This window comes from Corynebacterium tuberculostearicum (assembly GCF_032821615.1).
Classification (GTDB): domain Bacteria; phylum Actinomycetota; class Actinomycetes; order Mycobacteriales; family Mycobacteriaceae; genus Corynebacterium; species Corynebacterium tuberculostearicum_H.
On the sequence record NZ_JAVBIF010000014.1, the window covers coordinates 1 to 52,492 of the forward strand.

The window sequence follows — 52,492 nt, forward strand, 5'->3', positions numbered from 1 at the left end:
CTACCGGGTGTTGTGCTTGGGTCAGGCCGTTCTTCCAACGGGCCAGGTAGAGGTTGATGAACTCAAAGCTCGACGGATCGAGAGGCAGTTATCGCAAGCCCAGGTTGCTGAAAAACTCGGGCGTGCCCCGGCGAGAATCAGTGATATCGAAACCGGCAAGCGCCCTTTGCCGGAGTTGAGGTTGGCTTATGAAGAACTTCTCAAATCAGCTTGACACAACATAGGAGCATCACCCTTCAGGAATGACAGGCGAGGAGCAATCCGCGGGGACGGATAAGGCCACAGCGCGTTCAAATGTCTCACATGAGTGCAACGGTGAGGGGTGTAGAGAACGCACGGTGGGCGGTTGCGAATAAGTGACCACGCTGGCAGCCAAGAGGTACGAGCGATGAAAGATCAGCTCGAGCATTAGCGAACGTACTGACGTCGCTTTATTAGGTGTACTGACCGGGTACGTTGCGGGCACGCCGGTTCGGCGCACCGCCACAGCCGCTTGCGCCACACCAGCAGCACCGGCCGCCCCGCCGAGGGGATGTCACGCACCAGATGCTCACGCCGGCCGTGGGCCACCGCGACCACCCCGCACCGCGGGCACCCGGTCACCGACTCGGAGGTCTCCACCAACAGCTCCAGCTCACCGCCGTACTCACCGACGGCAAGCACCACCAACCCCGAGATGCCGAGCATCGCAGCGGGCAGGACGGTAGCCTCAACACCCACCTGGGACTCCTCTCGATCCGTTGCTTGGTCGCTACGAATCGTGGAGTCCCAGGCCCGTCTTCACCAGCCCAACCCGGTCAGCGCGTCGCAACCCGGCTACCACGCTTGGTGAGGAAAAGCTGCTAACATGGTTCGGCGACGGCCCGGGCACGTCCTTATTCCTAACCGTCGTGCGCTGGGGTCCGCGTGGACCGCTCGGCCAGCGCCCATCCAGTCAGGAGGCAGTCAGCAAATGTTCGACGACAACGGCTCATTCCTACTCGCCATGTTCGAGTTCTTCATCTTCTTCGCATGGTTCATGTCCCTGTGGTGGATCTTCGGAGATCTCTTCCGCAGCAAGGACCTCGGCGGCTTCGCAAAGGCGCTGTGGGTGGTGTTCATCCTCGCGCTGCCGTTCATCGGAATGCTCGCGTACCTGCTTGTTCGAGGTCGGGGGATGACCGACCGCGCGGTCGAGGCGCGCCAGGAGCTCCAGCAGCGGCAGGATGAGTACATCAAGTCCGTCGCCGGCGGCTCCGCCGGATCGAGCCCGACCGATGAGATCGCCTCGGCGAAGGCCCTTCTCGACTCGGGAGCGATTACCCAGCAGGAGTTCGACCAGATCAAGGCAAGGGCGCTCTCCTCGGTCTGACCCTGGTCCGCTCCCTCGCCAGCCGCAGCGTCGCGGTCCGAGGGCGGCCATCCGGCGCGGCCTAGGTATTCGCCAAGCTTCAATGAAATGCAAAAGCCCCCTTACCTCCCACGCAAGAAACGCGGCAAGTAAGGGGGCTTAACTAGTACCGTTCGGCGTGGATTACTCCACGGTCACGGACTTGGCCAGGTTACGCGGCTGGTCCACGTCGTAACCCTTGGACTTTGCTACATGGGCGGCAAAGATCTGCAGCGGCACGGTGGCCAGCAGCGGCTGCATGAGGGTCGGCGCCTTCGGGATGCGGATGACGTGGTTAGCGTAATCCTCCACGGCGGTATCGCCTTCTTCCGCAATCACGATGGTGATGGCACCGCGGGCGCGGATCTCCTGAATATTGGAAACGACCTTGGAGTGCAGGGAGTCGCGGCCGCGCGGGGACGGCACGATAACGAAGACCGGCTGGCCTTCCTCAATCAGTGCAATCGGGCCGTGCTTGAGCTCGCCGGCGGCAAAGCCCTCGGCGTGCAGGTAGGCGATCTCCTTGAGCTTGAGCGCGCCTTCAAGAGCTACAGGGAAGCCGACGTGGCGGCCCAGGAAGAGCACGGATTCCGCATCCTTCATGGAGTTGGCCAGGTTGGCCACCTGGTCCTCTTCATCGATGACGTTTTGGACCTTGTCCGGCATGTGGCGCAGCTCAGCAAGAACGCTCTGGATTTCATCGGCGAACATGTTGCCGCGCAGCTGGGCCAGGTAGAGGCCAAGCAGGTAGGTGGCGGTAATCTGCGCCAGGAAGGCCTTGGTGGAGGCTACGGCGATTTCCGGACCGGCGTGGGTGTAGAGCGCGGCATCGGATTCGCGCGGGATGGACGAGCCCTGGGTATTACAGATGGCAATAACCTTGGCGCCCTGCTGGCGGGCGTGACGCACGGCCATCAGGGTATCCATGGTCTCACCGGACTGAGACAGGGCGACAACCAAGGTCTTTTCGTTCACGATCGGATCGCGGTAGCGGAACTCGTGGGCGAGCTCGACCTCGGTAGGAATGCGGCACCAGTGCTCGATGGCATAGCGTGCCACGTGGCCGGCGTAGGCGGCGGTACCGCAAGCGATGACGATGATCTTGTCGATGGACTTCAACACGGTCTCATCGATGCGCAGATCATCGAGAGCCAGCTGGCCCTGTTCATCGAAGCGGCCGAGCAGGGTATCGCGCACAGCGGCGGGCTGGTCGTGGATTTCCTTTTCCATGAAGGAATCGAAGCCACCCTTTTCGGCAGCGGCGGCATCCCACTTGATTTCAAAAGGCTTGCCCTGTGCAGGGTTGCCCGCATAATCGGTGATTTCTACCTCGTCGGCGGTGATGGTCACGACCTGGTCGTTGTCCATCTCCACGGCGGACTTGGTGTAATCGATGAAGCCAGATACGTCGGAGCCGAGGAAGTTCTCGCCCTCGCCCAGGCCGATAACCAGCGGCGAGTCGCGGCGAGCGGCAACGATGCGATCGGCCTGCTCGGCGTGGATGGCCAGCAGGGTGAATGCGCCCTCGAGGCGGGAGCAGGTCAGCTGCATTGCCTTGGTGAGGTCACCAGCGGCCTCGTTGTGGAAGACATCGCCCAGCAACGTAGCGGCAACCTCAGTGTCGGTCTCGGAAACGAAGTTGTAGCCCTTGTTCAAAAGCTCGGACTTGAGCTCGGCAAAGTTCTCAATGATGCCGTTGTGCACCACGGCCAGCTTGCCGCCATCGACCACGTGCGGGTGCGCATTCAGGTCGGTAGGGCCACCATGGGTAGCCCAGCGGGTATGGCCAATGCCCAGCACGGAGTCTGGCAACGGGCGGGCCTCAATCTCAGCATCCAGCGCAGCGACCTTACCGGCCTTCTTGCGCCAGCTAATGTCCCCATCGGCGTACATTGCTACGCCAGCGGAGTCATAGCCGCGGTATTCCAAACGGCGCAGCCCTTCCAAGACTACGTCGAGGGCGAAGTAATCACGGTCACCACCAGCGTGACCAATATATCCAACAATTCCACACATGGTTGCTGATTTTACAGCACGGGGAAGAAACCTCTAGGCGGGCGGGGCGTCGGCAAGCGGGGGCATAGCGCCCCGCCCGCTAGTGCGCTGGGAAAACTAGCGCGTCGCCTGCTCCAAAAGTTCCAGAATGTGGTGATAATCCTCGCCGGTAGCACGGGTCAAGCCGAGCTCGCAGGTGCGGTTGGTCGAGGCGTGATACTGCGCCCCGATTTCCTTGACTTGCGCTGCTTCGGCGCGCGTTGCGGCGTCGGTTAGCTCCGGGTGGAGCATGCCGCGATCGCCGGCATAGCCACAGCAATTCCAGTCAGTGGGAATGTGTACCTCGGCCGCTGCGGCGCGGGCTACCTTCTCCACGTCTTCCATCATGCCCAGCTGGAAGGCAGAGCAGGTGGGGTGCACGGTCACGGAGGCCGCGGGGTTCTTGACCGCAAGCTGCGGCAGGAGGGTATCGGCCGTAAAGCTAATGGCGTCGATGACGGTAATGCCTACCGACTCCAGCATGTCCTTAAATCCGGCGGTACAGCTGCTGGCGTCCACGATGACCGGCAGGCGCGCACCATCGGTGGCCTCCATGACGATATCGCGCACGCGCTGCTCCATCGCATCGTGGCCGGCCTGCATGCCCTTGGACGCCCATGGGGTGCCACAGCAGAGCTTGTCGATGCCCTCCGGAACCTCCAGCGCTACCCCGGCGCGCTCCAAGAGAACCACGAAGGAATCGGTAGTGCCCTTGCCACCACCCTGCGGGCCAAACATGGTGTTCACGCAGGCAGGAAGGTAAATGCCGGTGGTCTGCGCGTAGCGGTCACCCACGCGCCCGGCCAAGCGGCCGCGGGACTTGCCGCCCTTGCCCAGCTCCGGCTGGTACTGCGGCAGGTTATCGGTGCCGATGAGGCTGCGGCCCACGTCGGTGACCTTCTTGACCAACTCAGTGGGCAGTAGGTGCGCGCCGGTAAGCGCCAGCCCGGCTCCTTGGCTAACGACCTGCCAATTCTTGGCGGCAGCGCCCCACAGCTTCTGCTGCGCCGGCTGGGCCTCCTCGCTGCGCAGGCGCTTGATGAACTTGCCGGTATCGATACCTACCGGGCAGGCGGTGCGGCACATGGAATCCACCGCGCAGGTCTCGATGCCCATGTATTCATAGGCCTCATCCAGCTCGGCTACGAGCTGGCTATCGCCGACTTCTTCCGCGCGCTTGCGGGCGCGGCGCACGACGATGCGTTGGCGTGGGGTCAGCGTGAGATCGCGCGACGGGCAGACCGGCTCGCAGTAGCCGCACTCCACGCAGCGGTCCACTTCCTCTTCCACGGTGGGGTTGAGCTTGATGTTCTTGATGTGCGCATCGGGGTCATCGTCCAAGATGACGCCCGGGTTCATGGTGTTGGTGGGATCGCAGGCCCGCTTGAGTTCTTGCATGACCGCGTAGAGTTCGTCGCCATACTGGCGGCGCACATACGGCGCCATGGCGCGGCCGGTGCCGTGCTCGGCCTTGAGGTTGCCCTCGGCCGAGAGAACCAAGTCCACCATGCCCTCGTTGAAGTCGTTATAGCGGCCGATGGCATCATCGCCTTCAAAGCGGTCCGTGAGCAGGAAGTGGATATTGCCGTCCTTTGCGTGGCCGAAGATAACGGCGTCGTCATAGCCATAGCGGGCAAAGAGTTCCTGCAGGGAAGAGCAGGTATCAGCCAAATCCCCCACGGGCACGACGATATCTTCCAAAAGCGCGGTTGTACCGGACGGGCGCGCCTCAGCAACCTGGGCGTACAGGCCCTTGCGGAAGCTCCATGCGGTATTGCGCGAAGCGGCATCGGCCGAGAAGGCGGCTGGCGATTGCAGCGGCAGCTCGCGCAGAAGCTGCGAGCCCTTGCCCTCCTTCTCCCGCAGTTCTTCTTCCGCGTCAGCGTGGTACTCAATGAGCAGTGCGGCCTGCTTGTCCGCATCGAAACCGGTGATGGCCTGCGGAACCTTATCAAAGCCTTGGCCTACGCGGATCGAGGCAGAGTCCATCAACTCCAGGGTGGCCGCCCCGGTATCTAGCAGGGCCGGCAGGGACTTGGTGGCGGCGGTGAGGTCATCAAATACAGCCACCGTAGTGGTGGTCAGCTTGGAAATCGGCACCGTGCGGAATACCGCTTCTGCAATGAAGGCCAGGGTTCCCTCCGAGCCGATGAGCAGGTGCTCAAAGAGCTTGACCGGGCTATCAAAATCCAGGAAGGAATTGAGGCCATAGCCCATCGTGTTTTTCAGCTGGAAATGGCGGCGGATAATATCCACGGACTCCTGGTTATCGCGCACGCGGCGCTGCAGGCGGGTAAGTGTTTCCACCAGCTCCGGTTCCTGCTCTTGGAACTGCCGGTCTGCATCCGCATCGGCGGTATTGATCACGGTGCCGGTAGGCAGCACGAAGGTTAGCGATTCCAGAGTGTTATACGTATTGAGCTCGGTACCGCAGGCCATACCGGAGGAGTTATTGGCCACCACGCCACCGATGGTGCAGGCAGATTCACTAGCCGGATCTGGGCCAAGCTTGCGATTGCGCAGGCCTAGGCGGGCGTTGACCTGGCGCACCGTGGCGCCGGGCTGGACGCGCACGCGCTTGCCCTCATCCAGCACCTCGATGCCGCGGAAGTGCTTGCGCACGTCCACCAGGTAGCCATCGCCGGAGGCCTGGCCGGCAAGGGAGGTACCACCGGAGCGCAGGGCGACCGGAACATTCTGCTGCCGGCCCGCGCGGAAGATGGCGGCCACGTGCTCGGCCGAGCGGGCCTCGATGACTGCCTTGGGGGTGTACAGGTAGTGCGAGGCATCGGAGGCATGTGCCACGCGGTCAATGACCTCGGTCTTTACCTCCATCCCATAACGAGTAGAAAGTTCTTCCGCATCAACGACGCCGGTAGTCATGTACCGCAGCCCGCCTTCCCAGAAAATAGAGTATGTAGTTGCCCACACATTGCACTCCCCTACCCACAGGGGCGCAAGTTAGGAGGGGCTTAGGAAGGCCTTTCGACTACACCCGCGGCTCGGCTGGATACTACGCAGACATTTCTCAGATAAACCCGCACCCTTTCCCGCCTGGCGGGTGATCTTCCTCTATCCTGGAATGCGTGTCTGCGAATTTGAATAAACATCTAGCAACGTTGTCGAAGCGCGGTCGCAACCGAGTTTTGGTTGGCGACCTTGACTATGCCGGAATCACCGGCAAGGTTTATACCCCTGCGGAGGGCCAAAGCCTGCCCGCTGTGGCCTTTGGCCATGACTGGATGCACAAGATTAAGGATTACCACGCCACTCTGCGCCACCTGGCTAGCTGGGGCATCGTCGTGGTAGCCCCCGATTCCGAGACCGGCCCCTTCCCCAACCACCGCAACCTGGCCGCGGATATGGAATCCGCGCTGCAGATTGCCGCTGGGGTGAAGCTTGGCGCTGGCAATATTACGGTCTCCCCGGGCAAGCTCGGCATGATTGGCCACGGCATGGGCGGTGGCACGGCCGTGCTGGGTGCCTTAGATAACCAGAAGGTCGCCGCCGTCGCCGCGATTTACCCTTCCATCACCGCGCCATCTGCGGTGCAGGCGGCCCGCCGCATTACTACCCCGGGCTTGGTCATTGGCGCCGGCCAGGAAGATATTTTCAATGCCGGCAACCCCGCCAAGCTGGCCCATAACTGGAATGGCCCGGTCTGCTTCCGCGCCATCGATAAGGGCAGCCACGCCGGCTTTACCGAAGATCGCCTGCGCAAGTTGGCCATCGGCACCGCCGCCTTCCAGTCCGGCCCTACCGAAATCGCCCGCGGCTTGGTCACCGGCTTCCTGCTGGCTACCCTCAATGGCGATTCCACCTATGACGCCTTTGCGGATCCAGAGGCGAGCGCCAAGAAGGTCGAAAGCCTCGTAGGCGAGGACTTGGCCGAGCGCGCCGGCGTCACCCGCGACGCCTAAGGTATTAGCCCCGCCGCAGCACAGATTGCACCTGCCCCGACGCGTTCCTTGAGCGTGCCGGGGCAGCGCCATATCGAGGCCTTGGCGCCGTCGCCGCTTGCCGACGCCCCACCTGCCCCTTCTCCCATCGCGCCTCCTGCATGGCCTTATCCGCGGACTTTTCTAGCTCGTCTTGCGCTTTCGCCAGCGTTTTTTCAAATTCCAGCAGGCGTTTAGCCGTCCTTTCCCGAAAGCCCTGCGCAAATTCTGCGAAGTCGTTATTCATTACCACTGACCTGCCTTTCGTGCCTTAATGGTTGGTTCTTCTGGCGCGGGCGCCGCCTCCTGCTGCGGCGCTGGTGCCGGTGCTGGCGCTTCTTCTGGAGCCGGCTGCGGTGCCGGGGCCGGTTCCGGTGCCGGTGCTGGTTCAGGAGCCGGAGCTGGGGCTGGTGACGGTGCCTCTGCTGGACCGGCCGCCTGGAGGTGTGCCACCTTTTCTGGTGGCGGCGTTGGCTCCTCTACCTGAGACAGCTCAGGAGGCGGCGCCATAACGCCATCATCACTAGCTGGCTCGGGTTCGGGGCATGGCTCCGGCTCCGGCTCGGGTTCGGGCTCAGGTTCCGGGCAGGGATCAGGTTCTGGTTCTGGCTCAGGTTCAGGGACGGGGTCCGGTTCAGGCTCTTGCACCGGGCAATCCGCGTCGGACATGTTCTCCAGGCACTGCGCGGCGCCTTCCACAATGAGGCCCACGCCTACTAAAGCGATTCCGGCCCCTACCAGGCCGAGACTGCCACTGCAGGAGGATTCAATTCCACAGCCTTCTGAGCTGGTTTGGGTCGTTTCCACACATTCTTCGGTATTTCCCGCGGTATTTTCAGGGCAGAGTGTTTCCTCCCCTGCGCCCGAGTCAGAAGCGGGTTCTGTATCCATGTCTGGTTTAGGTTTCGGCTCAGGCTGAGGTTCAGGTTCCGGGCACGGTTCTTCTACTTGCTGTGGCTGTTCTGGCGGCTCCTGCGGCGGAATGATCTCTGCCTGTGCCGGCTTGGTTATCTCTACTTCGCGCTGGGACTGCGCTGGTCGCTCGGTAAATGGTTGCTCGGTGCACTCATTGCAGTGGCAGCCGAGACCGTGTTCTGCAGTGGTCTCCGTGTGCACTTCCGTCTTGGAGGATTGCTCCGGCTCGGGCTCGGGGCATTCCTTTGGCGGGACGGGTGGTGGCGAAGGAGGCGTCGGCTGTGGCGGCGCGGAAGTCGTCTGGCTCGATTCTTGCTTTGATTCAGGCTCCGGCATAGGCGTTGGCTCTGGCGGACACTCCACCTGGGCTGGCTCGGTGGGCTGCGAGGGCGGAGGTGGGCATTCTTCCTTCGGCATCGGCTTAGTGGGAGTAGGAGTCTCCGGGCATTGTTCTACCGGTGCGGGGCAGGCATTATCTGTAGGTTTAGCCGGCGTCGGGCATTCTTCCGGCATTGGGCGCTCGCAGACGCATTCGCAGCGCGATTCAAACTCGTTATAGCAGGACTCAATCGCATCATCGCGGTCACGGCAGGTGCTAGCGATATTGTGATTCGTCTCTTCGATAACGCGCCCGCCGATGGTGGAAAGAATCGGGATGATAAACCTGGCCAGGGGGTGCTTGGTAGCCACCATGGACAAGATATTCAGCAGTGGGATGACCGCAGAGATGAGCTCGGTAAGGGCAGTGTCGGAGACATCGACGACGTCGGCAATAGCGCCTGAGCACTGCTCCGCCGAGCTGGTGAGATGAGCGGCATCTTGGCGGTCAATGTCGAAATCTTCCTGCACGCCGCACAGGTGCTCACGCATGGCGCCCTGAGCAACCTCGGAATCATCCTGCTGCAAATAGCTCGCTAGTCCAGCACCGCCTCCCTTCGGGCGGTTGCCGCCCACCGCCGCGACGGTGTTTTTCACCAGGTTTTCGGGCGCGATGCCATCGACCGCACCGACTAACTCCCCCAGGAGGTTCATCGGCATGCTGGGGCCCGCGTAGCTTCCCAAGCATGCGAATTGGAATTGGGAAATCGCGTTGGAATAGTCCCCCAACAAGGATTTGGTCAGCGTACTCACTTGTTCGCCTCCCCGCCGCGCGCAAAGGAGCTGCCGAAAGACTCATCAAAATCGGCAAAGGCGCGCACCTGTTCATGAGCGGCATGGGCGGTGGCGGATAGATTATCCAACCTCCGACCTCCGCGCTCATGGATGCGCGCCAAGACATCACGAATGCGCTCACCGTGGCCGCCAAAGTTGCGTCCAGCCGCGGCCACCGGAAAATCCGGCACCTCGGCCTGGTGGGCATCGCGTTGTTCGTCGTTATCGGCTACGACCTGCCGTAGTGCGGACATCGCCTCCGAGGGGCGAAGAAAAACCTCAGACACTGGTGTATTCCCCCAAATCCATATGCGGTAAAAGTTCTCACCTTCATTGGACTGGGGATTGCACCAAATGGTTCCCTAGGATGCCAAAAATCTTCCGCACCCGGCGGTTGCGCTAGACCGAGGAAACGATGGCGGAAAGCCTGCCGGCGACCTTGCGTGCCTGCTCCTTATCGGCGGCCTCCACCATGACGCGGAAAACCTCCTCAGTGCCGGAGGGACGCAACAGGACGCGGCCGGTTTCGCCGAGTTCTTCCTCGGCCTGGGCAATGGCTTCTTGTACTTCGGGGGCGTCCATGATGACACCCTTATCAGAAACCGGCACATTAATGAGCACCTGTGGCAGCACGGTCATCACCGATGCCAATTCCTTCAGGGACTTTCCGGACTTGGCCATGCGCGCCATGATGGACAGGCCAGTAAGCGTGCCGTCGCCAGTCGTGCAATCATCTAGCAACACGACGTGGCCAGACTGCTCGCCGCCCAAGGAGAAATCGCCGCGGTTGAGCTCTTCCAGCACGTAGCGGTCGCCTACTGCGGTGTGGCGCACCTCGATGCCTTGCTCCTGCATGGCTAGCTTCAGGCCCAGGTTAGACATGACGGTTGCTACCAGAGTGTTATAGCGCAGGTCATTATCCTCCTTCATGCCTACGGCCAGCAGTGCCATAATCTGGTCACCGTCAACAACATTGCCCTCGGCATCCACAGCCAGGCAACGGTCGGCGTCGCCATCGTGGGCTAGGCCCAGATCGGCGCCATGCTCGACGACGGCCGCCTGTGCCTTTTCAATGTGCGTCGAACCGCAGTCCTCATTGATATTGAAGGCATTCGGCTTGTTGTGGATAGCAATAACCTCTGCACCAGCCGCCTCATAGGCGATCGGAGCAACCTTGGAGGCCGCACCATTGGCGGTGTCTACGACCACCTTGATGCCGCCCAGGTCGGTGGAGACCACTTCCTTCAAGTGGTTAAGGTAGCGCTCGCGTCCATCCGGGGCCTCCGAGATGATGCGGCCCAACTTGGTGCCGGTCGGGCCATCCTCGGTGAGGTTTTCCATGGTGGCCTGAATCTGATCTTCTACCTCGTCCGGCAGCTTCTTACCACCTGCGGAGAAGAACTTGATGCCGTTGTCTGGCATCGGGTTGTGGGAAGCGGAAATCATCACGCCCAAATCCGCACCATAGTCATCCGTCAGGTAGGCAATCGCCGGCGTCGGCAGCACGCCCACGCGCACCACGTCCACGCCGCGGGAAGCCAGCCCGGACGCAATCGCTGCATCCAGCATCTCGCCAGATACACGCGGGTCGCGGCCAATAATGGCCAGCGGCTGGCGCTCGTAGGATTCACGCTTAGCGGTAAATACCTCCGCAGCGGCCTGGCCTAGTTGCAAGGCCAGAATTGGGGTCAGCTTCTTGTTCGCGAGGCCGCGAACGCCATCGGTTCCAAAAAGTCGAGTCATGCAGTCAATTATGCACTCCTGTGCCCATCGATTGCATGTTGGGGCGGTTTAGGCGGAGGCAAGCTTCTGGTTTATCAATGCGTTGAGTGAAATTCCTTCCGTCCTTGCTTCCATCACTAGCTTGCGATGCAGCGACGGAGAGGTTCGAACGTTGAATTTTCCCGAATATGACCGAGCCCCCAACGGTTGTGGAATGACTTCCCCTGAAATCTGCATATCTTCTACTACTTCCGCAACCAACTTCAGAAGTTCCTGCTCTGCACAGCTACGGTCAGAATCCAGCCACGATAGTGAAGGAAACTCGGCAACCGTCGCCACGAACTCATTGTCCTCTTCAGACCAGAAGACTTGATAGGTGTATTTGCTGACGTCCATTTTTATCTTCCTTCTTGCTCGGTTTGAAGCATTTGTACAGCTTGAAGAAGTTCCGAAAAGGTGGCTTTTGCTGGACTTCTTTTCTTGTTGGCCAAGATTTCTTCTACGCTGCTACCCACAATTAATCAGTACCACATATAGTACTACTATGCAGAGGTGTCATTATCCTCTGCCGAAGCTCAAAACGACGAAAGCCGCCGCCTCCCAAAGGAAGCAGCGGCTTTGCGTAGCGCTTGCGCGCGCAGTAGAAGCGAGATTAACGCTTGGAGTACTGCGGTGCGCGACGTGCCTTGTGCAGACCAGCCTTCTTACGCTCAACTGCACGAGCATCTCGGGTGAGCAGACCAGCCTTCTTGAGGGCGGTGCGGTCAGCCGGGTTGTAGATGTTCAGTGCACGAGCGATAGCCAGACGCAGGGCGCCAGCCTGACCGGTCGGGCCGCCACCGTTGACGGTGACCTTGAGGTCGAACTGGTTCTCGCGCTCCAGCAGGGTCAGCGGAGTGAGGATATCCTGCTGGTGCAGCTTGTTCGGGAAGTACTCGCCGAACTCGCGGCCGTTAACCACAATCTGGCCGGAGCCAGCAACGAGGCGAACACGTGCGACGGCGCGCTTACGGCGACCGACGGTCTGGATCGGGCCCTCGTGTACCGGAGCGGCAGCCTCGACCTCTTCGGTCTCGGCCGGTGCGATGGAATCACCGATGGTGTTGGTGAACTCTTCGGTAGCGGCGCTTGCTGCAGCGATGTCAGCAGCGTCGGCTACGTTGTTGTCGATGTTCTGCTCAGACATTACTGTGCCACCTGCTTAAACTCGAAGGTTTCCGGCTTCTGGCCGGCGTACGGGTGCTCTTCGCCTGCGAAGACGTGCAGCTTCTTGATGGAAGCGCGGGAGAGCTTGTTGTGCGGCATCATGCCGGCAACGGATTCTTCGATAACGCGAACCGGGTTGGCGTCCAAAGACTGACCCAGGGTCATGGACTTCAGGCCGCCCGGGTAACCGGAGTGGCGGTAGCGCATCTCGCGGCCGCGCTTGGTGGAAGAAACGTGGATCTTGTCAGCGTTGATGATGATGACGTGGTCACCAGCGTCAACGTTCGGTGCGAACTGTGGCTTGTGCTTGCCGCGCAGCAGGTCTGCAACGGTGGAAGCGAGCTTGCCCAGCACCACATCAGTAGCGTCGATGACGTACCACTTGCGGGTGATGTCACCGCTCTTTGGGTGGAAAGTAGACAATTTGACTCCTTGAAAGTCTGTCTCGGAACTGCCGGCCAGCGCTAAGCATCCATTCACTCCCGTACAGCGGCCGGTGGAGACCTGCAGGGAGCGCTTCGCCAGCTGCTTGCCGACGAGCGAACACATAGGTTTCCTACCCTACTTGCTCACCTGCCCAAAGACCAAAACACCGAAACCGGCACCTTCCGCGGCTCAAACGGGAGGTGCCGGCTCGTGGGTACGGACTAGAAAAGGAATAGCCACGCTGGTTTCTTGGCCAAGGCTGCGGCTGCGTCCGCCTCCTGCCACGCGGGTGTGGTCAGTGGCACCGCAGCCCTGACGGGGACCGCGTGGAACCGTGCAATCAGGGTATGGATTTAGCCCCAGCTTGCGGCGGCGCGACGGTTGACGTCGCTCATTGCATCGTTGCCTTGCGAAACGGTCTTGGAGATGGTGGCCAGCACGGTGTTGAGTTCCTGCGATGCCTTATCCCACTTGGCCTGCGCTTGGTTATAAGCCACGGCGGACTCGCCCTCCCAGGTGCTCACCATCGGCTGTAGGCGCGCCTTCAGGTCTGCCAAGGTGCTGTTGATGCGACCAGAGGTGGCGTTGATGTCGGCTGCGGCGGAAGAAATGGCACCGAATTCGTACTTGATCTCGGACATGTGGTGGTTGATTCCCTTCTGTGAATCTATAGCTTTTGGGCTGCGGAGTAGTGAAGTGTGCAGTGCGGTTTAGAGGGCGAGGCCGCCGCCCACGTTGGAGAAGGCCTGGGTGTTTTCTGCTTCCACGTTGTCGAAGTTGTGGGCGTTGCTGCGGATATTGTCAGAGATAGAGGCCAAGGCCTCACGCAGCTGCTGTGCAGAGGTGTTGTAGCGCTGCATCAGGTCGTCAAAGGAGACCTGGGCCTGGCCAACCCAGCTGCCACGGACAGAGTCGACGACGCCCTGCAGGCGGGTGAGCTCGCCCTGGACTTCATCATTGGTGTTATCGACTTTGCCAGCGGTGGCAACCATGACATCGGCTTGTGTCTTGAAAGTCTGAGACATAAGAGTGCGCCCCTCCTTAGGGCGGATGAGATTGTGTGTATTTCCCCCGAAAAAGCAGCTGTGCTTCGCATCTGTGCTTTCTCACTTTTATTGGACTGAACTTTCCGCCAAACGGTTCCCGGCTGGGGCAAAGTTTTTGAGACTATTTTTTGACCAGGCTTTCCGTGGCCATGCGGCAGGCCGCCTTTTGAACGGCGTTGGAGTTATGCCGGGTATGGCATCCCACGGACATCTGGTGCCCACGGTCTTCCCAGGTGGTCCATTCCACCAAGGAGCCGTCCCCAGGGTCTTCGGTATAGGTCAGTCGCCCGGCCTCATCGGTGGCATCGCGAAGCGCCGGATCTTCGTCGACCTGCGCGTGAATTTCTTTAAACAGGGCATCCGCCGGCACGTTAAACATCTCATCTGCCGCCAACAGGATGCGTAGGTTCGGGTCTTCGCCGGTGGCGGTGACCAGACCATCTTCCACCTTGGTGTGGAACCCACTGGGGACGACTACTGACATTCCCTCCACGTCTAAGCGCTTTTCACCTGGGTTCAATTCCTCGCTGCCGGATTCCGGCGCATCCGTCGTACCCGGTGGCGGCGAGGCCGGCGCGGACTCCGCCGCACCATCGCCGCTTGGCTCGGCAGCGCGGGGTTGCGGGTGCGATGCATCCGAAGCGGCGTCGTCATCGTCTGAAGCTTGGGCACCGATAGCCCACCAGGAAGCTCCGGCTACGGCGATGATGACCACCGCGATTGCGACATGAAAGATATCGATGGCTCCGAGCCAACCGCGCAGGCGGTCGGTCCAGCGTGGCGTTACCGGCTCGTCGTAGGCAGGCGCCTCCATCATCGTAGTGGGAGGTGCCGAATCCGTGACTTCAGGAACCGGGTGAGGAGGCGGACCGAGTGGGTCCGGGGCCGCTAGCGAGGAGATGGTTGGTTCTGGATCGATGAGGCGCACCCCGGTGACTTCCAATTGCCGGCAGATGATGGAGGTGGCTTCCTGCGCAATGTCCGTACCGGAAGAGTCTGCCACCACGCAGGCTTCCACGTCGGGCCAAGACGGCCCCGCCATCTTGGATATCTGATCCATGACTTGGCCCAAGGCCCAGCCTTCCACAATGCCGGTTCCCGGCAGGTCGTAGCGGTAAACCGTTTCGGGCCCTTCAAAGATGGTGGCCGCATCCAGGATGGTAACGGTAATGGGGATTGCGGTGGTCTCCCCACCGGTGGGGATAGGGGTGTCGGTTGGCGTATGCGCGCTGAGATTGGTGGTCATTTACTTCTCTCCTTCTAGGTACACCGCTTGGGCGACGCCGAGGTTTTCACCGCGGATGCTCCACTGACCGCGGCCGGGTGGTTGGTGGCAGGGCTTGAGTCCGAAGATGGTTCCTTCGTCGCGGTCGGCGTCGAAAAGCAACAGCGCCGGCTGCAGATCGCGCACCGCGGAAAAGAATTGGCCAAAGAGGGCACGGCCGATGCCGCCGGATTTGCGAGCGATAACAAGGTGCAGGCCAATGTCGCGGGCATGTGGGAGCAATTCCAGCAGTGGCGAGAGGGCAATATCGCTCAGCAGGTCCGCATCATCGATGACTAGGTAAATGTCTGGGCCCTGCCACCAATCTCGTGCGGCGAGCTGCGCCGGGGTGATGTCCGGGCCAGGCAAGCGAGATTCCAGGGTCCGGACTGTATCGACAATGGTCTCTTGCGCACTCGACTGCGTCGCGGCGTAGGCAGCAACCATGTTCTGGTCCAAGGTTCCCAGGTGGGCTCGGCGCTGGTCGATGACCACGAGCCGAGCGTCTTCCCGCGCAAAGGCGCTAATGCCGCGCATGATCTGCGCCAAGAAGGTGGATTTGCCGCAGCCTTGCGCGCCTATGGCCACAAGGTGCGGCTCACGAGACGGATTCCAGGTCAGCGTATCGAGGTCGCGCCCGCCAATGCCCCAGGCGATCTCGCCGGCGGGCACATCCCCTTGAGCTGCGAGTGCGGCCGGGGTAAGCACGGCGGGCAGCATCTTGAGCTGTGGAACTGGGTCAGCCGCAGCATGCACGCGGCAGATGTGAGCGATGTCCTGGTTGGAGGTGCGAGCTAAGAGCATATTTTCACCGGCCAATGTGAGCCCGCGGCCCGGCGCGCTGGGGAGCTTTTGCTGGAGTTTGCGGTCGATGAGCGAATCCAAGGCCTCACCCAGGCGCAGCTCGAGGCGATTAGCAATGAGGTCGCGGATAGCCGGGCGCATCGTGGTCCACCGCGAAGTGGCAATGACGACATGTACGTGGGCGGAGGCGCCATCGGCAACGATCTCGGTGACCTTCTCCGCTATGTCTTCAAACTCGGCGTTAGAGGTACCAATGTGGTGCCAGCCATCAATGACAAGGAAGGTTGCGCACCGTTCTGGGCGGCGGATAAACCCAGCTACTTCGTCGACGATGCGCCGTACCTTTTCGCCCTCCTCGCGCCCGGCAACTCCGGCCACGTGGGGCAAGCGCTCCAGGGACGCTAGCTGACCACCGCCAAGATCGATGACGTAGAAGCGCGCCGTCTGCGGGTCATGCCGTAGAGCTAGCGCAGAGACGATCGTGCGCAGCGCACTCGATTTACCGGACTGCGGGCCACCGCACAGTGCCATGTGCCCGCCGTGCTGGGTGAAATCAATAATCAGCTCATCCTGACGTTGGTAATACGGCCTATCGATAATGCCGATGGGCGCGCACAGCTGCCTTTGGTCCGCTGCGGGCGAGACTGCACCCGCGGCATGTACACCGGAAAGCCCTGGCAGCGCGGATAGTTCAATGACCGGCGGTAGCGGCGGCAGCCAGATGCGGTGCGCCGATTGATCGCGCAACTGGGCTTCTTCCGCCGCGGCGCGAACGACCTCGGTAAGCACAGTGGTGGAGTCATCGAGAACCACCGCAGCGCTAGTATTGTCCTCTTCCTGGGACCAGCCATGAAAGAGCTGCACGCGGCCGCGGGTTGGGGCGGGGTGGTCCACGGAAGCCTCGGCAAGCGCCCGGCGCGGCAGGGGCCCAGACACATAGGAAGCTTGGAAGCGGGTCAAGGCCTCGGCATCGGATTTGAGGTAGCCTGCGCCGGGCTGGCCGGGCAGGTGGTAGGCATCGGTCACGCCCAATACTTGGCGGGATTCCGCCGAGGAGAAGGTTTTCAGGCCGATTCGGTAGGACAAGTGGGAATCTAGCCCCCGCAAGCGGCCTTCTTCGAGCCTTTGGGAGGCCAAAAGCAGGTGCACGTGGAGACTGCGCCCCAAGCGGCCGACGGCGACGAAGAGTTCCGCGAAGTCCGGGTGCTGGCCCAAAAGCTCCGAGAACTCATCGACGACGATAACCAAGGCCGGCAAGGGCCCGTGCTCACGCACGGCGGTGGCAGAAGCGTTGTACTCACTGACATTGGCAAAGTTTCCGGCGGTGCGCAGCAGCTCTTGGCGTCGGTTCATCTCGCCGGAGATGGCATCATACATGCGCTCTACCAGCGTAGATTCCTCTTCCAGGTTGGTAATCACCGCGGAAGTATGCGGCAGGCGATCGCATCCTAAGAATGTCGCGCCGCCCTTGAAGTCCACGAGCACGAGGTTAAGCTCGTCCGGACTATGGGTAGCCGCCAGCGCGGTGACAAGCGTGCGCAGCAGCTCCGACTTTCCGCTGCCAGTCGCACCGATGCACAGGCCGTGCGGGCCCATACCGCCGTGGGCAGATTCCTTGAGATCTACTGTGACGGGCTGGCCCACCGTATCGATGCCGATGGGCACCATAAGACGTGCCGAGCCCTCCCGGCCATGCCACATGCCACTGGCCGCTAGCTCTTCCACATCGCGATAGCCCAGAAGGCCCATAAGGTCACTGCCGCGCCTGCCAGAAGTGCTATCGGGGCGGCGGTAGGAGGCCATACTGCGCGCAAGCAAGGTCGCGCCGGCCGTACTCATTCCGTCGGGAGAACCGAGGTCTTCCACCCCTGCCGCGGTGACCACCTGCAGCTGCTCCCCTGCCACGAGGCTTAGTCCTTCGTGCTCGGCGCGTACCCCCAGCGCCGAAGACGGCGCCCCACCGACCTCAATGATGGTGGTATAGGAATCATCATGGAAGAAGTCCTCGGTGCCCGTGGTCAGCACGCCATCGACTATGAGGATGCGAAAGCGGGCCTTTTCCGGTGTGCGCGCATGGGGCAGCCACTTCAGCCACTCCCACTGGCCACCGATGGCCTCGATCCCGCAGGTTTCCGGGCCATGCGCCAACGCCATCTGCAGCACCATTGCGCGCACCATATCGCGGGAGGGATCTGCGGGCTCTTCGCCCCGAGTCGACGCCATTCCGGACACGGACAAGAAGCGAAAGGCCTGCAGTTGGATAACCACCGGCATATCGGGAACGGTGCCCACCGCCTTAATGGTCTGGCGCATGCTTACCGCACACACCGGGTCCAGGTCTTCAGTGGCGCCGGAATCCGGCACGTTGATGGGAGTGCACAACGTCGTTGGTCCAGTTCCCACGCGTACCTCGAGGGCGTCCGAGTCATCCGGGCCACGCTCCCACATGCGGCGCGAGCCGACTAGAGTGCTGAGTTCCACCGGTGCCGGGTGGCGATAACTTTCATGTGCACGCTGCGCCGAGGCATTGCGCAGCGCCTTTTCCCGCAAGGCTTTGATGTGGCGCAGGTAGGTACGCCGGGTTTCATCCGGATCCTGCCCGCTGTTATTGGGCCCAAACATCATGGCCATACTCGCCAGCATCATCAATGGAAACATCAAGGCCATCGGGCTAATCTGCCGGGAATCCCCAGCGCCTAACACCATGAGGGCGACCATGCCGAGCATCGCCGCAATCATCACCACCGGCAGCAGCAGCCGCACCAGCGGCACCGGTTGTGGACGCACCGCCTCTGGGACCTCCTCGGCCTCGATGCTGCCGGTGGGCAGCGGCGGCGCAGCATCCCGTAGTGGCATGGTCAACGGCTCAATGACGCGGGTATCCCCGATCCCAAGCATGCCTAAATAACCTCCCCCGAGCCACGCGCCAAGCGCCCTTGGCCCCCTGCCAAGATTCCCCGCGCTGCGGTGGACACGTCGCCACTAGTAAGCCACAATATGTGGCATTGGGCAAGGGGGACGCCCACAATCCATACATTTTTCGGGGGACATCATGACTACTGCAACGGCGCATCATCTGCGCCTTACCGTTCGCATTCATGCCGGCACCTTCCACAAGGAGGCGGACGTGGCGCTACCGCTAAGCTCCAGCGTGGGCGAGCTTTTGGCGGAAATCACTGACTTGGTGGATGCGCCCACCATTTCTGAGCCTTGGCGCGCGAGCACAGCCTCCGGCCGCGCCATCGATCTCACCGCCCCATTGGCTGCCACTGCGCTCACGGAAGGCTCCATCCTGGTTATTAGTCCGCGCGAGCGCCGGCCTGCACCGGTGATTCGGGATGCGGCGGAATCGCTCGCCGCCGCGGCCGAGGAGGATACCACCGCTGCCCTTCCCACCGTCTGGGCATGGGCAGGAATGCTTGCCGCCTTCGCCCTCGTGTGGGTTAGCTCCCTTCCCCTCGCGGCGTGGGCGGCGTTGACCGCTGGTGCCCTGTTGCTCGCCTTGTGGACTCGGGCCCTATCGCTGGTGCACCTTAGCCTGGTGGCCGGCATGGCGTGTGGCTGGGTGGTGATTTCGCCCTCGCTTGGCGAAGCCCCCTTTGCCGCACTCACCGCCTGCGTCGCCCTCCTCATCGCGCTGCTTGCCTGCCACGTCACCGGGTTGAGCACGGTTCGCACTACTGCCGTGGCACTCACCGTCTCGGTGCTGTTGTTGGTCGCGGCTTTGGGCTACCTGCTGCCCGGACCAGGGACGGGTCTCCAGGGCAGCCACGGTACGGCGGCTGCCGCCTGCGTGGTGATCGCCGGCATTATCCTGTTGGCCGCAGCTCCTGCGCTAACCGTTGCCACCGCTGGGCTCAAAGTCCCGCAGCTGCCCACGGCCGGCCAAGACCTCGCGGTTTCGGATGCCGTCCAGCCGGATGTCGATATCCGTGCCCGGCGCGCCGGCAGCGCCTATGAGGGAATGTGCTGTGGGCTGGCGCTCTGTCTCATTCCGGCCCTGATCGCACTCTCGCTGACGGGCAGTGGTCCGGTCTTGGCGCCGACGAGCGGCGCCACTGATTCTCTCGCCGAGTACGTTGCGGTGCTTTTTGGGGCTGAGCACACCGGCGCGGGATTCGTCCAAGCACTCTGCGTGACCACCGCGGGTGCCGTCGTCCTGCATGCCGCCCGGCACGGTCGTGCGCTGGCTAGCTGGGCCCTGATGCTGCTGGCGATGACCGCCTGTCTCGCTACATGCTTGTGCGCTACCCACGCGGTGGCGAATTCCGGGATTGCCGATGCCTGGGCACCAATACTTGTTGCCTGCCTGGTTCTCCTCGCCATGCTGAGCGCCCCGCTGTGGGCGCCCAAGGTGGACGGGCTCGAGCCCACCACCATCGCGTGGTTTGAACGCATAGAATCCCTCGCCATTGCCGCTAGTTTGCCGCTGGCCGCGCACCTAGCCGGTGTCTTCGTGCTCATTAGAGGGCTTGGATAATGCGCGTGCTACCGACCGCTTTAGTAGTTGCATTCGCTGCAGGACTGACTGCTGCTCCCTACGCGGCCGCGCGCGAACCGGACCGCGAATGCGCCGCCGCACATTCCTCACCGCTTTCGCCCCAACCAAGCGAGGAGCAGCTAGACTACCGGGCCCGTTTACATTCCTTTGCTACCGGGGAAGGCGTCAAAGTAGCCGTTATCGATACTGGCGTTGCCCGTCACGACCAACTGCGGCATCTCAGCAGTGGCGCGGATCTTGTCGCGCCGGAGTCCCCAGAGCCGCATCGCGATTGCGACCTGCACGGCACCGTCGTGGCCGGTGTCATCGCCGGACACGATATCGGTATCGCCCCGCGAGCAGAGATTTACGCTGTGCGTCAGACCAGCGCGCACTATCGCCAGGAAGCGGAGGACAGTACCACCGGCTCGCTGGACACCTTGGCCCGCGCCATCGATGACGCCGCCGCTGCCGGTGCCCGCGTCATCAACATCTCCGTCGTCTCCTGTGTCCCGCCGGATGTGGCCGCGCAGGTCGATACTTCCCGATTGGACCGTGCTTTGGCGCATGCGGAAGACTCCGGCGCCGTGGTGATTGCAGCATCCGGCAATGCGTCCTCTGGCAGCTGTGAGATGGGTGACCGCGTCTTTCCGGCGGATTCGCCCACGGTGCTCTCGGTGAGCGCCCAAGCGGATTCGCACGAACTCGCTGACTACTCTCTGAATTCGGCCGATGGCCCCCAGCTTGCTGCGCAAGGATTCATTCCGCTAGCGCTCAACCCCGCGGGTGGATGGGCCGATGGTAAGGAAGGCACGGACGGAACGGCGCAGTTCCATGGCACCTCCTTTGCCGCGCCGGTGGTCAGCGGCACCGCTGCCCTCTTGGCACAGCGCTTTCCAGACGATAGCCCGGCCGCCCTCCGCAAACGCTTGGAGGACGCCGCGGAGCCAGGACACGGCTTCATCGACCCGCTCACCGTGCTCACCCACGTGGAAGCGGGCCCGGGCGTCGATACCCGAGCTATGACCATCCACCCCGCCGACGAAGTCGACTCGCGCGCCCCCACACGCAGTGCCTGGGTGCTGGGTGGGTTAGCGCTGGCGCTTGCTGCGTGGGCGGTGTGGCGCGGGCTGCGGCCTAAGAACTAACCTGCAGCGCCTGCTCACGGTTGAGCGCGGAGCCTTCCGGCAGCAACCGCAGGATCTCCCACGGCACCTGCGCGCCCACTCCGGTGCCAAGGGCTTCCAAAGTCTCTTTGTCCTTGACCTCGTGCCGCTGCCCCGTGGGTGAGACCACGTGATAGCCATGGCCGCTGTCTACGCCTACGCCACCAGCGTTGAGCCCACCAAAGCGATGGGCCACCGACTCACCTGCCAAGGCGACAGTGCCCGCTTGGGCAGGTACCACTACCCCGCCGCCCTCGTTAGCAGCACACATCCAGCCATCGTCCGGGCTTAGGAAGCGGAAGGACGTGGAGGGAAGGTTGAGGTTTAAGGGGGCGTCGGCAAGCGCAGCAATCTCCTGCGGCGTGGCTGTTGTCTCCTTGGCACCCACGCCTGTGAGTATCTCCGCCTGCGTAGGCGTGAGCTCAGCTACGCCCTCGGACGTACGCGCCCACAAACCTTGGCCGGTATCGACGACCTCGGGTGGTTCGGCCGGAAAGTTCAGCGGTGGCAGCTCCGCAAAGGCATTGAGCAGCTCGGGTGGCACGGGCCAAGTGTGGGTACTATCGTCCACGCCCACCGCCCGACGCACGACACGCCCTTCGGTGCTGGAGGGATCTGGCAGCGCCACGCGGCCTTCCTGGGTGACAAGCCACTGCGTGCCCTCGGATTCCACCAGTGCGGCGCGCTCCTCACCGAGGCTTTTCTGCTCGGGCTCGGCAAGGACAATAACCTCCTGCGACGCTACCTGGTGACCGCCAATGCTGGTCGGGTTATCTGTAGACGGCGCCTCATCCTTGCCGGCCAAACACGCTGCCCATCGCTCTTGGGGATTCTCGCCTGCCGCCGCGAGGTACCCAGGGGCATCCGAGATACCCACCGGTGAGCCCAGTAGCGCTTCTTGCAGGTGCTCATCCCCAATGGTCTGCGCCTCGGCCGCCTGCCCGGCGATAATGCGCGCCGAAGCCAGGTTGAAAACCGGGTGGTAGGTGTCATTGACATCCACAAAGAGCTGGCCCTGCTCCGAGCGCACAATCGGCGCATCACCCGGCTGCGGGCTCGGCTGCAGCCAGGCCAACATGCCAGAGCCCACCGCAAGGAAGGCGACGCCGACCCCGCCGAAAAGGAGCGCTTTGCGGCGCCTAGCCAAAGGATCGTGAATCATGCGGATATCGCCTAAGACGAGCCCATGCTCGACGCGGCGGCGCAAGAATTTATGACCCGATACCTGGGCCTTGGTAGTAGGCAGCGGACGTGCCATGATTTTCCCCCGAAAAGTCTGTGTACACCCAGCACACAGGCTATCCCAGGTAGGCGACCGCTGCCACTTGGGCGTTAGTCAGCGCTGCGCCTTTCGCGGGTGACCTCGGCGCGCGCGGCTAGCTTGTCCGCCGCTGGGTAATCAACGGCGACGAGCGAGAGTCCCTTTGCCGGGGCCACGGGGATGCTGGAAGAGCGCTTCGTCTCCTGCAGCAGTGCCGCGGCGAAGTCGGTATCGCGCCGCCCCTCGCCCACGCGCAGGCAACAACCCACCAACGAGCGCACCATCGACCAGCAAAAAGCATCGGCACTCACGCGGGCCTCATAAAGCTCCGGTTCTTCGGGCGTAGAAACATCGCGCCAGGAAAATTCCTGCAATTCACGGATGGTCGTGGCGTTCGGCTTGGCCTTACAAAAGGCCGCAAAATCGTGCAGGCCCACCAGGGCGGTAGCGGCTTCTTGCATGGCATCGATATCCACCGGCTTAATCCACTCGGCCGTATCCCGCGCACGGGTTGGCAGCGCGCCGCGCGGATTGGTGGTAATCCGATAGACGTAGTGGCGCCGCAGCGCCGAGAACCGCGCATCAAAGCCCGCGGGTGCGAACTCGCACCCGTGTACCCGAACGTCTTCTGGCAGAAGCTTTGCTAGCCGACGCACCAGCTTCCCCGGCTCCCCCGCCACCGAGCGCTGCGCCAGCATCTCCGTGGGAACGTCCACGTGCGCCACCTGGCCACGAGCGTGAACACCGGCATCCGTCCGGCCAGCGACCGTAAGCGGCACCTCCGTGCGCGCAATCATCGCCAGCTTCTCTTCCAGTACCCCCTGCACCGTGCGCAGACCGCCCTTCTGCTTGGCCCAGCCATGAAAGTCCGTGCCGTCATAAGCCAAGTCCAAACGCAGGCGAACGAACCCGTCGGCCGGCCCTTCGGGGGAAGTCGATGCTGCATCTGTCATAGTGGGCTTCATGCTACCGGAGCATCTTCTCCCCACCGGCGCTGGGTCGGCCGTGCAACGCCCCCTTACTGGGATGCGGACATGAAAAAGCCGCCGCCCCTCCCACAAATGGGGAAAGGCGGCGGCGAAGCGCTAGGGCCGAAGGGAAATTACTTCTCCTCGGACTCCTCAGCTGCGGTCTCCTCGGCAGGTGCCTCGGTCTCAGCAGCCTCGTCTGCCTTAGCTTCCTCAGCCTCAGCGGCCTTGGATGCGGCAGCGCGGGTAGCGCGGTTAGCCTCGGAGGTCACGGTCTCCTCGAGAACGAGGGAGATCTGGGACATCGGGGCGTTGTCACCGGCGCGGTTGTCCAGCTTGATGGTGCGGGTGTAGCCACCCTCACGGTTCTCAAACTTCGGGGCAACCTCGTCGAACAGGTAAGAAACAACATCCTTGCGCGGGATGAGCTTCAGAACTGCGCGGCGGTCAGCAATGGTGCCGGACTTAGCCTTGGTGATGATCTTTTCGATGTACGGGCGAAGAACCTTCGCCTTGGCATCGGTGGTCTTGATAGCGCCGTGCTCGATCAGGCTGGCTGCCAAGTTGCTCAGCATGTGAGCCTGCTGCTTGGCGGAGCCGCCGAGACGGGCACCCTTCTTAGGGGTTGGCATTGTGTACTCCTCGTATGCGGTAAAAGTTGAGCGCGCGGCAATTAGGTCATTGCCGCAAGTCAGCGGGGTTCTTTACTCGGAATCCTCGGCAGCCGGATCCTTGAAGTCACCGGTTTCTGCGTCGTAGCCCTCGAGCTGGGTCGGGTCGAAGTCCTCAGGGGTGTCCTTGAGAGCCAGGCCCAAGTTAGCCAGCTTGATCTTTACCTCATTGATCGACTTCTGGCCGAAGTTGCGGATATCCAGCAGGTCGGACTCGGTGCATTCAGCGAGCTCGCCCACGGTGTGGATCTCCTGACGCTTCAGGCAGTTATAAGAGCGGACGGAGAAGTTCAGGTCCTCGATCGGCATGCCATAAGCAGCGATGTACTCGGTCTCCTGCGGGGAGGGTCCGATCTCGATGCCTTCGGCAGCGTTATTCAGCTCGCGAGCCAAGCCGAAAAGCTCGACCAGGGTGCCGCCGGCGGAAGCCAGGGCATCGCGGGCAGAAATCGAGTTCTTGGTTTCGACGTCGATGGTCAGCTTGTCAAAGTCGGTGCGCTGCTCAACACGAGTTGCCTCGACCTTGTAGGAGACCTTGAGAACCGGGGAGTAAATCTGGTCGACCGGGATGCGGCCGATCTCACCGGAGGTAGGAGCGGCTGGGACGTAGCCACGGCCGCGCTCGACGACGAGCTCAATGTCCAGCTTAGCGGTGTCATTCAGGGAAGCGATGTGCAGATCCGGGTTGTGGATCTCCACGCCAGCCGGCGGCTGGATATCGCCCGCGGTGACATCGCCCGGGCCTTCCTTGCTCAGGTACATAACAACCGGCTCATCGGAGTCGGAAGAAAGCACCATGCTCTTGATGTTCAAGATGATCTCGGAAACGTCTTCCTTCACACCGTTGATGGTGGTGAACTCGTGGAGAACACCATCGATCTTGATGGAGGTTACCGCTGCACCCGGAATGGAGGACAGCAGGGTACGACGCAGCGAGTTACCGAGGGTGTAGCCAAAGCCCGGCTCGAGCGGTTCGATGACGAACTTGGAACGAGACGAGTCGATGAATTCCTCGGTGAGCTGAGGACGCTGGGAAATGAGCATTGAAATTCTCCTTTTCGGCGACCGCTATTTGACGCCGGTAGAGGGGTAAAAATCTTCGGGATTGAAGATTCCTGGTTATCCGCCAGGCCTTCACAGGCCGTGCGGTATAACAGTTTACTTCGAGTAAAGCTCGACGATGAGCTGCTCCTGCAGCGGAATGTCGATCTGAGCGCGCTCGGGCAGCTGGTGCACGAGGATGCGCAGGGTATCAGGAACAACCTGCAGCCATGCCGGTACGTTGGCATCGATGAGGGCGTCCTGAGCATCTTCGAACCATTCCATCTTCTTGGAGCGGTCACGGACATCGATGATGTCGTACTGAGTGACCTTGTAGGAAGGAACGTTGATGTTCTTGCCGTTCACGGTGAAGTGACCGTGGGAGACAAGCTGGCGAGCCTGGCGGCGGGTGCGTGCCAGACCTGCACGGTAAACTACGTTGTCCAGGCGGGACTCGAGCAGGATAACCAGGTTATCGCCGGTCTTGCCCGGGAGGCGGTTAGCCTCTGCGTAGTAGCGACGGAACTGACGCTCCAGCACACCGTAGGTGTACTTTGCCTTCTGCTTCTCCTGGAGCTGCAGCAGGTACTCAGATTCCTTGATGCGGTTGCGGCCAGCCTGTCCCGGTGGGTACGGGCGGCGCTCGAATGCCATATCGCCGCCGACCAAGTCGACGCGAAGACGGCGGGATACGCGGGTAGCGGGGCCAGTGTAACGAGCCATTTTCTTACCTCTTCCTTTCCCTTAAACCTTGCGGCGCTTGGTCGGACGGCAGCCGTTGTGCGGCTGTGGGGTTGCATCCGTGATCGAGGAAACCTCGAGGCCTGCAGCCTGCAGGGAACGGATGGCGGTCTCGCGGCCGGAGCCCGGACCCTTGACGAATACGTCAACCTTCTTCATGCCATGATCCATTGCCTTGCGTGCAGCGTTCTCGGCTGCCATCTGAGCGGCGAACGGAGTGGACTTACGGGAACCCTTGAAGCCAACGTGGCCGGAGGATGCCCAAGAGATAACAGCACCGGTCTGATCGGTGATCGAGACGATGGTGTTATTGAAGGTGGACTTGATGTATGCGTGGCCGAGGGCCACATTCTTCTTTACGACGCGACGGCCGGAACGGCGCGCGCCGGAACGAGTCTTTGGAGGCATGAATTACTTCTTCTTTCCTGCGATCGTCTTCTTCGGACCCTTACGAGTGCGCGCATTGGTCTTGGTGCGCTGGCCACGTACAGGCAGGCCACGACGGTGGCGCAGACCCTTGTAGCTTCCGATTTCAATCTTGCGGCGGATATCAGCCTGAACCTGACGGCGGAGGTCACCCTCAACCTTCCAGGTAGCCTCAATTGCGTCACGGAGCGCCGACAGCTGGTCATCATCCAGGTTGTCAGTGCGCAGGTCAGGAGAAATGCCAGTCTTTTCTAGCAGTTCCTTGGCACGGGTTGGACCGATGCCGTAGATGTAGGTGAGAGCGACCTCCATGCGCTTATTGCGGGGGAGGTCAACACCAGCTAGACGTGCCATATGGCGTGTCCTTTCGGGTTGTTACGGCGGTTTTCTCCCCATCCGTCCCGCTCCATGCAACGCTTCGCCCGGACCGTGCCGGGAATCCTTGGGTTGCTTACCAGTGCGGGCTCAGGCCACCGTAGCCTGAGGTGGACAGGGTGAACCTACAGGTTCACCCTTGGGTGAGGAGGCTTACTGTCTTTACTTGTAGCGGTAGACGATGCGTCCGCGGGTCAGGTCATAAGGAGACAGCTCTACAACCACGCGGTCCTCTGGGAGGATGCGAATGTAGTGCTGACGCATCTTGCCAGAAATGTGTGCAAGAACCTTGTGTCCATTGTCGAGCTCGACACGGAACATTGCGTTGGGCAAAGGCTCGATAATGCGGCCTTCTACCTCGATTGCGCCTTCCTTAGCCATAACCTCTACTTTTCTGGCGACGGACAAGTGCGCCGTCACCTGCATGTTTGTTGTCTACTGCGGTGGCGTATCCGCGCCAGCCTCGCTGACGCTATACACCGACTTAACAGCATACGCTGCAGCGACACGTTTTCCAAACCGCTGCGCTTTCCGACGCTCTACTCACTCGCCCGCAACTCACCCTAAGCCAGCAAAATCCCCCGAACCGATTCTCCTTCTCGGGAGCCGGTTCGGGGGATGAGGCTTTCGCTTAAGCGCGGGCCTTAGTAGATGAAGACCTTATCGCCAACCTGTACATTATCCCAGTAGCGCTTTGCAGCGTCTGGCGGAAGGTGAACGCAGCCATTGGAATCAACGGCCGGGTCATCCAGGTGGAAGGCGTGACCGTTATTGGTGAAGTAGATGGAGTACGGCATCGGTGCGTTATTGAACTCGCGGGAAATCTCATGCTCTACCTTGCGGGTCACATGGAAAGTACCGCGTGGGGTTTCCTGACCGCGCATGCCGGCGGACATTGCCGGGGACACGTAGGACACCTTGCCGCCATCCTGCAGCCAGGTGCGTCGGCCATTGAGGTCGACACAAACCTTCGCATCGGCCGGGCACGGGCCACGGTCGAACTGGTTAGCACGACGCTGTGCTTCCGCCTTGCGTGCCGCAGCCTCAGAACGAGCCTTCTCAGCAGCGACGCGCTCAGCGTTGGCGCGAGCAGCGGCCTCGCGGGCCTTGCGTGCTTCCTCATTCTTCTGGGCGATCAAGCCTGGGAAGAGGAATTCTACGGCGCCGTCCACAGCGGTCTGAACGCTAGGTGCCAGCTCCGGGGAGAACTTCTCTGCTTGGTCCAGGATCTGGTTACGGGTATTCCAGGCCTGCTCGCGGGATTGGCCGTAGAAGTTATCCAGCTGCTTCTTTGCCTCAGCGGTGAGCTGGTCCAAGCCGGACTGGGAAGAGAACTGAGCGAGGTCGGAATTTGCCTTGGAGCTGAGCTGATCCAGGTTCGGAATCTCCTGGGCGGAAGCGGCAGGAGCCGCAACGGTGGTGCTCAAGGCCATCACGCCAGCGACTGCGGGCGCTGCAACCGTGGCACGGATCTTGCGGAAGCTAAATTTAGACATGGCTGTGAGTATAAACCTTTCAGGGGCATATGCCTAGTGCAACAGGCAATATCGGGGAATAAATGTCAGTAGCGGCGGGTAAGAATACGGGGACCATCGGCGGTCGCGGCCACCGTATGCTCCCAGTGAGCGGCAAAGGAGCCATCGAGGGTAACGACCGTCCAGTCATCCTCTAGCACGGCGGAATCCTCTGTGCCCAAAGTTAGCATGGGTTCAATGGCCAGCACAGAGCCTTCTTGGATCAGCGGGCCACGGCCCGGGCGTCCCTCATTGGCCAGGTAAGGATCCTCGTGCATGGTTCGCCCGATGCCGTGACCGCCGTAGCCATCCACGATGAATAGATCCACGCCGAACTTCTGCTCGGCCCGGCGGGTGGCTTGCTCTAGGGCATGGGAGACGTCGGTAAGCAGATTGCCCGGAACCATAGCCTGCATGCCCTCCATAAGGACATACTCGGTGGCCTTGTTGAGGGCCGCGACATCAGCATCCAGCTCGCCTACTGCAAAGGACCAGGCACTATCGCCTACCCAACCGTCCAGCGTGGCACCGCAATCGATGGACACCAAGTCGCCTTCTGCCAGGATGGTTTCCTTATCCGGAATGCCGTGCACGATGACGTCATTAACGGAAGCACAAATGGAGCCCGGGAAGCCCTCGTACCCCTTGAAGGTGGGATAGGCGCCGGCATCGCGAATGGTCTGCTCAGCCACCGCATCCAGTTCGAGGGTAGATACGCCAGACGCCGCAGCAGCGCGGACTTCCTGCAGTGCCTTGCCAACAATTTCGCCGGCGGCCTGCATGGCGTCTAGCTCGCCCGGGGTGCGGGCTGGGATGCGCTTACTGCGGCGTCGAAAAGCCATGCTTACTTACCCAGTGCTTCCATCGCACGGGCGTTGATTTCCTCCACGGTGCCTTCGGCCTTAATGGAGATGATGGCATCGCCGTAGTGCTCGATAAGCGGGAAGGTTTCCTCGCGGTAGACACCGAGGCGGGTGCGGATGGTCTCCTCGTTGTCGTCGGCGCGGCCACGGGCCATCATGCGCTCAACCACAACATCCTCAGAGACCTCGAAGTTGAGAACTCCGTCGAGCTTCTCGCCCTTCTTAGCCAGCAGCTCCTCCAGGATGTCTGCTTGCTCGGTGGTACGTGGGAAGCCGTCCAGCAGGAAGCCATTCTTGGCGTCATCCTGGTTAAGGCGGTCCTCGACCATGCGGGCAGTGACGTCGGTAGGTACCAGCTTGCCTGCATCGATGTAGGACTTTGCCTCTACACCCAACGGGGTGCCCTCGCCGATATTGGCGCGGAACAGGTCGCCGGTGGAGATGTGCGGAACGTTTAGCTTCTCGCTGAGGATAGCTGCCTGGGTGCCCTTGCCGGCACCGGGAGGTCCTAGAAGTACAAGACGCATTACTTAAGTAGTCCTTCGTAGTTGGATTGCAGTAGCTGGGACTCGATCTGCTTGACCGTAGTCAAAGCGACGGAGACCATAATCAGGATGGCCGTACCACCAAAGGCGGACGTGCCGCTGGCGGAGGAGCGGCCCACGCCGAGATCCAAGAGGATATTCGGCAGGATGGCAATAACTGCCAGGTACAGGGCGCCCACGCACAGCAGACGGTTCATCACATAACCAAGGTACTCCGCGGTCGGACGGCCCGGGCGAATACCCGGAATAAAGCCGCCGTACTTCTTCATATTATCCGCCTGCTCTGCCGGATCGTACTGAACCGAGACATAGAAGTAAGCGAAGAAGATGGTCAGGACGAAGTACAGCACGATGTACTGCCAGGAGGAAGGTGCCTGCAGGTGCGCGATGACATTGCGCTGCCACCAGTTATCTGGCGTGCCGGGAGAGCCAGAGTTCACAATCTGGGTAATGAGGACCGGCATGTAGATAAGGGAGGAAGCGAAGATGACCGGGATAACGCCGGCCTGGTTGACCTTCAGCGGCAGGTAGGTAGAGGAACCACCGTACTGGCGGCGGCCGACCATGCGCTTTGCGTACTGAACCGGAATGCGGCGCTGGCCCTGCTCGATGAAGGTAATGCCAACAACCAAGACGACCAAGCCGGCTACGACCATGGCGAAGACGAGTCCACCATTGTTCTGCAGGATGCTTACACCATCGGTTGGCAGGCGGGTTGCGATACCAGCGAAGATGAGCAGGGACATGCCGTTACCGATGCCCTTTTCGGTGATGAGCTCACCCATCCACATCACCAGCACAGCGCCGGAGGTCATGGTGATAACCAAGACGATGAGGGTAAAGAAGTTACGATCAGCTGCCAGGACCTGTACACCCTGACCCAGCAGCTGCTCGCGGTCTGCCAGCGCGACAATGCCGGAGGATTGCAGCAACGCCAACGCGAGGGTCAGGTAGCGGGTGTACTGGGTCATCTTGGCCTGACCGGACTGGCCTTCCTTCTTCAATTCCTCAAAGCGGGGAATGACCACGGTCAGCAGCTGCACAATAATCGACGCCGTAATGTACGGCATGATGCCGATGGCGAAGATCGACAGCTGCAACAGCGCACCACCCGAGAAGAGGTTGATGACGGAGTAAAGGTCACCGGACTGCTCGGTCAACTGGCGCAAGCGGCCAGCAATAGACGCATAGTCAACACCCGGGGACGGGATCTGTGCACCGACGCGGTACGCGATGATCATCACGATGGTGAAGATGATCTTCTTACGTAGGTCGGCATCCTTAAAAGCCTGGACAATGGCGGACACTACAAAATCCTCCTGGCCTACCGCTGCCGAACGCGAAATCTAGGGAGGGTTTCGCATTCATTCACGGAGGTGGAAACTCATCTACCCCTAGGAAACCGCACCCCCCTGCGCCAGAAAGCTTAGGGGAAATTCAGGTTTCCTTCAGGGACGGTTGAACACTTATGACCCCATTACCCTACCAGCCTTGCTCCGCATAGCCACATTAAGCCCCAATAGTGTGACCATGATTGCTTGTCCTTTCGCGCGTTTTGCATCCGGGGTTTACCATGAGGGGGTATTGCGCACACGCAATTCTCCTGAAATATCTCCGACCTCACAGCGCTATGCGCTCCGAGGCCGTTATTGGTGTGAACCAAATGTTTCGAAAGAAGTACTTATGAGCAAGAAATTCACGCCGATGACCGTTGCTGAGATCATCGACGTTTTTGTCCCTAGCCCCAACCCCTTCCGCTGGGAGGCCTTCGATGGGTCCGCGACCGGACCGGAAGACGCCCAGTACAAGGTGACTATTAATAGCCTCGAGGGCCTCTCCTTTATCGCTACCCACCCCGGCGACGTGGGATTTGCGCGAGCTTATGTCACGGACGGCATTACGGTGCATGGCGATCACCCGGCCCACCCCTATGGCATTTTTGACGCGCTGCATGCCATGTATGACAAATTCCAAAAGCCGGACGCCAAGACCCTGGCCCGCGTTGTTCGTTCCCTAGCTTCCATGGGCGCCTTCCAGATCCAGCCGGTCCCTGAGGTGGAGCGCGCTTCCTGGTTGCGCCGCAAGCTACACGACGGCCTTTCCAAGCACTCGAAGCAGCGCGATGCCGATGTCATTTCTGATCACTATGACGTTGGCAATGATTTCTACGAGCTCTTCTTGGGCGATTCGATGACCTACACCTGCGCCTACTACCCTTCCCCGGATGCCACCCTGGAGGAAGCGCAGGAGAATAAGTACCGCCTCATCTTTGACAAGCTGCGCCTCAAGGAAGGCGACCGCCACTTGGATGTGGGCTGCGGCTGGGGCGGCATGGTGCGCTACGCGGCGCGCCGCGGCGTGAAGTCCATCGGCGTCACCCTATCCAAGGAACAGGCCGAGTGGGGCCAGCGCAAGATTGAGGAGGAAGGCCTCCAAGACTTGGCGGAGGTCCGCTTCATGGATTACCGCGATATCACCGAAGAGGGCTTCGATGCTATCTCCGCCATCGGCATTATTGAGCACATTGGCGTGAAGAACTACAACGACTTCTTCAAATTCCTGCACGGCAAGTTGAAGGTCGGCGGCCTGATGCTCAACCACAACATCACCTACCCGGATAATCACAAGACCCCCAAGGGCGGCTTCATTGACCGCTATATCTTCCCGGACGGCGAGCTCACCGGCTCCGGCAATGTCACCAAGGCGATGCAAGACAATGGCTTCGAAGTCATCCACACCGAGTCCCTTCGCTTTGACTACATGCGCACGCTGCATGACTGGTGCGAGAACCTGAAGGAGAATTGGGACGAGGCCTGCGCAACCGTGGGCCTGCCCACCGCCCGCCTCTATGGCATTTATATGGCCGGATCCGAGTGGGGCTTTGAGCGCAATATCATCAACCTGTATCACTTCCTCGGCGTCAAGCTGGGCGAGGCCGGCTCCCGCGCCGGCGTGCCTGAACGCCGCTGGTGGGAAGATAGCCGCTTTTAAGGAGGGGTGCCATGACTCTCATTGATAACCTGCGCGAACGGCTCGCCGCCGCCCAGCCGCGGCCGGTGGATGCCATGCCCATTGAGCCGGTGGGGTGGCAGGCGCACCAGGAGGGCGTCGATAAGCTGCTGGCAAGCTTCCGTGCCGTCCCGGCCGGAAAGCGCGTACGCCTCGCCAAGAAGACCTCCAACCTCTTCCGCAGCCGCAGCGAGGAGCAGGAGGGCCTCGATGTGTCCGGCCTTAGCGGCGTCATTGAGGTCGACCCAGTTGCCGGCACGGCCGATGTGCAAGGCATGTGCACCTATGAGGACTTAGTCGATGCCACCCTGCCCCATGGCCTCATGCCCTTCGTCGTCCCGCAGCTTAAGACCATTACTTTGGGCGGTGCGGTTACCGGCATGGGCGTGGAATCCACCAGCTTCCGCAATGGTCTCCCGCACGAATCCGTGTTGGAGATGGATGTCCTCACCGGCACCGGCGAGATTCTCACCTGCTCCCGCGAAGAGAACGTTGATCTCTTCCGCCTGTTCCCCAACTCCTATGGCTCGCTGGGCTACGCGGTGCGCCTCAAGATTGAGCTGGAACCCGTGCCCGCCTTTGTAGAGCTCCGCGAAGAGCGTTTCCACACCGTGGAGGAAGCAAGCCGCGTGCTTGCCGACGTCGCCTCTTCCCACACCCACCGCGGCGAGCCCGTCCACGGCCTCGACGGCGTGGTCTTTTCCGAAGATGAGGCCTACCTCGTCTTCGCCCGCTTTACCGATGAAGAGGGCCCAACCTCCGATTACACGCGGGACAAGATTTACTACCGCAGCCTTCAGCACGCCTCTGGTATCCGCCGCGATCGCCTCACCATCCGCGATTACATCTGGCGCTGGGATACCGACTGGTTCTGGTGCTCGCGCGCTTTTGGTGCGCAGAACCCGAAGGTGCGTAAGGTGTGGCCGCGCGAGCTTCGCCGCAGCTCTTTCTACTGGAAGCTGGTCCGCCTCGACCGCAAGTACGAGCTGGAATATAACTTCATCAAAAAGCCGCACGGCAAGCCGCGCGCCGAGCGCGTGGTGCAGGATATTGAGGTCACACCGGAGAACCTGCCGGAATTCCTCCACTGGTTCTTTAACGCCTCCGATATTCAACCGGTGTGGCTGTGCCCTATCCGACTGCGCGATGGCGTAAACGAACTTGTTGGCACTGGCGACATTGCCTCTGACTCCGCTGACCCATGGCCGCTGTATCCGCTTCGCCCCGGACAAACCTGGGTCAACGTTGGCTTTTGGTCCGGCGTGGACGGGGATCATGTGGATCCCTCCGCTCCGAATAATGGCGCGTTCAACCGCGTTATCGAAGCCAAGGTCAACGAGCTGGGCGGGCACAAGTCCCTCTACTCAGAGGCATTCTATTCCCGGGAAAAATTCGAAGAACTCTACGGTGGCAACCTTCCCGCCACCATCAAAGCGGTTACCGATCCGGATGACCGCTTCCCTGGCCTGTACGAAAAAACCGTAGACGAGGCCTAGGCCTTCCCTCCCCCGCGCCTACCCTGGTTGGAAAAGCATAAAGGGTGGAACGCCCTCCCCGAGCGTTCCACCCTCTTTTTTCGTCCCGAAGTCTTGGGACACTCGCGCTTTAGTAGGCCGCGGTGATGTTGTCGTAGCCGTTGATCTTCAGGGCGTCCATGACGCGCTGCACAGCTGCCTCATCCTTCTCCGGGTTATAGGTCTCCGGGAAGGTCAGGTGAGCAGAGTGGTCATCCTTAAACTCGATGTTCATGAACTCGTGGCCGGCCTCCTGGGTAGCTAGGGCCAGCTCACGCTGCACGGCCAGCTTACCGCTCTGCAGGTTGCCACCGTTGAACCCTGGATCGACCTCTTCGGCACCCTCTGCGTCACCGTTGATGACGTCTTCCTTGTCACCGGTGATACGGCCCTTCTCAGCGTGAGCGCCGGGCTGCTGGTCCTGAGCGTTCTGCTCGCCAACTTCGGCAGGCGCGGTCTGAGTGGTCTCAGCAGGATCCGGCTGGGAGAGCTGTTCCTGGGCGTCGACTGGGCCGGTAGAGCCGGCAAATGGCATGATGGCAGCGACTGCGGTTGCGAGCAGCGAAGAAATAGACGACATAAGAGTCTCCTTAACGGTAGATGATTTTCAACTAAGATTGACTTTAACACTCATGAATATATATCGCCATACCGGCAACCTTATTTATTAATAAAGGTTTCCTGTCAGCTATTTCCAGCACCAATTGTGTCCATAACCAAGGTACTGCGCTCTATACCGGCACCAGGGCGCTTACCAAACGAAATCGTCCCCCTGCTCCGCTGGTGCGGAGAGGGGGACGAAAATCTACTTGAAAGAGATTACTTGGTGTTGGCGGATCCGCCAGCAGCCTCGATCTTCTCAACAGCAGACTTGGAGAACTTGTCAGCGGTGACGTTCAACTTAACGTTGATGTCGCCGTTGCCCAGAACCTTGACCGGCTTATTAGCGCGGACCAGGCCAGCAGCTGCGATGTCAGCAACGGTGATGTCGCCGCCATCTGCGAACTTCTCAGCCAGGTCAGCAACGTTGACTACCTGGTACTCAACATGGTTCGGGTTCTTGAAGCCCTTCAACTTAGGCAGACGCATGTGGATCGGCATCTGGCCACCCTCGAAAGCAGCGGAAACCTGCTTACGAGCACCGGTGCCCTTGGTACCGCGACCAGCGGTCTTACCCTTGGATGCCTCACCGCGGCCAACGCGGGTCTTAGGCTTATTTGCTCCTGCGGTTGGGCGCAGGTCGTGCAGCTTGATGATATCAGCCATGGTTTACTCCCCTGCCACTTCTTCGACGGTGACCAGGTGGCGAACCTTGTGAACCATACCGCGAACGATCGGGGTGTCCTGCTTAACTACGGACTGACCGATGCGCTTGAGGCCGAGGGCCTCAATGTTCTTGCGGTGGTTCGGCTTGGTGCCCACCAGGCCCTTTACCTGTGTAATCTTCAGAGCCATTGCTTATGCCTCCTGACCTGCGCGCTTGCGCAGCATACGGGCCGGGGTGACCTCTTCGATGGACTTGCCACGACGTGCGGCAACCTCTTCAGGGCGGACCAGCTGCTTGAGGCCGTCCACGGTAGCGCGGACGACGTTGAGTGCATTGTCGGAGCCCAGGGACTTCGACAGGATGTCCTGCACGCCAGCGCATTCAAGCACTGGACGAGCAGCACCACCGGCGATAACACCGGTACCAGGTGCGGCAGGCTTCATCATAACGATGCCAGCTGCGTCGCGACCCTCAACCGGGTGGGTGATGGTGCCGGCAATCATCGGAACGCGGAAGAAGTTCTTGCGAGCCTCTTCAGCACCCTTCTGGATTGCGGCCGGGACTTCCTTGGCCTTGCCGTAGCCAACGCCAACCTGACCCTGGCCGTCACCAACGACGACGAGAGCGGTGAAGGACATGTTGCGGCCACCCTTAACGGTCTTGGAGACGCGGTTGATGGTCACAACGCGCTCGATGTACTTATCGCGCTCGTTGTCCTGGTGGTTACGACGATCGTTGCGGCGGCCGTTGCCACCGCGGTTGTTCTTGTTGTTCTCGGCGGAGCGTCCGCCGTCACGCTGTTCACGGTCCGACATTAGGCGTTCCTTCCGTTGATGTTTCCGTTGACGATGATCATTAGAACTTCAGACCACCTTCACGTGCGGCGTCAGCCAGCGCAGCGACGCGGCCGTGGTACTTGTAGCCTGCGCGGTCAAATACGACGTGCTCGATGCCAGCGGCCTTTGCGCGCTCGGCAACCAGCTCGCCTACCTTGGCAGCCTTGGCCTTCTTATCGCCCTCGAGTGCACGAACGTCCGCCTCCATGGAGGATGCGGAGACCAGGGTGTGGCCTGCCAGGTCATCAATGACCTGGACGTGCATGTGACGGGAGGAGCGGTGAAGAACCAGACGCGGTGCCTCAGGGGTGCCGCGCAGGGTCTTACGGATACGGAAGTGACGGCGTGCGCGTGCTTCGCGACGACGGGAGGAGATGTCCTTGCCGACTGGAGTGCGCTTGGTGTTTTCAGTGTTTGCCATTGCTTACTTACCCGTCTTTCCGACCTTGCGACGGATCTGCTCGCCTTCGTAGCGAATACCCTTGCCCTTATAAGGATCGTCCTTACGCAGACGACGGATATTAGCGGCGATCTGTCCGACTAGTTGCTTGTCAATACCGGTAATGGACAGCTTGGTTGCGCCGTCCACTGCGAAGGTAATTCCCTCCGGAGCCTCGATGAGGATCGGGTGGGAGTAGCCCAGGCTGAATTCCAGGTCCTTGCCCTTCTGCTGGACACGGTAGCCGACACCGAAGATTTCCATCTTGATGGTGTAGCCCTCGGTCACGCCGATAACAGCGTTGTTCAGCAGGGAGCGGGACAGACCGTGCAGAGCACGGTTCTTGCGGTGGTCATCAGGGCGGGAGACGGACAGTACGCCGTCTTCCAGGTTGATGGCGATAGGCTCTGGAACGTTAACGCTCTGGGCGCCCTTTGGGCCCTTAACCTCAACGTCTTGGCCGTTGATCTTGATTTCGACGCCGTTTGGTACGGCGATTGGTGCTAGACCGACTCGAGACATGTGTCAAACCTCCCTTTACCAGACGTAGGCGAGAACTTCTCCGCCTACGCCCTTCTCCTCAGCCTGACGGTCAGTCAGCACGCCGTGGGACGTGGAAATAATAGCCACGCCCAGGCCGCCCAAAACCTGCGGCAATTCGGTGGACTTTGCGTACACACGCAGACCCGGCTTAGACACGCGACGCAGGCCAGACAGGGAGCGCTCGCGGTTGTTGTACTTCAGCTCGAGGGACAGGGTGTGGCCCTCGACGGTGTAGTCAGCGATGTAGCCTTCCTGCTTCAAGATGTCGGCAATATTTGCCTTCAGCTTGGAGGTAGGCATCGACACGGTGTCATGGTGCGCATTACTTGCGTTGCGCACGCGCGACAGCATGTCGGCAATAGGATCAGTCATAGTCATATGAGTGACCGTGTACCTTTCTCGTTGCGGTTCCCGTGCTCACCAAAGCGTTCTCCGTGTGATTTCGGGCTACTCACGCTCCCCACGGTCAGTACCGTGAGGCGCTCGCCACCCTTTAATTCAGACAACGGTCCGCTATCTACGGCGAGGGGCCTACAACAAAGTTGAAATGAAATTCTTGAATTGCGGGTACTCATCCCCCATGTGAGCTGCATAAACAGCGTGCGGGCACGAGTCCGAGCATTTACATTACACGTCGACCTGACCTTTTCCAAAATTCTCCCTGCTTATCGGCAAGCTTGCCGGCATGACCCCAAACGTTACAGTTTCTCGTGCCAATCCCGTCGCTAACCGCTTCGACAACCCACGCATCGGCCACCGCGTCACCGCGCCTGCAGGCGTGGGCGGCGTATACCACGCGATGGAGAAGGCAATCCCGAACCACGGCCTCGTGCCGCTGCTGAAAATGAACCAGCATGGAGGCGTTGACTGCCCCGGCTGCGCCTGGCCGGAGCCGGGGCAGGGCGACATCAACTTCGTCGAGTTCTGTGAGAACGGCGCCAAGGCCATCGCCCAGGAGACCACGTCCAAGCGCGTGTCCCGCGAGTTCTTCGCCAACACCACCGTCCGGCAGGTGCGCGAGATGCCGGACTAGGAGCTCAACCAGCTCGGCCGTCTCACCGAGCCCATGCTCTGCGACCGCTCGCTCGGCGACGAGAAGTACCACCCCGTCTCCTGGGACGAGGCCTACGACCTCATCGCGGAGCAGCTCAAGGCCACGGACCCGAACCGCGCCATCTTCTATACCTCCGGCACGGCCGTCAACGAGTCCGCCTTCATCTTCGGTGTGCTGGGCCGCCGCCACGGCTCCAATAACCTGCCGGACTGCGCGAACCTCTGTCACGACTCCACGGGTGTCGCGCTCGCCAAGACCGTGGGCGTGGGCAAGGGCTCCATCGTCATGCAAGACATATACAACACGGAACACATCATCTCCGTGGGCCAGAACCCGGGTATCAACCACCCGCGCTCGCTGACCGCCTTTAAGAAGCAGAAGGAAAACGGCGGCAGGTTCATCATTATCAATCCCATGCCGGAGACTGGTTTAATGAAGTTCAAGGAGCCGCAGTCCGTCAAGGGCGCCCTCGGCGTGGCCGACAAGATTAGCGACGAGTACGTCCAGGTTCGCCTCGACGGCGACCGCGCGCTGTTCCAGCAGATCAACCGCGAGGTCATTCGCCGCGACTTGCTCGACCGCAAGTTCTTGGAGGAGTTCTGTTCCAACGTCGACGAGACCATCGCGCACCTTAATTCGCTTGACGATGCCGCCCTTTCCCGCGGATCCGGAGTCTCCCAGGCCGAGGTCAAGAACATCGTCGACTACGTGGAGAAGTCCGAGACGGTTGTTCTCGCGTGGACGCTGGGCGTGTCCCAGCACCGCAACGCGGTGGCCACCATCCAGGAAATGATGAACTTCCTACTGCTCACCGGCAACTACGGCAAGCCCGGCGCGGGCTCCGGCCCGTTCAGTGGCCACTCCAATGTCCAGGGTGACCGCACGATGGGCATCTCGTAGAAGATGCCGGAGTGGTTCCTGGCCAACATGGAAGAAAAATTTGGCTTCGACGTTCCGCGCGAGCACGGCGTTTCTTCCACTGGCGCGGGTATCCAGCTGCGCGAAAAGAACGTCGATTTCTTCCTGTCACTGGGCGGAAACTACATCCGCGCGATGTCGGACACGACGGCGCTTGAAGACGGCATTTCTGCCACCTAGCAGTCGGCCCACATGCTCACCAAGCTCAACCGCACGTGTGCGTGGCTGGGTGAGAAGTCGCTTATCTTGCCGGTGCGCTCCCGCACCGATGTCGACATTCAGGCCTCGGGCCCGCAGAAGGTCTCTGTCGAGGCATCGGACTCCAAGGTTTCCGCGTCCTTCCCGAAGCGCCGCGGAAACCGCGACCTGAATCTCCACTCCCAAATGCAGATCATCTGCGGCATCGGCGAGCGTGCATTCGGCGACGCCTTCTAGCGCCCGATGATGGACAACTACGATGTCATCCGTGATCACATCGCGAACGTCATCCCTGGTTTTGAGAACTACAACGAGCACCTCAAACGCCCCAGCGGCTTCATGCTCCCGCACGCGGCCCGCGAACGCATCTTCAACACCTCGGACGGCAAGGCCCAGCTGACCATCAATGCCACCGACACCATCGAGCTTGAGGGCGACCAGCTGCTGCTGACCACGGTGCGCAGCCACGACCAGTACAACACCATCTCCTATGGCCTGGTTGACCGCTACCGCGGTGTGCGCGGTGGACGCCGTGTCATCTTCATCCGCAAGAAGGACCTGGCCGAACGCGGGCTCAAGGACGGCGACATCGTCGACGTTGTCTCCGAGTACGCCTCGGGCCGCCGCGTCGCGCCGAACTTCCGCCTGGTCGAGTACGACATCGCCAAGGATTACGTGGGCGGCTACTTCCCTGAGCTCAACATCCTCGTGCCTGTGGAAGAGATGACTAAGGACTCCGAGACTCCCGTTTCCAAGTCCCTCATTGTCCGTCTGGAACCGACCGGCAAGAACGCGAACGACTTCTAAGTCGCCGCACCCCCGTTAGTCCCGTCGCGAGCGGGACTTTCGCGGTTGTAGGCAGGGCCGCGACTACAGTTGAGTTCATGACTGAAGACAAAGACCCCATCCAGACCGCGCACGAGTGGCTTGAAGAGGTCGCAACGACGCTGGATCTCGATCCGCACGACGCCACGGCGCTGGTGCGCGAGCTGCTCGATCTCACCAAGGACGTCGCGCACAATCGCTCCCGCCCGGCCGCCCCGCTCACCGCCTTCGTGGTCGGTCTGGCCAGCAAAGACGTCGAGGAAGCCCGCGCCAACATCGCCAAGCTCAAGGAAGCCGTGCAGTAGTGGCGGGCCGCACCACCTCCAAGTTCGCGGTCACCAAGGTCCGCCTCAACGAGGAGCGCACGCAGGTCACCCAGGTCGATACCCGCGCCGATACCGTCGCTGGCGAGGAGCCGCTCGAAATCCGCGTCGATGGCCAGACTCTCACCACGACCATGCGCACCCCGGGCCACGACGTTGAGCTCGCCCATGGATTCCTCCATTCCGAGGGCCACATCCAGGCCGCCCGCGACATCGAGTCCGCCAAGTACTGCGAGGGCACCACCCGCGACGGTGTCAACACCTACAACCTCCTCGACATTGAGATGCGCGACGACAACGTCATCTCGCTCAAAGAGCTGCGCCTAACACTCACCAACTCCGCGTGCGGCGTGTGCGGTACCTCGTCCATCGAGGAGCTAGCCAAGAAGACCCGTTACCCCATCCCCCACGTGCCGGTCGACCCGCTCGTTATCGCCCAGCTGCCGGATAGGCTGCGCGAGGGCCAGAAGCAGTTCCGCAAGACCGGCGGCATCCACGCCGCTGGCGCCTTCACGCTGGGTGGCGAGCCCATCGTCATCCGAGAAGACGTCGGCCGCCACAACGCCGCGGACAAGGTCATCGGCCACCTGCTCATGGAGGGCTTGCTTCCGGCCAGCGATCTCATCCTCGTGATGAGCTCGCGCGCCAGCTTCGAGCTCGTGCAGAAGGCTGCGATGGCGGGCTTCTGCCAGCTCGTGGCAGTATCGGCAGCCTCCTCGCTCGCCGTCGACACTGCCCGCAAAACCGGCATGGCACTCGTCGGTTTCGCACGCGGCGACCGCTTCAACCTTTACTCGGGAGACCTGAAATGAGCCTTATCGATTTCCTTGTCAACGTCGAGCTGGACACCCCGCGCCCCGACTACCGCGCGCTGCTCATCGCCGCACGCAACGTCACTTCCCCGGTTGCCGAAACCCCCGCCGCCCCGTCAGCATTCCAGCCCCATGTCGCCGCGTGGCGCACGGCGTGGCAGAACGCCGGGCTCGATCCCGCGCTTTTTGATCTGGGCGCCCAGCCTTCCGATGCCCCCATAGTTGCCCTCGGCAACGCCGTCGCCCGCCGTTTCGAGCTGCCTGTCACGGCGTTCGCCCTCGATGGCTTCGCGGGCCTAGTGCGCATCGAGGTAGGCACCGCTACGGTGCGCGATGCCGCGGGTAGTGCCGCGCGGCGCTTCCGGCCCGAGCACCGAGTCCAGCCCACGCCGGAGACCACCAGCGTGCTCTATATCCTCGAGGCCTTGGATCCGCTCACGGACGACGATCTGCGCCTGGCGGCAGATGACATCCTCGACGCCCTGCGCGCGGCGAACCCTGATGTCGAGGTCGCCCAGCGCATCCTGCGCCCCGAATAACTCCGCGCGCCGAGTAAGCGCTAGTGTGCAGCGCGCACGTCGAGGAAGCCGCGCAGCAGCGCATTGCGGCGGCGGGTGCCGGACTCGAAGGTCTCGGCGTAGTTGTCGTAGGGACATCGACTTGCGCGTACACCTCGTCGAGATGCGACATGTCGGGCACTCCGGCGACAGGCTCGGTCTCCCAGGCTCCCGCGATATGTTCGATAGTCGACTTGATGCCCTCGGGGCCGCCGCCCAAACGGTTGGACTCGAACGGGCCTGTGGCCGCGTAGCGCAGCCCCAGCGAGTTGCGCAAAATCGTGTCGAGGTCCTTCGCGTCAATGACCCCCTGTTGCACGAGTGAAATCGCCTCCCACATGTCGACCTTTTGAATGCGGTTGCCCACGAATCCGGGGATTTCCTTCTTCATCGCGCTGGGCTCGAAGCCGAGCTCTCGGTAGACCTCCAGCGCGCGTTCGACCGTCTCCGGCGCGGTCTCCGGTCCCGGCACGACTTCGAGAACCGGCATGAGTGCCGGCGGGTGAACGGGTGACCGATGACGATCCGCTCGGCTGCGGGATTGTCTGCCGCGCTCTTGGAAGGAAGGATGGCTGAGGTCGAGCTGGCGAGGATGGCGGCATCGGTAAGTCCCGCCAGCCGTGCGAAGATCTTGTGCTTGAACTCCAGCGACTCCAGCCCTGCTTCCTGGACGAAATCGACGCTGTCCGTGAGATCCTCCAGGTTTGTCGAGAACCGAACCTTGTCCCCGAACTCCTGCGCCACCGCGTCCGCGAGTTCTGCGCGCACGTCTGTCATGCGCACCTGCCACCCCGCGTCGACGAAGCGCTGGGCAAACGAGAAACCGATCAGGCCGCCACCTACAAGCAATGCTGTCTTCATGTTTTTTAGCCTGGGCCTTCTGGCTCGCGGCCACACGGTTTGTTGTATGGCCACCGCCACACAAAAGGTCTACAAGAATTGATTTATCCCGCCTCGGCCTTGTCCGAAGTGAAAGACGCTTTTCCACATCCCACCCTCGCCACGTCCTGCGCCCGCAACCAACCCGTAGAAATGCACCGCACGCCCATTCCTTCTACTCGCCCCTGTGCCGCTCCTGCTATGCCCGAGACCTCAGCCGTCGACCCCGCGCACTGCGCATCAGACCAGTGCTTTCGCACCCTTCCCCGAGCCGGTGCAGCAAATACATCCCGCCGTGACCACGGATCACCGCAGCGTGCCCGCGCGCGGCACCACTTTCCATTAAATACTTTTACCGTAGCCTACTCTATGTTAGGGTATCCTAACATGCACAAAATTCGTCACGAGAGACCGGCCCCTTTCGTCGATTCCTTCGTAAGAGCCGATCCGACTGCATTAAACACAATCATCCACCACAGCCAGCACACCCTCACGCAGTATCTCGCCGAGGGCGACGCGCCACGCTCCGGTCGCAACGCCCATGAGACAGCAGCGGCCGTCACACGCGTTGACCTCGAGCACCCAATTGGTACATTCGACGCCGCGTTGGCTGAGCTTTGCGAACTCTGGCTCGACCACGCCGTGTGGTACCACCACCCGCGCTACATCGCCCACCTCAACTGTCCGATCACCGCCACCGCCGTGGGCGCGGATCTGCTCGCCACCACAGTTAACACCGCGGTCGAAAGCTGGGATCAGGCCTCGAGCGCCGCCGCAATCGAAGGCCACCTCCTCGAGTTCTTCGCGCGCAAGCTGCGCTGGCCGGAAGACCCGCATTCCCGCACCCGCGGGGTCTTTACGTCCGGTGGTACGCAATCCAATCTGCAGGCGCTCTACATTGCGCGCGAAAAGGCGCTGGGCGCCCAAGGCGTGCAGGGACTTTCCCAGTTGCGCCTCTACACCAGCAGCCACGCCCACTACTCCGTGTTGCGCGCCGCCCACCTCCTTGGGCTCGCGGACACCGCCGTCATCACTATCGAATCGGATGCCGAACACCGACTCGACGCGGCTGATCTCGCCCGGCGCATCGCGGCCGACGTGGCGGACGGCTACACGCCGATGGCCGTCGTGGCCACCGCTGGGGCAACCGACCGCGGCACCATCGATCCGCTAGAGAGCATCGCCAAGGTCTGCCGCCACGCAGGGGTGCACTTGCATGTCGACGCCGCGTACGGAGGCATCCTGCTGCTCTCACCCACGCAACGGCACCGTTTGCGCGGCATGGATGCGGCCGATAGCGTCACCGTCGACTTCCACAAGGGCTACTTCCAGCCGGTGGCCTGCAGCGCGATTCTTTTGCGCGATCCCGCCGACTGCGCCCTCGTGTCGTGGCACGCGGACTACCTCAACCCCGAAGACGCCACCGACCACAATCTCGCAGACTTCTCGCTCCAAACCACGCGTCGCTTCGACGCGCTCAAGCTCTGGATGACGCTGCGCACCCACGGCTCCGACGCCCTCGGGGAGGCCTTCGACGCCTGCTGCGCCGCGGCCCGCGATGCCGCCCGGCGCGTCGACGCCCATCCACGCTTTGCACTGCGCGCCACACCGGAGCTTTCCACAGTGCTGTTTACGCCTGCCGATGCCCCCGCCAGCCTCGTCCACATCGTCCGCCAGCGCTTGCTCGAGCGGGGCGACGTGATTGTCGCGACCACCACCTTCGAGGGCGCGCCGTGCTGGAAGTTCACCATTCTCGATCCGCAGCTGCGTGGCACAGATATCGACGCGATCCTCGGGCTCATCGAGCGCGAGATGGACGCCGTCGACCAAGCCAACGCTCAACCGAGTCCCAGCGCTCTCGCGGTACAACCCGCGCGCTAGACCACGACCCACAGAAACTTAAAACAGGAGTTTGTAATGTCTTCTTCCACCACCGCCCGCACTACCGCCGCCGCTGATGCCGAATCTAGCATTAAGCCCTATGACCTGGTGGGCATCGGGATCGGGCCGTTCAACCTGGGCCTGGCGGCGCTGAGCCAGCCGCTGGTTGACGGCGGCGCGCTGCGCGCGGCGTTCTTCGATTCGCGCGCGGAATTTTGCTGGCACCCCGGGATGATGATTCCTGGGACGACGATCCAGGTTCCGTTCATGGCCGATCTGGTCACCCTCGCCGACCCCACGAGCCCGTACAGTTTCCTCAACTACTGCAAGCAGCAAGGGCGCATCCACCAGTTCTACATCAAGGAGGATTTCAACCCGCTGCGCGAGGAATACTCCGATTACTGCACCTGGGTCTCCCAGCAGCTGAGCACGCTCGAGTGGAACTCCACGGTGACGTCGGTGCGCCGCGTCGACGATCTGTGGGAGGTCACCGTCAACGGGCCACGGGACACCTGCACGGTGCTCAGCCGCAACGTCGTGGTCGGAGTGGGCACCATACCGTTTATTCCCGCCGAGCTGCGGGCTGCGCCGGAAGCCGGGCTCGCCGTACACTCGGCGGACTATCTTGAGCACAAGGAGGAGTTGCTCGCCCAGGAGTCCGTCACCATCATCGGGTCGGGGCAGTCCGCGGCCGAGATTTACGCCAATCTCATGGAACCTGCCGCGTACCAAGGCACGCGGCTGGACTGGGTCACCCGCTCGGGGCGCTTCTTCCCCATGGAATACACCAAGCTCACCCTCGAGATGACTAGCCCCGAGTACGCGCAGTTCTTCCGCGGCCTGGACGCCGCGACGCGCGACCGGCTCAACCGCGAGCAGCGCAATCTTTACAAGGGAATCTCCGGCCAGCTCGTCAATCACATCTACGACACCTACTACCGGTTGTCCATCACGAAGGGCCTGCCGCGCCCATTCGCCTCGACGCTCCTAGCCGGCTGGAGCGCGGCGCTATGCGACGCAGACGCGTCCGCCCCGTTCCAGCTGACGTTGACCCACGGCGAGACCGGCGAAACCCGCACGCACGCGACAAACGCGCTGGTGCTCGCCACCGGCTACAAGGCCCCGCTCTTCCCCAGCTTCCTGGAGACCGCACGCGAAGAAGTCCAGTTCGACACGGCCGGGCGCCTGGCCATCGATCCCGAGTTCGCCATCGACGCCGCCCAGTCGCTCTTCGTCCAAAACGCCGAGGAACACCTTCATTCGCTCATCGCGCCGGATCTCGGGATGGGACCGTGGAGGAACTCCATTATTCTCAAGGCCATCACCGGCCGCGAGTACTATCCCATCGAGCGTTCCGTCGCCTTCCAGACCTTCGGGGGTCAGTAATGCTCAATACCGAACGTGACGAAATCTTCACTCCCCACGGCACGGTGCGCCTTCGCCCGCTCACCCCCGGCGACACCGAGCTCGTTCACGGGTGGCTCACCGATCCTCACTGCGCGTTCTGGGGCATGCAACAGGCCAGCGTCAACGACGTCGCCGTCGAATACGACCGGCTCCGCGCCTCCCCGCACGAAGAAGCCTGGATCCTCGAGCTGCGCCCGTACCCTGCCGCCCCGCGCAGACCGATGGGCATCGTCGAGGACTACGACCCGCGCCGCGTGGTTCTGGACTCGGTGTTGGCCGGGGCTGCTAGCTCGGAGGCTGCTGGTGTCAGGGAGTTGACGCTGGAAGAGCCAATACGCGGACTGCACTTCCTCGTCGCCCCGCCGGCCGGTGCCCACGTTTCTGGGCTAACCAGCAGCCTTTTCGCCGCGGTCATCCGCTGGCTCATCGACTGCCGGGGTTTCCGCGAACTCCTCGTGGAGCCCGACGTAGCCAATGGCGCAATTCACCGCAAGAACGCCGAGGCCGGCTTCCTTGATGTGCCGGGACTTAACGAGGTCCGCCTGCTTCAAGGCGGGCACACGAAGACGGCACGGGTGCAGCGTTGTACTGCCTCAGACTTCTATTCCTCAGCGGCTGCCGCGCGCGCCTCGCTGTCGCCGGTGGCGAATGCGCTGTGCGCGGCCGAGACCGCTGAGCGCCAGCTCATCGCCAAGGCCATCCGCGAATTTAGCCATGAAAGACTGCTGACGCCGAGCTTTCACCCGGACTCAGAACGATGGTCGGTCCACTTGGGGCCGCGGGAGCTGAGCTTTTCGGCCCACCAGTACGGGCTGGAGCATCTCGAAGTCGTCCCCGAAAGCATCGAAGCTGCCGATGCCGCCCCGCTGCACCTGGCCGAGCTCATCGCCGGGGCCGCAGAACAGCTGGGCATAGAAACGGGGTTCCTGCACACCTACATCGAAGAAATTCAGGCGACCCTCGCCGGCCGTGCCCGCGCCCTCGCGACTCGCCCCGCCGCGCAAAGCTTGCGCGCACCGCAGCTCGCCGCCAGCGCCCAGGAGCGCGCGAATGCCCAGGCGGACTATCTCGTCTCCGCTGAGTCAGCAATGTATGAGGGGCACCCCGGGTTCCTCGCGAATTCGGGGCGCGGCGGGATGAGCCTTACCGAGCTACGCGCCTACGCGCCGGAGGCGGGAGCCGACGTACACATCGTGTGGCTCGCCGCCAAGCGGGAGCACTGCGTGGTGGCGGCATCAGAAGACGTCGCGGACCTAGCCGGGTTCTTCGCCGAACAGCTCGGAGACCTCGAGCCGCGCTATGAGCAGGCGCTCGCAGAATTGGGCTGCGACCCGGATGACTATGTGCCGCTGCCGCTGCACCCGTGGCAGTGGGACAACTGCATCTCCACGATCTTTTTCGCCCAGCTCATTTCCCGGGATCTGGTGTACATCGGCACCAGCAGCGACCTATTTCGCCCCCAGCAGTCGCTGCGGACGTTCTTCAACCACTCGCGCCCGGCGCTGCCCTATGTCAAGACTGCCGTGGGCATTCGCAACATGGGGTTCGTCCGCGGGCTCTCGCCGGCGTACATGGAAACCACGCCCGCCATCAACGATTGGTTAGCCCAACAGCTCAATGTCGATCCGGAATTCCGGGCCTGCAACGTGCGTCTGCTCAAAGAAATCGTCGCCGTAGGCTACCGCGGCGACACCTACCACCGCCACCCGCTGCCCGCGGACTCAACAAGCGGGCGAGAGAAAATGCTCTCCGCGCTGTGGCGCGACTCGCCCGTGCCGCAGCTATCCGCCACGAGCGTGGCCGTGACCCTGGCGGGCTGCCTCTACGTCGACCCGGCAGGAGAGTCACTCGCCGCCGAGTGGATCGCGCAATCGAGTCTACCGCCGCAAGAATGGCTGCGTCAGCTGCTCGACGTGTACCTTGTCCCAGTCCTCCACGCGCTCGCCCAGTACGGAATCGTGTTCATGCCGCACAGCGAGAATGTCATCCTCGAGCTCGACAACGGCGCGCCCGTCGGCGCGTTTTTCAAGGACCTGGGGGAAGAGGCCGCGGTCGTTGACGCCCGCGTGGACATGCCTGCGGGACTAGAGCGCCTGCAGGTCGATCACGGCGACTTCACCGGTGCCCAGCGCGCGCTATCTATCCACACCGACGTCCTCGACGGCGTGCTGCGCCACCTCGCCGCGCTCTTCGACCGGGAAGGATTGCTCACTGAGACCGAATTTTGGCTCACCTGCCGTGAAGTCGTACTGGATTACGAACGCCGCTTCCCCGGCACGCTGGAGAAACTTCCGGTGCTCGCGCCGCAGTTCAAGCACTCGTGCCTCAACCGCTTGCAGTTACGCAACCCGTTATCGATGGTGAACTTGGGCGACCAGGAGTCCTCGCTCATCTACGCCGGGGACATGGACAACCCGTTGCATTCTCCAGAATCGACGGCGCGATAAGTAAAGGCCAACCCCGCTCGTGCGGGGTTGGCCTTCTCGCGTACTACGCCGCAGCTTAGTCGCGATACGCTTCCGGGCCAGAGTTAAGCCAGGCGTACACGCCACCAATTAGGAAGCCACCACCGATGAGGTTTCCTACCCACACGATGGACCAATTGGCCAACACCACCCAAAGGGTAAAACCTTCCGGTAGCGGGCTGGCGCAGAAGAAGGTCAGGGTCATCAGGCAGAAATTGGCGATGACGTGCTCGAGGCCCAAGCCCACGAAGCAGGCGATGATCGGCACGATGACGAAGAACTTGGAGGCAATGTCTTTGGCAAAGATAGCGCCGATAATCGCCATGTTGACCACGAAGTTGGCCAGTATGGCCTCCACGAACATGCCGCCTGGTCCTTTGAGGAGCTTGCCCATCGCGAGGTCGACGATAAGGTGATTTGGGTCGATGCCGCCGAGCTTGGCGGACATACCCATGGCTGCGGCGAAAAGCACGGCGCCAACTAGGTTGAATAGCGTGGTGACTGCGAGGAGCCACAGCGCCTTTCCCCAGCCCACCTGCTTCTTCACGGCGCCGTAGACCATGTACATCATGTTGCCGGTGGCTAGGTCCGCGCCCAGAATGACGATGGCAAAAAGGCCCAAACCGAACAGGCAGGCAAAGACCAGAGAACCGAGGCCTTCCACATGCTTCTCGACGCCCATACCCATCACCGCAGCAAATGCCGTACCGATCGCCAGGTACACGCCGGCCAAAGTAGAACGGACAGCAAAGCGGGAGAAAGATTGCTCTAGGAGCGTGACCTTCTTCGTCACGGCTGCTGCGGCAGCATCATTCAAGGACATCAAGTACCTCGTACGGTTCAGATTTCAGAGACCTTTGTATCGTACTCCGCCGCACGCACCGCAGGTGAATCCCTGATCTTCAGCAACCAATTGCAATCACTTTTCACTTAAGAAAAACTGGCGGGAATGACACCCTTCCTGTCTGTCCAGCACCTCAGCTACGGCTACTCCGCCCGCACTAAGGTTGTTCGCGATATATCCTTCGACCTCGCCCCAGGGCTCACCGTCCTTCTCGGCGCAAATGGCGCGGGGAAAAGCACGCTCATGCAGCTCATCGCCGGTGAGCTACGCCCGCCAACAGGAACCATCTTCGTGGGCGGTGAAGACGTCCGCCGTTCCGACTCGTGGCGGCAACGTGTCGGCTGGGTTCCGCAACGCAGTGTGTTTGATCCGGCGCAACGCGCAGTGGATTTCGTAGCAGACGTTGGCTGGCTGCGCGGACTAGACCGCGCGACAGCACGCCAGCACGCGGTAAATGCCTTGCGGATAATTGGCTTGGAGGACCACAGCACTACCCGCCTGCGCGCGATGTCCGGTGGAATGCAGCGCCGCGCCATGGTCGCGGCGGGCCATTGTCCACGAGCCAGATTTACTGCTTCTCGACGAACCCACCGCAGGTCTCGACCCACACCAACGATCCTCACTCATCCGCGCACTGCGTGACATGGCCTCGAACGGCACCACTGTCCTCATGTCTACGCACGTCGCGGCTGATATGGACTCCGCCGATCGCACGCTCATTCTTCATCGTAGGTGCATCGCAGTCGATTCTTCTGTTGCAGATTTCATCGAAAGGTACGGCTCCGTAGAACAAGGATTCTGCGCCGTCACCGAACAAGCTACCGACGGGGCACGGGGAGGGGCTGCTTTGTGAGACACGTTCGCTTCATTCCTGTTGTACTCTTCACCGCACTGCTGAGTTTTGCCTCTGCGCGGGGCAGTAACGTCGCCGGTTCCTGGCCAGAGGCCACCGCAATCTGCGCGGTTGTCGCCGCGGCTACGGGCGTACTTCTCGAAAGTATTGCTGCATGGGACGCAGGAAGCCAGGACGCCACGTTTCTACGCTCCACATCCACCTCGCGCGCCCGCACAGCAGTACTTCTCGTCGGCCTGGCGCTGGCATGGGGACTGGCCAGCATTCTTATCGACTTCATGATCCTGGCAGGGTTTGTCTATACCGCACCCGTGGGCAGCTCGCCATGGTTCCTCGTCATCATTAGCAGCCTTGTGTGGGTTGTGTTGTGTGCGGTTCTCGGTGCGGGTTTGGGTGTCTTTGTCCGGCGCCGGCTTCTCGCCGCGTTACTCGCAGCACTGCTCACGCTAGCTTTGTGCGTGGTATCGGCGTGTGCGGATTCCACGCCGGCTTCCCTACGCTTTCTTTTCTTCCCCGGCAATGGGTACGAGCTGATAGCACGGCAGCGACGGGTGGCTTCGGTCGCAATTTCTGCCGTCATGGTAGCGGCCTTAAGCGCCTGTGTCCTTGCCGCACTGACACGCCACCACCCTGCCCCGCGTTACACCGCGCTGACTCTCCTCGCCATCATCACCATCGCCGCTGTTGGCTCCGCCGCAGTGGGACCCCAAGGTACGCGGGCACAGGACACCACGGAGGCGTCGGCAAGCTGCACCCGGGATGCGAACAAACAGCGATACTGCAGTTGGCCAGAAGATCACGAACTCGTCGTAGCCGCAGACGCGCACTGGCAGGAATTCACGCAGATGCTTGTCGACGCCGGCCTTCCTCCCCTCACCGGCACATACGGTCAACCCGGCTCCGATCACGCCACGGAGTTGTCCCACACAGTGGCCAGCCCAGCGGCCCTGTACACGCGGGTTTATGAGGCTCAAGCTGCGGCGCTGCGCGCTCAGCGCCCCCTGCGAAGAAACTTCTGCCTCTCGCAACGCACACCAGGTACTTTCGGACTGGGCCACGTATGCGTTCAGAGCGGAGGACGACAGGTTTACTACCCTCAGCGCACAAAGTTCAACTACTCCTGCGCGCGCCTGGATTGAAAACGAGCTTTCTCACCGTTCGCCCGCAGAGCAAGCCGTGGCTCTGGCTCCCTTTATTCACACCATGCAGACGTGCAGCTCCGAGCTACCACCGCTGGGGGTTGCACAATGAGTCCCTACCTGAGACTTCGCCGTTGGCCGGAGTTCTTTTTAATCCTCAGCCTTGGCGTGGTAGCGCAGTTCCTGGATAACTTGGCCGTTCCACAGCTCTTCGGAGCGCCACTGAACCGTCCCGTATTCGTTTTCAATCTGCTGCCACTGCTCGTCGCAGGCTCCATACTGGCGTTGCTGAATAGTTCATGGGATGAGAAATACGAGGCCACGAGCACGGCCCGTTCGCTACGCAAGGAGAAAACTGCCTTGTTGGGTGCAGCTACCGCAGCGTGGACCGCTGTGTTCGGATTCGGATTATTCATTGGGGTAGTACCTATTCATTCAGCATCCACGATCCTTTTCTGTCTCGCTGCGGTTGGCGTCGCGTTAACGCTGCGTAGCGCACTGGACTCGAAGGCATCTGCGGGAATTGCGCTCCCCCTGTCGTTGCTGGCGCTCCTTTTTCCCTGGTACTTGGGCGAAACCACGCCGTTGGGCAATTCCCTCGGCCAAAGTATGTCTCCCATCATTGCCATCGTGTGCGCCACTATCTTCCTTGTAGGCGCGGCTGCGTGGCTTCACCGACGGGGCGGATTCTAGTGGTCGTGGAAACACTTCCTATGTTTCGGTTGAGTTTATCAGTGCTGCCATTTTCTCGGCTGGTGTTTGAAAGCCCAGGGTTTTGCGGGGGCGGCGGTTGAGTTGCATG

General features: G+C 61.6%; 52 protein-coding genes and 2 pseudogenes. 18 read left to right on the top strand and 36 right to left on the bottom strand.

Annotated features, from left to right (window positions below; translation table 11 throughout):
- The coding region (locus RAE09_RS09365; RefSeq protein WP_316981546.1) for a helix-turn-helix transcriptional regulator at positions 1-214 on the top strand (214 nt) is incomplete at its 5' end.
- A gap of 194 nt (positions 215-408) precedes the next feature.
- Here RAE09_RS09365 and RAE09_RS09370 read toward each other — a convergent pair.
- Entirely contained in the window at positions 409-720 is a 312-nt protein-coding gene (locus RAE09_RS09370) for a transposase family protein (RefSeq protein WP_316981547.1), read from the bottom strand.
- Positions 721-952: 232 nt separating this feature from the next.
- On the opposite strand from RAE09_RS09370, the gene RAE09_RS09375 reads away from it, so the two are divergent.
- Positions 953-1,351 carry an SHOCT domain-containing protein gene (locus RAE09_RS09375; protein ID WP_005322734.1) on the top strand — a complete coding sequence of 133 codons (399 nt, stop codon included), beginning with the start codon at positions 953-955 and terminating at the stop codon, positions 1,349-1,351.
- Positions 1,352-1,513: 162 nt separating this feature from the next.
- Here RAE09_RS09375 and glmS read toward each other — a convergent pair whose 3' ends face one another.
- A complete protein-coding gene (glmS, locus tag RAE09_RS09380) occupies positions 1,514-3,385 on the bottom strand; it encodes a glutamine--fructose-6-phosphate transaminase (isomerizing) (protein WP_005322735.1) in 1,872 nt (623 codons plus the stop codon).
- 96 nt (positions 3,386-3,481) lie between these two features.
- On the bottom strand, positions 3,482-6,286 hold the full coding sequence (locus RAE09_RS09385; protein ID WP_316981548.1) for an FAD-binding and (Fe-S)-binding domain-containing protein: 2,805 nt from the start codon (positions 6,284-6,286) through the stop codon (positions 3,482-3,484).
- 203 nt (positions 6,287-6,489) lie between these two features.
- On the opposite strand from RAE09_RS09385, the gene RAE09_RS09390 reads away from it, so the two are divergent.
- Positions 6,490-7,323: a dienelactone hydrolase family protein gene (locus RAE09_RS09390; protein ID WP_005322738.1), complete on the top strand. Its 834-nt coding sequence runs from the start codon at positions 6,490-6,492 to the stop codon at positions 7,321-7,323.
- Positions 7,324-7,327: 4 nt separating this feature from the next.
- On the opposite strand, the gene RAE09_RS09395 is transcribed toward RAE09_RS09390, so the two are convergent.
- The 11 genes from RAE09_RS09395 to eccCa form a co-directional block, all read right to left on the bottom strand.
- Complete coding sequence (locus tag RAE09_RS09395; RefSeq protein WP_239235121.1) at positions 7,328-7,588, bottom strand: hypothetical protein; 261 nt, start codon at positions 7,586-7,588, stop codon at positions 7,328-7,330.
- Positions 7,588-9,387: a hypothetical protein gene (locus RAE09_RS09400; RefSeq protein ID WP_316981549.1), complete on the bottom strand. Its 1,800-nt coding sequence runs from the start codon at positions 9,385-9,387 to the stop codon at positions 7,588-7,590. Before RAE09_RS09400 ends, RAE09_RS09395 begins: the two co-directional genes overlap by 1 nt.
- Complete coding sequence (locus RAE09_RS09405; RefSeq protein WP_316981550.1) at positions 9,384-9,695, bottom strand: hypothetical protein; 312 nt, start codon at positions 9,693-9,695, stop codon at positions 9,384-9,386. The genes RAE09_RS09400 and RAE09_RS09405 overlap by 4 nt, the downstream gene beginning before the upstream one ends.
- A 112-nt stretch (positions 9,696-9,807) precedes the next feature.
- Positions 9,808-11,151 (bottom strand): phosphoglucosamine mutase, encoded by a 1,344-nt coding sequence (glmM, locus tag RAE09_RS09410; protein WP_316981551.1) that lies wholly within the window; start codon positions 11,149-11,151, stop codon positions 9,808-9,810.
- 48 nt (positions 11,152-11,199) lie between these two features.
- Positions 11,200-11,526, bottom strand: coding sequence for a type II toxin-antitoxin system HicB family antitoxin (locus tag RAE09_RS09415; protein WP_297847006.1), 327 nt, complete (start codon positions 11,524-11,526; stop codon positions 11,200-11,202).
- Positions 11,527-11,782: 256 nt separating this feature from the next.
- A complete protein-coding gene (rpsI, locus tag RAE09_RS09420; protein ID WP_204610198.1) occupies positions 11,783-12,316 on the bottom strand; it encodes a 30S ribosomal protein S9 in 534 nt (177 codons plus the stop codon).
- Entirely contained in the window at positions 12,316-12,759 is a 444-nt protein-coding gene (rplM, locus tag RAE09_RS09425; RefSeq protein WP_034668278.1) for a 50S ribosomal protein L13, read from the bottom strand. The genes rpsI and rplM overlap by 1 nt, the downstream gene beginning before the upstream one ends.
- A 356-nt stretch (positions 12,760-13,115) precedes the next feature.
- A complete protein-coding gene (locus RAE09_RS09430) occupies positions 13,116-13,403 on the bottom strand; it encodes a WXG100 family type VII secretion target (protein ID WP_005322746.1) in 288 nt (95 codons plus the stop codon).
- A 69-nt stretch (positions 13,404-13,472) separates the two neighbouring features.
- Positions 13,473-13,787: a WXG100 family type VII secretion target gene (locus RAE09_RS09435; RefSeq protein ID WP_005328030.1), complete on the bottom strand. Its 315-nt coding sequence runs from the start codon at positions 13,785-13,787 to the stop codon at positions 13,473-13,475.
- 142 nt (positions 13,788-13,929) lie between these two features.
- On the bottom strand, positions 13,930-15,054 hold the full coding sequence (locus RAE09_RS09440) for a type VII secretion-associated protein (protein WP_316981552.1): 1,125 nt from the start codon (positions 15,052-15,054) through the stop codon (positions 13,930-13,932).
- Positions 15,055-18,774, bottom strand: coding sequence for a type VII secretion protein EccCa (gene eccCa, locus RAE09_RS09445; RefSeq protein ID WP_316981553.1), 3,720 nt, complete (start codon positions 18,772-18,774; stop codon positions 15,055-15,057).
- A gap of 154 nt (positions 18,775-18,928) precedes the next feature.
- On the opposite strand from eccCa, the gene eccD reads away from it, so the two are divergent.
- Entirely contained in the window at positions 18,929-20,356 is a 1,428-nt protein-coding gene (gene eccD, locus RAE09_RS09450) for a type VII secretion integral membrane protein EccD (protein ID WP_316981554.1), read from the top strand.
- Positions 20,356-21,504 carry a S8 family serine peptidase gene (locus RAE09_RS09455; RefSeq protein ID WP_316981555.1) on the top strand — a complete coding sequence of 383 codons (1,149 nt, stop codon included), beginning with the start codon at positions 20,356-20,358 and terminating at the stop codon, positions 21,502-21,504. Before eccD ends, RAE09_RS09455 begins: the two co-directional genes overlap by 1 nt.
- On the opposite strand, the gene eccB is transcribed toward RAE09_RS09455, so the two are convergent.
- The 12 genes from eccB to secY all read right to left on the bottom strand — a co-directional run bounded on the left by eccB (position 21,494) and on the right by secY (position 31,234).
- The gene (gene eccB, locus RAE09_RS09460) at positions 21,494-22,780 is read right to left on the bottom strand and encodes a type VII secretion protein EccB (protein ID WP_150851298.1); all 1,287 of its coding nucleotides are present in this window, start codon (positions 22,778-22,780) and stop codon (positions 21,494-21,496) included. The two genes, RAE09_RS09455 and eccB, sit on opposite strands and share 11 nt — an antisense overlap.
- A 74-nt stretch (positions 22,781-22,854) precedes the next feature.
- Positions 22,855-23,748, bottom strand: a complete 894-nt coding sequence (gene truA / locus RAE09_RS09465; RefSeq protein ID WP_005328013.1) for a tRNA pseudouridine(38-40) synthase TruA — start codon at positions 23,746-23,748, stop codon at positions 22,855-22,857.
- Between the two features lie 137 nt (positions 23,749-23,885).
- Positions 23,886-24,383 (bottom strand): 50S ribosomal protein L17, encoded by a 498-nt coding sequence (gene rplQ / locus RAE09_RS09470; RefSeq protein ID WP_005322759.1) that lies wholly within the window; start codon positions 24,381-24,383, stop codon positions 23,886-23,888.
- 72 nt (positions 24,384-24,455) lie between these two features.
- On the bottom strand, positions 24,456-25,466 hold the full coding sequence (locus RAE09_RS09475; RefSeq protein ID WP_005322760.1) for a DNA-directed RNA polymerase subunit alpha: 1,011 nt from the start codon (positions 25,464-25,466) through the stop codon (positions 24,456-24,458).
- Between the two features lie 114 nt (positions 25,467-25,580).
- The gene (rpsD, locus tag RAE09_RS09480) at positions 25,581-26,186 is read right to left on the bottom strand and encodes a 30S ribosomal protein S4 (RefSeq protein ID WP_005322762.1); all 606 of its coding nucleotides are present in this window, start codon (positions 26,184-26,186) and stop codon (positions 25,581-25,583) included.
- 21 nt (positions 26,187-26,207) lie between these two features.
- Positions 26,208-26,612 (bottom strand): 30S ribosomal protein S11, encoded by a 405-nt coding sequence (gene rpsK, locus RAE09_RS09485; protein WP_005322764.1) that lies wholly within the window; start codon positions 26,610-26,612, stop codon positions 26,208-26,210.
- A gap of 3 nt (positions 26,613-26,615) precedes the next feature.
- Positions 26,616-26,984 carry a 30S ribosomal protein S13 gene (gene rpsM / locus RAE09_RS09490; RefSeq protein WP_005322765.1) on the bottom strand — a complete coding sequence of 123 codons (369 nt, stop codon included), beginning with the start codon at positions 26,982-26,984 and terminating at the stop codon, positions 26,616-26,618.
- A 183-nt stretch (positions 26,985-27,167) separates the two neighbouring features.
- Complete coding sequence (gene infA, locus RAE09_RS09495) at positions 27,168-27,386, bottom strand: translation initiation factor IF-1 (protein ID WP_004566852.1); 219 nt, start codon at positions 27,384-27,386, stop codon at positions 27,168-27,170.
- Between the two features lie 263 nt (positions 27,387-27,649).
- A complete protein-coding gene (locus RAE09_RS09500) occupies positions 27,650-28,501 on the bottom strand; it encodes a L,D-transpeptidase (RefSeq protein WP_005328012.1) in 852 nt (283 codons plus the stop codon).
- A gap of 65 nt (positions 28,502-28,566) precedes the next feature.
- Positions 28,567-29,361 (bottom strand): type I methionyl aminopeptidase, encoded by a 795-nt coding sequence (gene map / locus RAE09_RS09505; protein ID WP_005322768.1) that lies wholly within the window; start codon positions 29,359-29,361, stop codon positions 28,567-28,569.
- Positions 29,362-29,363: 2 nt separating this feature from the next.
- Positions 29,364-29,909: an adenylate kinase gene (locus RAE09_RS09510; RefSeq protein WP_005322769.1), complete on the bottom strand. Its 546-nt coding sequence runs from the start codon at positions 29,907-29,909 to the stop codon at positions 29,364-29,366.
- Positions 29,909-31,234, bottom strand: a complete 1,326-nt coding sequence (secY, locus tag RAE09_RS09515; RefSeq protein WP_316981556.1) for a preprotein translocase subunit SecY — start codon at positions 31,232-31,234, stop codon at positions 29,909-29,911. The genes RAE09_RS09510 and secY overlap by 1 nt, the downstream gene beginning before the upstream one ends.
- A gap of 376 nt (positions 31,235-31,610) precedes the next feature.
- On the opposite strand from secY, the gene RAE09_RS09520 reads away from it, so the two are divergent.
- Together RAE09_RS09520 and RAE09_RS09525 are read left to right on the top strand one after the other, a co-directional pair.
- A complete protein-coding gene (locus tag RAE09_RS09520; protein ID WP_179387388.1) occupies positions 31,611-32,918 on the top strand; it encodes a class I SAM-dependent methyltransferase in 1,308 nt (435 codons plus the stop codon).
- Positions 32,919-32,929: 11 nt separating this feature from the next.
- A complete protein-coding gene (locus RAE09_RS09525) occupies positions 32,930-34,432 on the top strand; it encodes an FAD-binding oxidoreductase (RefSeq protein WP_316981557.1) in 1,503 nt (500 codons plus the stop codon).
- A 109-nt stretch (positions 34,433-34,541) separates the two neighbouring features.
- Here the strand turns inward: RAE09_RS09525 and RAE09_RS09530 are convergent, their stop codons facing one another.
- From RAE09_RS09530 to rpsH, 7 genes are all read right to left on the bottom strand, one after another.
- Positions 34,542-35,030 carry a hypothetical protein gene (locus tag RAE09_RS09530; protein WP_023020588.1) on the bottom strand — a complete coding sequence of 163 codons (489 nt, stop codon included), beginning with the start codon at positions 35,028-35,030 and terminating at the stop codon, positions 34,542-34,544.
- Positions 35,031-35,269: 239 nt separating this feature from the next.
- Positions 35,270-35,716, bottom strand: coding sequence for a 50S ribosomal protein L15 (gene rplO, locus RAE09_RS09535; RefSeq protein ID WP_005322777.1), 447 nt, complete (start codon positions 35,714-35,716; stop codon positions 35,270-35,272).
- Positions 35,717-35,719: 3 nt separating this feature from the next.
- Positions 35,720-35,905: a 50S ribosomal protein L30 gene (gene rpmD, locus RAE09_RS09540; protein WP_023020587.1), complete on the bottom strand. Its 186-nt coding sequence runs from the start codon at positions 35,903-35,905 to the stop codon at positions 35,720-35,722.
- Between the two features lie 3 nt (positions 35,906-35,908).
- Positions 35,909-36,532, bottom strand: a complete 624-nt coding sequence (rpsE, locus tag RAE09_RS09545; protein WP_023020586.1) for a 30S ribosomal protein S5 — start codon at positions 36,530-36,532, stop codon at positions 35,909-35,911.
- 40 nt (positions 36,533-36,572) lie between these two features.
- A complete protein-coding gene (rplR, locus tag RAE09_RS09550) occupies positions 36,573-36,974 on the bottom strand; it encodes a 50S ribosomal protein L18 (RefSeq protein WP_005322788.1) in 402 nt (133 codons plus the stop codon).
- Between the two features lie 3 nt (positions 36,975-36,977).
- Positions 36,978-37,514: a 50S ribosomal protein L6 gene (rplF, locus tag RAE09_RS09555; protein ID WP_239204633.1), complete on the bottom strand. Its 537-nt coding sequence runs from the start codon at positions 37,512-37,514 to the stop codon at positions 36,978-36,980.
- A gap of 15 nt (positions 37,515-37,529) precedes the next feature.
- Positions 37,530-37,913, bottom strand: coding sequence for a 30S ribosomal protein S8 (gene rpsH / locus RAE09_RS09560; protein ID WP_005322799.1), 384 nt, complete (start codon positions 37,911-37,913; stop codon positions 37,530-37,532).
- Between the two features lie 307 nt (positions 37,914-38,220).
- On the opposite strand from rpsH, the pseudogene RAE09_RS09565 reads away from it, so the two are divergent.
- The 4 genes and pseudogenes from RAE09_RS09565 (at position 38,221) to RAE09_RS09580 (ending at position 42,204) form a co-directional block, all read left to right on the top strand.
- A pseudogene (locus RAE09_RS09565) lies at positions 38,221-40,512 on the top strand (FdhF/YdeP family oxidoreductase).
- A 77-nt stretch (positions 40,513-40,589) separates the two neighbouring features.
- Entirely contained in the window at positions 40,590-40,835 is a 246-nt protein-coding gene (locus tag RAE09_RS09570; protein ID WP_023020579.1) for a DUF6457 domain-containing protein, read from the top strand.
- Positions 40,835-41,665 carry a formate dehydrogenase accessory sulfurtransferase FdhD gene (gene fdhD, locus RAE09_RS09575; protein ID WP_023020578.1) on the top strand — a complete coding sequence of 277 codons (831 nt, stop codon included), beginning with the start codon at positions 40,835-40,837 and terminating at the stop codon, positions 41,663-41,665. The genes RAE09_RS09570 and fdhD overlap by 1 nt, the downstream gene beginning before the upstream one ends.
- Entirely contained in the window at positions 41,662-42,204 is a 543-nt protein-coding gene (locus RAE09_RS09580) for a hypothetical protein (protein ID WP_301716784.1), read from the top strand. The genes fdhD and RAE09_RS09580 overlap by 4 nt, the downstream gene beginning before the upstream one ends.
- Here the strand turns inward: RAE09_RS09580 and RAE09_RS09585 are convergent.
- A complete protein-coding gene (locus tag RAE09_RS09585) occupies positions 42,101-42,613 on the bottom strand; it encodes a 3-hydroxyacyl-CoA dehydrogenase family protein (RefSeq protein ID WP_366918728.1) in 513 nt (170 codons plus the stop codon). The two genes, RAE09_RS09580 and RAE09_RS09585, sit on opposite strands and share 104 nt — an antisense overlap.
- Positions 42,614-42,670: 57 nt before the next feature.
- Positions 42,671-43,083, bottom strand: a pseudogene (locus RAE09_RS09590) (3-hydroxyacyl-CoA dehydrogenase NAD-binding domain-containing protein); the annotation flags it as partial.
- Between the two features lie 405 nt (positions 43,084-43,488).
- Here RAE09_RS09590 and RAE09_RS09595 point away from each other — a divergent pair.
- From RAE09_RS09595 to RAE09_RS09605, 3 genes are read left to right on the top strand one after another with little or no spacing between them, the layout of a single operon-like run.
- Positions 43,489-44,982 (top strand): pyridoxal phosphate-dependent decarboxylase family protein, encoded by a 1,494-nt coding sequence (locus RAE09_RS09595; protein WP_316981558.1) that lies wholly within the window; start codon positions 43,489-43,491, stop codon positions 44,980-44,982.
- Between the two features lie 36 nt (positions 44,983-45,018).
- Positions 45,019-46,368 (top strand): lysine N(6)-hydroxylase/L-ornithine N(5)-oxygenase family protein, encoded by a 1,350-nt coding sequence (locus RAE09_RS09600; protein ID WP_301716786.1) that lies wholly within the window; start codon positions 45,019-45,021, stop codon positions 46,366-46,368.
- A complete protein-coding gene (locus tag RAE09_RS09605; protein WP_301716787.1) occupies positions 46,368-48,836 on the top strand; it encodes a GNAT family N-acetyltransferase in 2,469 nt (822 codons plus the stop codon). The genes RAE09_RS09600 and RAE09_RS09605 overlap by 1 nt, the downstream gene beginning before the upstream one ends.
- Before the next feature lie 55 nt (positions 48,837-48,891).
- On the opposite strand, the gene RAE09_RS09610 is transcribed toward RAE09_RS09605, so the two are convergent.
- The gene (locus RAE09_RS09610; RefSeq protein WP_023020572.1) at positions 48,892-49,677 is read right to left on the bottom strand and encodes a formate/nitrite transporter family protein; all 786 of its coding nucleotides are present in this window, start codon (positions 49,675-49,677) and stop codon (positions 48,892-48,894) included.
- Between the two features lie 126 nt (positions 49,678-49,803).
- Between RAE09_RS09610 and RAE09_RS09615 the strand changes: the two genes are divergently transcribed.
- From RAE09_RS09615 to RAE09_RS09625, 4 genes are all read left to right on the top strand, one after another.
- Entirely contained in the window at positions 49,804-50,340 is a 537-nt protein-coding gene (locus tag RAE09_RS09615; RefSeq protein WP_301716788.1) for an ATP-binding cassette domain-containing protein, read from the top strand.
- Positions 50,270-50,551, top strand: coding sequence for an AAA family ATPase (locus RAE09_RS11950; protein ID WP_349834779.1), 282 nt, complete (start codon positions 50,270-50,272; stop codon positions 50,549-50,551). Before RAE09_RS09615 ends, RAE09_RS11950 begins: the two co-directional genes overlap by 71 nt.
- Positions 50,548-51,690, top strand: a complete 1,143-nt coding sequence (locus tag RAE09_RS09620) for a hypothetical protein (RefSeq protein WP_316981559.1) — start codon at positions 50,548-50,550, stop codon at positions 51,688-51,690. Before RAE09_RS11950 ends, RAE09_RS09620 begins: the two co-directional genes overlap by 4 nt.
- A gap of 108 nt (positions 51,691-51,798) precedes the next feature.
- On the top strand, positions 51,799-52,383 hold the full coding sequence (locus RAE09_RS09625) for a hypothetical protein (RefSeq protein ID WP_316981560.1): 585 nt from the start codon (positions 51,799-51,801) through the stop codon (positions 52,381-52,383).
- The last annotated feature ends 109 nt before the right edge of the window (positions 52,384-52,492 follow it).

Excerpts from the sequence above, each read along its gene's own strand:
- RAE09_RS09375 (WP_005322734.1), top strand. The coding sequence starts at position 953 with ATGTTCGACGACAACGGCTCATTCCTACTCGCCATGTTCGAGTTCTTC.
- glmS (WP_005322735.1), bottom strand. The coding sequence starts at position 3,385 with ATGTGTGGAATTGTTGGATATATTGGTCACGCTGGTGGTGACCGTGAT.
- RAE09_RS09385 (WP_316981548.1), bottom strand. The coding sequence starts at position 6,286 with ATGACTACCGGCGTCGTTGATGCGGAAGAACTTTCTACTCGTTATGGG.
- RAE09_RS09395 (WP_239235121.1), bottom strand. The coding sequence starts at position 7,588 with ATGAATAACGACTTCGCAGAATTTGCGCAGGGCTTTCGGGAAAGGACG.
- glmM (WP_316981551.1), bottom strand. The coding sequence starts at position 11,151 with ATGACTCGACTTTTTGGAACCGATGGCGTTCGCGGCCTCGCGAACAAG.
- RAE09_RS09415 (WP_297847006.1), bottom strand. The coding sequence starts at position 11,526 with ATGGACGTCAGCAAATACACCTATCAAGTCTTCTGGTCTGAAGAGGAC.
- rpsI (WP_204610198.1), bottom strand. The coding sequence starts at position 12,316 with ATGTCTGAGCAGAACATCGACAACAACGTAGCCGACGCTGCTGACATC.
- RAE09_RS09430 (WP_005322746.1), bottom strand. The coding sequence starts at position 13,403 with ATGTCCGAGATCAAGTACGAATTCGGTGCCATTTCTTCCGCCGCAGCC.
- RAE09_RS09435 (WP_005328030.1), bottom strand. The coding sequence starts at position 13,787 with ATGTCTCAGACTTTCAAGACACAAGCCGATGTCATGGTTGCCACCGCT.
- RAE09_RS09440 (WP_316981552.1), bottom strand. The coding sequence starts at position 15,054 with ATGACCACCAATCTCAGCGCGCATACGCCAACCGACACCCCTATCCCC.
- eccCa (WP_316981553.1), bottom strand. The coding sequence starts at position 18,774 with ATGCTTGGGATCGGGGATACCCGCGTCATTGAGCCGTTGACCATGCCA.
- eccD (WP_316981554.1), top strand. The coding sequence starts at position 18,929 with ATGACTACTGCAACGGCGCATCATCTGCGCCTTACCGTTCGCATTCAT.
- RAE09_RS09455 (WP_316981555.1), top strand. The coding sequence starts at position 20,356 with ATGCGCGTGCTACCGACCGCTTTAGTAGTTGCATTCGCTGCAGGACTG.
- eccB (WP_150851298.1), bottom strand. The coding sequence starts at position 22,780 with ATGGCACGTCCGCTGCCTACTACCAAGGCCCAGGTATCGGGTCATAAA.
- truA (WP_005328013.1), bottom strand. The coding sequence starts at position 23,748 with ATGAAGCCCACTATGACAGATGCAGCATCGACTTCCCCCGAAGGGCCG.
- rplQ (WP_005322759.1), bottom strand. The coding sequence starts at position 24,383 with ATGCCAACCCCTAAGAAGGGTGCCCGTCTCGGCGGCTCCGCCAAGCAG.
- RAE09_RS09475 (WP_005322760.1), bottom strand. The coding sequence starts at position 25,466 with ATGCTCATTTCCCAGCGTCCTCAGCTCACCGAGGAATTCATCGACTCG.
- rpsD (WP_005322762.1), bottom strand. The coding sequence starts at position 26,186 with ATGGCTCGTTACACTGGCCCCGCTACCCGCGTATCCCGCCGTCTTCGC.
- rpsK (WP_005322764.1), bottom strand. The coding sequence starts at position 26,612 with ATGCCTCCAAAGACTCGTTCCGGCGCGCGCCGTTCCGGCCGTCGCGTC.
- rpsM (WP_005322765.1), bottom strand. The coding sequence starts at position 26,984 with ATGGCACGTCTAGCTGGTGTTGACCTCCCCCGCAATAAGCGCATGGAG.
- infA (WP_004566852.1), bottom strand. The coding sequence starts at position 27,386 with ATGGCTAAGGAAGGCGCAATCGAGGTAGAAGGCCGCATTATCGAGCCT.
- RAE09_RS09500 (WP_005328012.1), bottom strand. The coding sequence starts at position 28,501 with ATGTCTAAATTTAGCTTCCGCAAGATCCGTGCCACGGTTGCAGCGCCC.
- map (WP_005322768.1), bottom strand. The coding sequence starts at position 29,361 with ATGGCTTTTCGACGCCGCAGTAAGCGCATCCCAGCCCGCACCCCGGGC.
- RAE09_RS09510 (WP_005322769.1), bottom strand. The coding sequence starts at position 29,909 with ATGCGTCTTGTACTTCTAGGACCTCCCGGTGCCGGCAAGGGCACCCAG.
- RAE09_RS09520 (WP_179387388.1), top strand. The coding sequence starts at position 31,611 with ATGAGCAAGAAATTCACGCCGATGACCGTTGCTGAGATCATCGACGTT.
- RAE09_RS09525 (WP_316981557.1), top strand. The coding sequence starts at position 32,930 with ATGACTCTCATTGATAACCTGCGCGAACGGCTCGCCGCCGCCCAGCCG.
- RAE09_RS09530 (WP_023020588.1), bottom strand. The coding sequence starts at position 35,030 with ATGTCGTCTATTTCTTCGCTGCTCGCAACCGCAGTCGCTGCCATCATG.
- rplO (WP_005322777.1), bottom strand. The coding sequence starts at position 35,716 with ATGGCTGATATCATCAAGCTGCACGACCTGCGCCCAACCGCAGGAGCA.
- rpmD (WP_023020587.1), bottom strand. The coding sequence starts at position 35,905 with ATGGCTCTGAAGATTACACAGGTAAAGGGCCTGGTGGGCACCAAGCCG.
- rpsE (WP_023020586.1), bottom strand. The coding sequence starts at position 36,532 with ATGTCGGACCGTGAACAGCGTGACGGCGGACGCTCCGCCGAGAACAAC.
- rplR (WP_005322788.1), bottom strand. The coding sequence starts at position 36,974 with ATGGCAAACACTGAAAACACCAAGCGCACTCCAGTCGGCAAGGACATC.
- rplF (WP_239204633.1), bottom strand. The coding sequence starts at position 37,514 with ATGTCTCGAGTCGGTCTAGCACCAATCGCCGTACCAAACGGCGTCGAA.
- rpsH (WP_005322799.1), bottom strand. The coding sequence starts at position 37,913 with ATGACTATGACTGATCCTATTGCCGACATGCTGTCGCGCGTGCGCAAC.
- RAE09_RS09570 (WP_023020579.1), top strand. The coding sequence starts at position 40,590 with ATGACTGAAGACAAAGACCCCATCCAGACCGCGCACGAGTGGCTTGAA.
- RAE09_RS09580 (WP_301716784.1), top strand. The coding sequence starts at position 41,662 with ATGAGCCTTATCGATTTCCTTGTCAACGTCGAGCTGGACACCCCGCGC.
- RAE09_RS09585 (WP_366918728.1), bottom strand. The coding sequence starts at position 42,613 with ATGAAGAAGGAAATCCCCGGATTCGTGGGCAACCGCATTCAAAAGGTC.
- RAE09_RS09595 (WP_316981558.1), top strand. The coding sequence starts at position 43,489 with ATGCACAAAATTCGTCACGAGAGACCGGCCCCTTTCGTCGATTCCTTC.
- RAE09_RS09600 (WP_301716786.1), top strand. The coding sequence starts at position 45,019 with ATGTCTTCTTCCACCACCGCCCGCACTACCGCCGCCGCTGATGCCGAA.
- RAE09_RS09605 (WP_301716787.1), top strand. The coding sequence starts at position 46,368 with ATGCTCAATACCGAACGTGACGAAATCTTCACTCCCCACGGCACGGTG.
- RAE09_RS09610 (WP_023020572.1), bottom strand. The coding sequence starts at position 49,677 with ATGTCCTTGAATGATGCTGCCGCAGCAGCCGTGACGAAGAAGGTCACG.
- RAE09_RS09615 (WP_301716788.1), top strand. The coding sequence starts at position 49,804 with ATGACACCCTTCCTGTCTGTCCAGCACCTCAGCTACGGCTACTCCGCC.
- RAE09_RS09625 (WP_316981560.1), top strand. The coding sequence starts at position 51,799 with ATGAGTCCCTACCTGAGACTTCGCCGTTGGCCGGAGTTCTTTTTAATC.